The sequence below is a fragment of the Actinomycetospora termitidis genome, assembly GCF_030286555.1.
GTDB lineage: Bacteria > Actinomycetota > Actinomycetes > Mycobacteriales > Pseudonocardiaceae > Actinomycetospora > Actinomycetospora termitidis.
On sequence record NZ_JASVWF010000003.1, the window covers coordinates 623,218 to 678,082 of the forward strand.

The 54,865-nt window shown below is 74.3% G+C and carries 61 protein-coding genes, 1 tRNA gene and 1 riboswitch (1 of these 63 cut by a window edge); of the genes, 28 read left to right on the plus strand and 34 right to left on the minus strand.

Annotated elements, in window-relative coordinates; genetic code table 11:
• Window positions 1–464, minus strand: the start of a protein-coding gene (locus tag QRT03_RS16415) for a nitrate- and nitrite sensing domain-containing protein (protein ID WP_286053983.1). The gene continues 3,619 nt to the left of window position 1, outside the view; the window shows 464 of its 4,083 coding nt (coding positions 1–464); its start codon is at window positions 462–464; its stop codon lies off the left edge, out of view.
• A 554-nt stretch (window positions 465–1,018) separates the two neighbouring features.
• Here QRT03_RS16415 and QRT03_RS16420 point away from each other — a divergent pair.
• On the plus strand, window positions 1,019–2,689 hold the full coding sequence (locus QRT03_RS16420) for a DNA repair helicase XPB (RefSeq protein WP_286053985.1): 1,671 nt from the start codon (window positions 1,019–1,021) through the stop codon (window positions 2,687–2,689).
• Here QRT03_RS16420 and QRT03_RS16425 read toward each other — a convergent pair.
• From QRT03_RS16425 to QRT03_RS16440, 4 genes are all read right to left on the minus strand, one after another.
• Window positions 2,686–3,144: a YccF domain-containing protein gene (locus QRT03_RS16425; RefSeq protein WP_286054386.1), complete on the minus strand. Its 459-nt coding sequence runs from the start codon at window positions 3,142–3,144 to the stop codon at window positions 2,686–2,688. The genes QRT03_RS16420 and QRT03_RS16425 overlap by 4 nt on opposite strands.
• Window positions 3,145–3,323: 179 nt before the next feature.
• Window positions 3,324–4,622, minus strand: coding sequence for an MFS transporter (locus tag QRT03_RS16430; RefSeq protein ID WP_286053987.1), 1,299 nt, complete (start codon window positions 4,620–4,622; stop codon window positions 3,324–3,326).
• A 144-nt stretch (window positions 4,623–4,766) separates the two neighbouring features.
• On the minus strand, window positions 4,767–6,401 hold the full coding sequence (gene groL / locus QRT03_RS16435) for a chaperonin GroEL (RefSeq protein WP_286053989.1): 1,635 nt from the start codon (window positions 6,399–6,401) through the stop codon (window positions 4,767–4,769).
• A gap of 171 nt (window positions 6,402–6,572) precedes the next feature.
• Entirely contained in the window at window positions 6,573–7,781 is a 1,209-nt protein-coding gene (locus QRT03_RS16440) for a serine/threonine-protein kinase (protein WP_286053990.1), read from the minus strand.
• Between the two features lie 133 nt (window positions 7,782–7,914).
• Here QRT03_RS16440 and moeA point away from each other — a divergent pair, with 133 nt between their 5' ends.
• The 4 genes from moeA (at window position 7,915) to QRT03_RS16460 (ending at window position 13,499) form a co-directional block, all read left to right on the plus strand.
• A complete protein-coding gene (moeA, locus tag QRT03_RS16445; protein WP_286054387.1) occupies window positions 7,915–9,111 on the plus strand; it encodes a molybdopterin molybdotransferase MoeA in 1,197 nt (398 codons plus the stop codon).
• A gap of 337 nt (window positions 9,112–9,448) precedes the next feature.
• The gene (locus QRT03_RS16450; RefSeq protein WP_425604848.1) at window positions 9,449–10,228 is read left to right on the plus strand and encodes a phosphatidylserine decarboxylase; all 780 of its coding nucleotides are present in this window, start codon (window positions 9,449–9,451) and stop codon (window positions 10,226–10,228) included.
• Complete coding sequence (pssA, locus tag QRT03_RS16455) at window positions 10,228–11,172, plus strand: CDP-diacylglycerol--serine O-phosphatidyltransferase (RefSeq protein WP_286053991.1); 945 nt, start codon at window positions 10,228–10,230, stop codon at window positions 11,170–11,172. Before QRT03_RS16450 ends, pssA begins: the two co-directional genes overlap by 1 nt.
• Window positions 11,169–13,499 (plus strand): AAA family ATPase, encoded by a 2,331-nt coding sequence (locus tag QRT03_RS16460; RefSeq protein WP_286053992.1) that lies wholly within the window; start codon window positions 11,169–11,171, stop codon window positions 13,497–13,499. Before pssA ends, QRT03_RS16460 begins: the two co-directional genes overlap by 4 nt.
• Before the next feature lie 91 nt (window positions 13,500–13,590).
• Here the strand turns inward: QRT03_RS16460 and QRT03_RS16465 are convergent, their stop codons facing one another.
• Window positions 13,591–14,340 carry a LytR C-terminal domain-containing protein gene (locus QRT03_RS16465; RefSeq protein ID WP_286053993.1) on the minus strand — a complete coding sequence of 250 codons (750 nt, stop codon included), beginning with the start codon at window positions 14,338–14,340 and terminating at the stop codon, window positions 13,591–13,593.
• 48 nt (window positions 14,341–14,388) lie between these two features.
• Window positions 14,389–14,709: a nucleoid-associated protein NapA gene (napA, locus tag QRT03_RS16470; protein WP_286053995.1), complete on the minus strand. Its 321-nt coding sequence runs from the start codon at window positions 14,707–14,709 to the stop codon at window positions 14,389–14,391.
• Window positions 14,710–14,878: 169 nt separating this feature from the next.
• Between napA and QRT03_RS16475 the strand changes: the two genes are divergently transcribed.
• From QRT03_RS16475 to QRT03_RS16495, 5 genes are all read left to right on the plus strand, one after another.
• A complete protein-coding gene (locus tag QRT03_RS16475) occupies window positions 14,879–15,466 on the plus strand; it encodes a peptide deformylase (protein WP_286053996.1) in 588 nt (195 codons plus the stop codon).
• A 58-nt stretch (window positions 15,467–15,524) separates the two neighbouring features.
• On the plus strand, window positions 15,525–16,457 hold the full coding sequence (locus QRT03_RS16480; protein ID WP_286053997.1) for a S1C family serine protease: 933 nt from the start codon (window positions 15,525–15,527) through the stop codon (window positions 16,455–16,457).
• 146 nt (window positions 16,458–16,603) lie between these two features.
• Entirely contained in the window at window positions 16,604–17,434 is an 831-nt protein-coding gene (gene thiD, locus QRT03_RS16485; protein ID WP_286053998.1) for a bifunctional hydroxymethylpyrimidine kinase/phosphomethylpyrimidine kinase, read from the plus strand.
• Between the two features lie 207 nt (window positions 17,435–17,641).
• On the plus strand, window positions 17,642–18,466 hold the full coding sequence (gene thiD / locus QRT03_RS16490) for a bifunctional hydroxymethylpyrimidine kinase/phosphomethylpyrimidine kinase (protein WP_286054000.1): 825 nt from the start codon (window positions 17,642–17,644) through the stop codon (window positions 18,464–18,466).
• 20 nt (window positions 18,467–18,486) lie between these two features.
• Window positions 18,487–21,543, plus strand: a complete 3,057-nt coding sequence (locus QRT03_RS16495; RefSeq protein WP_286054002.1) for an ATP-binding protein — start codon at window positions 18,487–18,489, stop codon at window positions 21,541–21,543.
• A 13-nt stretch (window positions 21,544–21,556) separates the two neighbouring features.
• Here the strand turns inward: QRT03_RS16495 and QRT03_RS16500 are convergent, their stop codons facing one another.
• From QRT03_RS16500 to QRT03_RS16510, 3 genes are all read right to left on the minus strand, one after another.
• The gene (locus QRT03_RS16500; protein ID WP_286054004.1) at window positions 21,557–22,216 is read right to left on the minus strand and encodes a hemerythrin domain-containing protein; all 660 of its coding nucleotides are present in this window, start codon (window positions 22,214–22,216) and stop codon (window positions 21,557–21,559) included.
• Window positions 22,217–22,309: 93 nt separating this feature from the next.
• Window positions 22,310–22,822, minus strand: coding sequence for a hypothetical protein (locus QRT03_RS16505; RefSeq protein ID WP_286054005.1), 513 nt, complete (start codon window positions 22,820–22,822; stop codon window positions 22,310–22,312).
• A gap of 27 nt (window positions 22,823–22,849) precedes the next feature.
• Window positions 22,850–23,824, minus strand: coding sequence for a D-2-hydroxyacid dehydrogenase family protein (locus QRT03_RS16510; RefSeq protein WP_286054006.1), 975 nt, complete (start codon window positions 23,822–23,824; stop codon window positions 22,850–22,852).
• 41 nt (window positions 23,825–23,865) lie between these two features.
• Between QRT03_RS16510 and QRT03_RS16515 the strand changes: the two genes are divergently transcribed.
• The 4 genes from QRT03_RS16515 to QRT03_RS16530 all read left to right on the plus strand — a co-directional run bounded on the left by QRT03_RS16515 (window position 23,866) and on the right by QRT03_RS16530 (window position 27,225).
• Complete coding sequence (locus QRT03_RS16515; protein ID WP_286054008.1) at window positions 23,866–24,543, plus strand: hypothetical protein; 678 nt, start codon at window positions 23,866–23,868, stop codon at window positions 24,541–24,543.
• A gap of 133 nt (window positions 24,544–24,676) precedes the next feature.
• Window positions 24,677–25,951 (plus strand): cytochrome P450, encoded by a 1,275-nt coding sequence (locus QRT03_RS16520; RefSeq protein ID WP_425604861.1) that lies wholly within the window; start codon window positions 24,677–24,679, stop codon window positions 25,949–25,951.
• 78 nt (window positions 25,952–26,029) lie between these two features.
• Window positions 26,030–26,467 carry an SRPBCC family protein gene (locus QRT03_RS16525; protein WP_286054012.1) on the plus strand — a complete coding sequence of 146 codons (438 nt, stop codon included), beginning with the start codon at window positions 26,030–26,032 and terminating at the stop codon, window positions 26,465–26,467.
• Window positions 26,468–26,469: 2 nt separating this feature from the next.
• Window positions 26,470–27,225 carry an alpha/beta fold hydrolase gene (locus tag QRT03_RS16530; protein WP_286054015.1) on the plus strand — a complete coding sequence of 252 codons (756 nt, stop codon included), beginning with the start codon at window positions 26,470–26,472 and terminating at the stop codon, window positions 27,223–27,225.
• On the opposite strand, the gene QRT03_RS16535 is transcribed toward QRT03_RS16530, so the two are convergent.
• Both QRT03_RS16535 and QRT03_RS16540 read right to left on the minus strand, forming a co-directional pair.
• Window positions 27,170–28,582 carry an MFS transporter gene (locus QRT03_RS16535; protein WP_286054017.1) on the minus strand — a complete coding sequence of 471 codons (1,413 nt, stop codon included), beginning with the start codon at window positions 28,580–28,582 and terminating at the stop codon, window positions 27,170–27,172. The genes QRT03_RS16530 and QRT03_RS16535 overlap by 56 nt on opposite strands.
• Entirely contained in the window at window positions 28,579–29,709 is a 1,131-nt protein-coding gene (locus QRT03_RS16540; protein ID WP_286054019.1) for an epoxide hydrolase family protein, read from the minus strand. The genes QRT03_RS16535 and QRT03_RS16540 overlap by 4 nt, the downstream gene beginning before the upstream one ends.
• A gap of 100 nt (window positions 29,710–29,809) precedes the next feature.
• Here QRT03_RS16540 and QRT03_RS16545 point away from each other — a divergent pair, with 100 nt between their 5' ends.
• Complete coding sequence (locus QRT03_RS16545) at window positions 29,810–30,337, plus strand: CGNR zinc finger domain-containing protein (RefSeq protein WP_286054021.1); 528 nt, start codon at window positions 29,810–29,812, stop codon at window positions 30,335–30,337.
• A 66-nt stretch (window positions 30,338–30,403) separates the two neighbouring features.
• Here QRT03_RS16545 and thiG read toward each other — a convergent pair whose 3' ends face one another.
• The 3 genes from thiG to thiO form a co-directional block, all read right to left on the minus strand.
• Window positions 30,404–31,159, minus strand: coding sequence for a thiazole synthase (gene thiG / locus QRT03_RS16550; RefSeq protein WP_286054022.1), 756 nt, complete (start codon window positions 31,157–31,159; stop codon window positions 30,404–30,406).
• Window position 31,160: 1 nt separating this feature from the next.
• On the minus strand, window positions 31,161–31,361 hold the full coding sequence (gene thiS / locus QRT03_RS16555; protein ID WP_286054023.1) for a sulfur carrier protein ThiS: 201 nt from the start codon (window positions 31,359–31,361) through the stop codon (window positions 31,161–31,163).
• Window positions 31,358–32,464 carry a glycine oxidase ThiO gene (gene thiO, locus QRT03_RS16560; protein WP_286054024.1) on the minus strand — a complete coding sequence of 369 codons (1,107 nt, stop codon included), beginning with the start codon at window positions 32,462–32,464 and terminating at the stop codon, window positions 31,358–31,360. The genes thiS and thiO overlap by 4 nt, the downstream gene beginning before the upstream one ends.
• Window positions 32,459–32,569: riboswitch (TPP riboswitch) on the minus strand. It overlaps the preceding gene by 6 nt.
• A gap of 28 nt (window positions 32,570–32,597) precedes the next feature.
• Here thiO and thiE point away from each other — a divergent pair.
• Window positions 32,598–33,236 (plus strand): thiamine phosphate synthase, encoded by a 639-nt coding sequence (gene thiE / locus QRT03_RS16565; RefSeq protein ID WP_286054025.1) that lies wholly within the window; start codon window positions 32,598–32,600, stop codon window positions 33,234–33,236.
• 89 nt (window positions 33,237–33,325) lie between these two features.
• Here thiE and QRT03_RS16570 read toward each other — a convergent pair whose 3' ends face one another.
• Entirely contained in the window at window positions 33,326–34,522 is a 1,197-nt protein-coding gene (locus tag QRT03_RS16570) for a hypothetical protein (RefSeq protein ID WP_286054027.1), read from the minus strand.
• Window positions 34,523–34,730: 208 nt separating this feature from the next.
• On the opposite strand from QRT03_RS16570, the gene QRT03_RS16575 reads away from it, so the two are divergent.
• Window positions 34,731–35,492, plus strand: a complete 762-nt coding sequence (locus tag QRT03_RS16575) for an SGNH/GDSL hydrolase family protein (protein ID WP_286054029.1) — start codon at window positions 34,731–34,733, stop codon at window positions 35,490–35,492.
• 6 nt (window positions 35,493–35,498) lie between these two features.
• Here QRT03_RS16575 and QRT03_RS16580 read toward each other — a convergent pair whose 3' ends face one another.
• The 3 genes from QRT03_RS16580 to QRT03_RS16590 are packed head-to-tail and all read right to left on the minus strand — an operon-like array spanning window position 35,499 to window position 37,291.
• On the minus strand, window positions 35,499–36,152 hold the full coding sequence (locus QRT03_RS16580; protein WP_286054031.1) for a hypothetical protein: 654 nt from the start codon (window positions 36,150–36,152) through the stop codon (window positions 35,499–35,501).
• Window positions 36,149–36,322 (minus strand): hypothetical protein, encoded by a 174-nt coding sequence (locus QRT03_RS16585; RefSeq protein ID WP_286054032.1) that lies wholly within the window; start codon window positions 36,320–36,322, stop codon window positions 36,149–36,151. The genes QRT03_RS16580 and QRT03_RS16585 overlap by 4 nt, the downstream gene beginning before the upstream one ends.
• A 60-nt stretch (window positions 36,323–36,382) precedes the next feature.
• The gene (locus QRT03_RS16590; protein ID WP_286054033.1) at window positions 36,383–37,291 is read right to left on the minus strand and encodes an alpha/beta fold hydrolase; all 909 of its coding nucleotides are present in this window, start codon (window positions 37,289–37,291) and stop codon (window positions 36,383–36,385) included.
• Between the two features lie 101 nt (window positions 37,292–37,392).
• On the opposite strand from QRT03_RS16590, the gene QRT03_RS16595 reads away from it, so the two are divergent.
• A complete protein-coding gene (locus tag QRT03_RS16595) occupies window positions 37,393–38,055 on the plus strand; it encodes a TetR/AcrR family transcriptional regulator (RefSeq protein WP_286054034.1) in 663 nt (220 codons plus the stop codon).
• Here QRT03_RS16595 and QRT03_RS16600 read toward each other — a convergent pair.
• Genes QRT03_RS16600 through QRT03_RS16610 form a run of 3 tightly spaced genes read right to left on the minus strand, consistent with a single transcriptional unit; the run spans window position 38,044 to window position 39,847 of the window.
• On the minus strand, window positions 38,044–38,736 hold the full coding sequence (locus QRT03_RS16600) for a DUF3159 domain-containing protein (protein WP_286054035.1): 693 nt from the start codon (window positions 38,734–38,736) through the stop codon (window positions 38,044–38,046). The two genes, QRT03_RS16595 and QRT03_RS16600, sit on opposite strands and share 12 nt — an antisense overlap.
• A 30-nt stretch (window positions 38,737–38,766) precedes the next feature.
• Complete coding sequence (locus QRT03_RS16605) at window positions 38,767–39,198, minus strand: VOC family protein (protein ID WP_286054037.1); 432 nt, start codon at window positions 39,196–39,198, stop codon at window positions 38,767–38,769.
• 49 nt (window positions 39,199–39,247) lie between these two features.
• Window positions 39,248–39,847: a TetR/AcrR family transcriptional regulator gene (locus QRT03_RS16610; RefSeq protein ID WP_286054039.1), complete on the minus strand. Its 600-nt coding sequence runs from the start codon at window positions 39,845–39,847 to the stop codon at window positions 39,248–39,250.
• 134 nt (window positions 39,848–39,981) lie between these two features.
• On the opposite strand from QRT03_RS16610, the gene QRT03_RS16615 reads away from it, so the two are divergent.
• Complete coding sequence (locus QRT03_RS16615; RefSeq protein WP_286054040.1) at window positions 39,982–41,007, plus strand: AurF N-oxygenase family protein; 1,026 nt, start codon at window positions 39,982–39,984, stop codon at window positions 41,005–41,007.
• On the opposite strand, the gene QRT03_RS16620 is transcribed toward QRT03_RS16615, so the two are convergent.
• Entirely contained in the window at window positions 40,947–41,912 is a 966-nt protein-coding gene (locus tag QRT03_RS16620; RefSeq protein ID WP_425604849.1) for a TauD/TfdA dioxygenase family protein, read from the minus strand. The two genes, QRT03_RS16615 and QRT03_RS16620, sit on opposite strands and share 61 nt — an antisense overlap.
• A gap of 167 nt (window positions 41,913–42,079) precedes the next feature.
• Between QRT03_RS16620 and QRT03_RS16625 the strand changes: the two genes are divergently transcribed.
• Window positions 42,080–43,174 (plus strand): glycosyltransferase family 4 protein, encoded by a 1,095-nt coding sequence (locus tag QRT03_RS16625; RefSeq protein WP_286054041.1) that lies wholly within the window; start codon window positions 42,080–42,082, stop codon window positions 43,172–43,174.
• Between the two features lie 32 nt (window positions 43,175–43,206).
• Here the strand turns inward: QRT03_RS16625 and QRT03_RS16630 are convergent, their stop codons facing one another.
• Genes QRT03_RS16630 through QRT03_RS16640 form a run of 3 tightly spaced genes read right to left on the minus strand, consistent with a single transcriptional unit; the run spans window position 43,207 to window position 44,824 of the window.
• On the minus strand, window positions 43,207–43,740 hold the full coding sequence (locus QRT03_RS16630; RefSeq protein ID WP_286054042.1) for a DUF4334 domain-containing protein: 534 nt from the start codon (window positions 43,738–43,740) through the stop codon (window positions 43,207–43,209).
• Between the two features lie 22 nt (window positions 43,741–43,762).
• Window positions 43,763–44,047, minus strand: coding sequence for a hypothetical protein (locus tag QRT03_RS16635; protein ID WP_286054043.1), 285 nt, complete (start codon window positions 44,045–44,047; stop codon window positions 43,763–43,765).
• A gap of 60 nt (window positions 44,048–44,107) precedes the next feature.
• The gene (locus tag QRT03_RS16640) at window positions 44,108–44,824 is read right to left on the minus strand and encodes an alpha/beta fold hydrolase (RefSeq protein ID WP_286054044.1); all 717 of its coding nucleotides are present in this window, start codon (window positions 44,822–44,824) and stop codon (window positions 44,108–44,110) included.
• 60 nt (window positions 44,825–44,884) lie between these two features.
• Here QRT03_RS16640 and QRT03_RS16645 point away from each other — a divergent pair, with 60 nt between their 5' ends.
• Window positions 44,885–45,466, plus strand: a complete 582-nt coding sequence (locus QRT03_RS16645) for a plasmid pRiA4b ORF-3 family protein (protein ID WP_286054045.1) — start codon at window positions 44,885–44,887, stop codon at window positions 45,464–45,466.
• Between the two features lie 34 nt (window positions 45,467–45,500).
• Here the strand turns inward: QRT03_RS16645 and QRT03_RS16650 are convergent, their stop codons facing one another.
• Both QRT03_RS16650 and QRT03_RS16655 read right to left on the minus strand, forming a co-directional pair.
• On the minus strand, window positions 45,501–46,118 hold the full coding sequence (locus tag QRT03_RS16650) for an HAD family hydrolase (RefSeq protein WP_286054046.1): 618 nt from the start codon (window positions 46,116–46,118) through the stop codon (window positions 45,501–45,503).
• A complete protein-coding gene (locus QRT03_RS16655) occupies window positions 46,115–46,576 on the minus strand; it encodes a group II truncated hemoglobin (protein WP_286054047.1) in 462 nt (153 codons plus the stop codon). The genes QRT03_RS16650 and QRT03_RS16655 overlap by 4 nt, the downstream gene beginning before the upstream one ends.
• An 80-nt stretch (window positions 46,577–46,656) precedes the next feature.
• Here QRT03_RS16655 and QRT03_RS16660 point away from each other — a divergent pair, with 80 nt between their 5' ends.
• Window positions 46,657–47,742: an SPL family radical SAM protein gene (locus tag QRT03_RS16660; RefSeq protein WP_286054048.1), complete on the plus strand. Its 1,086-nt coding sequence runs from the start codon at window positions 46,657–46,659 to the stop codon at window positions 47,740–47,742.
• Between the two features lie 13 nt (window positions 47,743–47,755).
• Window positions 47,756–48,148, plus strand: coding sequence for a VOC family protein (locus tag QRT03_RS16665; RefSeq protein ID WP_286054049.1), 393 nt, complete (start codon window positions 47,756–47,758; stop codon window positions 48,146–48,148).
• Window positions 48,149–48,224: 76 nt separating this feature from the next.
• On the opposite strand, the gene QRT03_RS16670 is transcribed toward QRT03_RS16665, so the two are convergent.
• The 3 genes from QRT03_RS16670 to QRT03_RS16680 form a co-directional block, all read right to left on the minus strand.
• Window positions 48,225–48,590, minus strand: coding sequence for a VOC family protein (locus tag QRT03_RS16670; protein WP_286054050.1), 366 nt, complete (start codon window positions 48,588–48,590; stop codon window positions 48,225–48,227).
• A complete protein-coding gene (locus tag QRT03_RS16675) occupies window positions 48,587–48,910 on the minus strand; it encodes a hypothetical protein (RefSeq protein ID WP_286054051.1) in 324 nt (107 codons plus the stop codon). The genes QRT03_RS16670 and QRT03_RS16675 overlap by 4 nt, the downstream gene beginning before the upstream one ends.
• Before the next feature lie 83 nt (window positions 48,911–48,993).
• The gene (locus tag QRT03_RS16680) at window positions 48,994–49,284 is read right to left on the minus strand and encodes a hypothetical protein (protein ID WP_286054052.1); all 291 of its coding nucleotides are present in this window, start codon (window positions 49,282–49,284) and stop codon (window positions 48,994–48,996) included.
• Between the two features lie 356 nt (window positions 49,285–49,640).
• On the opposite strand from QRT03_RS16680, the gene QRT03_RS16685 reads away from it, so the two are divergent.
• From QRT03_RS16685 to QRT03_RS16700, 4 genes are read left to right on the plus strand one after another with little or no spacing between them, the layout of a single operon-like run.
• Window positions 49,641–49,901, plus strand: a complete 261-nt coding sequence (locus QRT03_RS16685) for a type II toxin-antitoxin system Phd/YefM family antitoxin (protein WP_286054053.1) — start codon at window positions 49,641–49,643, stop codon at window positions 49,899–49,901.
• 4 nt (window positions 49,902–49,905) lie between these two features.
• Window positions 49,906–50,280 carry a type II toxin-antitoxin system VapC family toxin gene (locus tag QRT03_RS16690; protein ID WP_286054054.1) on the plus strand — a complete coding sequence of 125 codons (375 nt, stop codon included), beginning with the start codon at window positions 49,906–49,908 and terminating at the stop codon, window positions 50,278–50,280.
• Between the two features lie 51 nt (window positions 50,281–50,331).
• Window positions 50,332–50,958 (plus strand): TetR/AcrR family transcriptional regulator, encoded by a 627-nt coding sequence (locus QRT03_RS16695; protein ID WP_286054055.1) that lies wholly within the window; start codon window positions 50,332–50,334, stop codon window positions 50,956–50,958.
• Window positions 50,955–52,157 (plus strand): FAD-dependent monooxygenase, encoded by a 1,203-nt coding sequence (locus QRT03_RS16700; RefSeq protein ID WP_286054056.1) that lies wholly within the window; start codon window positions 50,955–50,957, stop codon window positions 52,155–52,157. The genes QRT03_RS16695 and QRT03_RS16700 overlap by 4 nt, the downstream gene beginning before the upstream one ends.
• A gap of 138 nt (window positions 52,158–52,295) precedes the next feature.
• Here QRT03_RS16700 and QRT03_RS16705 read toward each other — a convergent pair whose 3' ends face one another.
• The 3 genes from QRT03_RS16705 to QRT03_RS16715 form a co-directional block, all read right to left on the minus strand.
• Complete coding sequence (locus QRT03_RS16705; RefSeq protein WP_286054057.1) at window positions 52,296–52,622, minus strand: HigA family addiction module antitoxin; 327 nt, start codon at window positions 52,620–52,622, stop codon at window positions 52,296–52,298.
• A gap of 12 nt (window positions 52,623–52,634) precedes the next feature.
• Window positions 52,635–52,922: a type II toxin-antitoxin system RelE/ParE family toxin gene (locus QRT03_RS16710; RefSeq protein ID WP_286054058.1), complete on the minus strand. Its 288-nt coding sequence runs from the start codon at window positions 52,920–52,922 to the stop codon at window positions 52,635–52,637.
• Window positions 52,923–53,050: 128 nt separating this feature from the next.
• Window positions 53,051–53,126 (minus strand) — tRNA-Thr (locus QRT03_RS16715).
• Between the two features lie 100 nt (window positions 53,127–53,226).
• Here QRT03_RS16715 and QRT03_RS16720 point away from each other — a divergent pair.
• The gene (locus QRT03_RS16720; protein ID WP_286054059.1) at window positions 53,227–54,783 is read left to right on the plus strand and encodes a threonine/serine exporter family protein; all 1,557 of its coding nucleotides are present in this window, start codon (window positions 53,227–53,229) and stop codon (window positions 54,781–54,783) included.
• Window positions 54,784–54,865 lie beyond the last annotated feature (82 nt).

The following is a 54,865-nucleotide window of genomic DNA, read 5'->3' on the forward strand; positions in this document are numbered from 1 at the left end:
AGCCCCTCGACCGCGGAGAAGGCCTCGCGGTAGGCCGACCGCGTCTGCTCGTCGACCGAGTCGGCCGATCCGTAGCCGCTGCGCAGCTGGGCGAGCCGGTCGTTCGTCGCGTCGACGGCCTCCTGGACGGGGCCGAACCCACCGGCCCGGTTCGTCGCGAGGAAGACCGCGGCGGCCCGCCGTTCCGAGTCGAGGGCGGCGAGCAGCGCGGCGTTGTTGCTCTCCAGGGCGACCGCCTGCTGCACGCCGTCGTAGGAACTCGCCTCGTCGGTCTGCTCGACGATGCGCAGGACGCCCAGGGTGATGACGAACAGCGTCGGCACCAGGAGGACCGCCGCGAGCTTGACGGGGAGGCTCCAGTTGCGGAGCGCGAGGCGCTCACCGCGGGGCGGCCGGCCCTGCGGGTCGGGACCACCGCCGCGGGCGTCGCCTCGCGCGTCGGTTCGACGGACGGGAGCGGTCACGCGTCGATCCTTCCCCTTGCACCGGTCGGTCGGGCGTCCACCGCGGACACGCACCCACGAACGGACGCCTGCTGCACCCTCTGTAGTTGTTCATGGGCTACACTGCCCACGGTTCGATCGCCACGACGCTCCGTGGGTGACGAGGTCACCCCGGTCGACGCGGAGTCGTGTGCACGGCGTGCACACCGCGGGACAGTGGGTCGCATCGGCGGGTCCGTCGCTCGGTCGGGTCGGGCACCGTCGTCGGGATGCGGTGCATCTCGACGTGGAGCGGGCGGGCAGGGCGGCCGCGCACGAGCGTGGCCCGCGACGGCCCCGACGAGTGGTGGGTCACTCCCCGGAGCGGGTGTCGGTGATGCGGGAGTGTATCCGTCCCCCCTGACGAGATCATCTCCCCGTCGGGCCGGGACCCCCTCCGAGCGGCGTCGATCACTCGATGTGGCTGGTCAACGTACGGGTGCGGTAGCGCGATCCGGCCCGCCCGCGGGAAGAGGACAATGGAGGAGACGGTTCTGCCGTCGTCACCCTCGCGAGACCCCTGGAGGCCCGACGCCGTGAGCACCCCCGGGACCGGACCGCTGATCGTCCAGTCCGACAAGACGCTGCTGCTCGAGGTGGACCACGAGGGCGCGGCCGCGGCCCGCACCGCGATCGCGCCGTTCGCCGAGCTCGAACGCGCGCCGGAGCACGTGCACACCTACCGCGTCACGCCGCTCGCCCTCTGGAACGCGCGCGCCGCGGGCCACGACGCCGAGCAGGTCGTCGACGCGCTGGTCAGCCACTCCCGCTTCGCCGTCCCGCAGAACCTGCTCATGGACGTCGTCGAGACGATGGGCCGCTACGGGCGGCTGCAGCTGACCAACCACCCCGCGCACGGCCTCGTCATGGTCTCGTTCGACCGCGCCGTGCTCGCCGAGGTGAAGCGCAACAAGAAGATCGCCCCGCTGCTCGGCGAGCAGATCGACGACGACACCGTGATCGTGCACCCGTCCCAGCGCGGGCTGCTCAAGCAGACGCTGCTCAAGGTGGGCTGGCCCGCCGAGGACCTCGCGGGCTACGTCGACGGCGAGGCGCACGCCATCGAGCTCGACCAGGAGGACTGGGAGCTCCGCGACTACCAGGCCGCCGCCGTCGAGGGCTTCTGGGCCGGCGGCTCCGGGGTCGTCGTGCTGCCCTGCGGCGCGGGGAAGACGCTCGTCGGGGCGGCTGCGATGGCCAAGGCCAAGGCGACCACGCTCATCCTCGTCACGAACACCGTCGCCGGGCGGCAGTGGAAGCGCGAGCTCGTGGCCCGCACCTCGCTGACCGAGGACGAGATCGGCGAGTACTCGGGCGAGCGCAAGGAGATCCGCCCGGTCACGATCGCGACCTACCAGGTGATGACCCGCAAGACCAAGGGCGAGTACCGGGCGCTGGAGCTGTTCGACTCCCGCGACTGGGGCCTGATCATCTACGACGAGGTGCACCTGCTGCCCGCGCCCGTCTTCCGGATGACGAGCGACCTGCAGTCCCGCCGGCGCCTCGGGCTCACCGCGACCCTGGTCCGCGAGGACAACCGCGAGGGCGACGTCTTCTCGCTCATCGGGCCGAAGCGCTACGACGCGCCGTGGAAGGACATCGAGGCGCAGGGCTGGGTCGCGCCCGCCGACTGCGTCGAGGTCCGCGTGACGATGACCGAGAACGAGCGGATCGTCTACGCCACCTCGGAGGCCGACGAGCGCTACCGGATGTGCGCCTGCGCGCGGACGAAGATCCCGGTGGTACGCCGGATCCTGGAGCAGCACCCCGACGAGCCCGCCCTCGTCATCGGCGCCTACATCGACCAGCTCGAGGAGATGGGCCAGGCGCTCGACTGCCCCGTCATCCAGGGGTCGACGACGAACAAGGAGCGGGAGAAGCTCTTCGACCAGTTCCGCCGCGGTGAGCTGCCGCGACTCGTCGTCTCGAAGGTCGCGAACTTCTCGATCGACCTGCCCGAGGCCTCCGTCGCGATCCAGATCTCGGGGACGTTCGGCTCCCGCCAGGAGGAGGCCCAGCGCCTCGGGCGGCTGCTGCGTCCCAAGGGCGACGGCCGGCAGGCGCACTTCTACTCGGTGGTCTCGCGGGACTCGGTCGACGCCGACTACGCCGCGCACCGTCAGCGCTTCCTCGCCGAGCAGGGCTACGCCTACCGGATCGTCGACGCCGACGACATCCTCGGCCCGCCGGTGCCCGAGGTCGACTAGCGGCCGTACCAGGGCACCTCGCGTCGGGCGCCCGGGATCGGGGTGGTGGCCGTGGTCGGCCCCACCCCGAAGGTCCGCGGGTCGTCCACGTCGACGATCCGTCGGCCCAGCGGCGTCAGCGACACCGGGATCAGCTTGAGGTTCGCCCACGCGAACGGGATGCCGATGATCGTGACGGCCAGGGCGATCGCGGTGAACACGTGCCCGATCGCGAGCCACCAGCCCGCGACCACGAACCAGATGACGTTGCCCAGCGTCGACCCGACGCCGTGGTCGGCCCGCTTCTCCAGCCGCTGACCGAACGGCCAGAGCGTGAACAGGGCGATCCGGAACGACGCGATGCCCCACGGGATCGTCACGATCAGCACGCAGCAGATGACGCCGGCGATCACGTATCCGATCGCCATCCACACCCCGGCGAGCACCAGCCACACCAGGTTCAGCAGGATCCGCAGGGCTTCCATGTGTCCAGGATGCCCAGATCGGCTGAGAGCGCCCTGAGCGTCACGGGAACTATTTTCCCGACGTCGGGTCGAGCGGGCACCCGGGGCCGCCAGCGGACCTACGAGCGGGCCGTTCGTCACGATCTTGCGTGACGAACGGCCCGCTCGTACGGAATGGGACGGGACCGACGTCAGGTCAGCACGCGGCCCTTCGTCTCCGGCAGCGTCAGGATGATCAGGAACGCGATCACCGCGCCCCCGGTGACGTACCAGAAGAACAGCTGCGGCTGGCCCGCCCCGGAGAACGCCGCGATCAGCAGCGGGGCGGTGCCGCCGAAGATCGCGACCGTGAGGTTGTACCAGGCGCCGATCCCGAGGGCGCGCAGCTCGGTCGGGAAGATTTCGCTCATGATCGCGGGCGCGATCGACGAGAACACCGCGTAGAGGCCCAGGCCGACCGAGAACACGATGATCAGGTTGATCAGCGGCGGGCGCTCGGTGATGAGCAGGCTCAGCGGCACCGTCAGGACCGCGAACGCCAGCGACCAGACCAGCATCTGCGGCTTGCGCCCGAACCGGTCGGCGAGGGCACCCATCGGGTACTGCAGCACGATGAACACCACGGTGCCGATGGACAGCGCGAGGAACACGTCGCTGCCGGGGGCGTCGCGGAACTGCACCGCGTACGGGGTCAGGGCGCTGAAGAAGGTGTAGTAGCAGAGCGTCGAGAGCAGCGTGAACCCGAAGAGCTGCAGGACCGACCGCGGGTGGTGGGTCAGCGTCCGCAGCAGCGGGTTCTTCGTCGCCCTGGCTTTCTCCACGTTCTCCTCGAACTGCTCGGTCTCGGTGAGGCTGCGCCGCAGCCAGAGACCGACCAGACCGAGGACGCCCCCGACCACGAACGCGATGCGCCAGCCGTACGACTCGAGGTCGGGGCGCGACAGCGTCGAGGTGAGCAGCAGCCCGAGCAGCGACGCGGCGAGCAGCGCGACACCGGTGGAGATGTAGAAGAAGCTGGAGTACCGGCCCCGCCGGTTCGGCGGCGCGATCTCGGCGAGGTAGGCGCTGGCGTTGGACACCTCACCGCCGAGCGAGAGCCCCTGTGCGATGCGGGCCAGCAGCAGCAGGATCGGCGCCAGCCACCCGACCGCGGAGTACGTCGGCAGCACCGCGATCACCAGGGACCCGCCCGCCATCAGCAGGATCGTCACCAGCATCGCGAACCGGCGCCCGCGCAGGTCGGCCAGGCGGCCGAGGACCACACCGCCCAGCGGACGGAAGAAGAACGCGAGCGCGTAGGTCGAGGTCGTCCCGATCAGCGCGAGCGTCGAGTTCGACCGGTCGAAGAACTGGGACGAGAAGTAGACCGCGAACGTCGCGTAGATGGTCCAGTCGAACCATTCGACCGCGTTGCCGATGCTGGCCGCGACCAGCGTGCGCACCGGCAGCTTGTGACCCTCGGTGGACGCCGGGTCCGTCACCTGGCTCATGCGCGCTCCCTCACCGTGGTCCGACGCGCACGCACCGTAGGTGATTCGTCCGGTTCCGGCCAGAGGGCGTCGCACCGGGCGGAAAACGACGAACGGGCCGCACCCCCGCAGGGGTACGGCCCGTCGTCGAGAACGGAGCAGGGACTAGAAGTCCATGCCGCCCATGCCGCCCGTCGGGTCGGCGCCGGCACCGGCGCCCGCCTTCTCGGGCTTGTCGGCCACGACGGCCTCGGTGGTGAGGAACAGCGCGGCGATCGACGCGGCGTTCTGCAGCGCCGAGCGGGTGACCTTGGCCGGGTCGATGATGCCGGCCTTGATCAGGTCCTTGTACTCGCCGGTGGCGGCGTCGAGGCCCTCACCGGTGTTCAGCCCACGGACCTTCTCGGCCACGACGCCGGGCTCGAGGCCGGCGTTGTGCGCGATCTGCTTCAGCGGCGCCTCGAGCGCGGTGCGCACGATATTGGCGCCGGTGGCCTCGTCCCCGTCCAGCCCGAGGCCGGAGAAGACGTCGCCGGTCGAGGCCTGCAGCAGGGCGACGCCACCGCCGGCGACGATGCCCTCCTCGACCGCGGCCTTGGCGTTGCGGACCGCGTCCTCGATGCGGTGCTTGCGCTCCTTGAGCTCGACCTCGGTCGCGGCACCGGCGCGGATGACCGCGACGCCGCCGGCGAGCTTGGCGAGACGCTCCTGGAGCTTCTCACGGTCGTAGTCGGAGTCCGAGCGCTCGATCTCCGAGCGGATCTGGGTCACGCGACCCGCGATCTGCTCGGCGTCGCCGGCACCGTCGACGATGGTCGTCTCGTCCTTGGAGACCGTGACCTTGCGGGCGCGGCCCAGGAGCGTGAGGTCGGCGGTGTCGAGCTTGAGGCCGACCTCCTCCGAGATGACCTCGCCACCGGTCAGGATCGCCATGTCGGCGAGCATCGCCTTGCGGCGGTCACCGAAGCCGGGGGCCTTGACGGCGACCGACTTGAACGTCCCGCGGATCTTGTTGACGACGAGCGTGGCCAGGGCCTCGCCCTCGACGTCCTCGGAGATGATCGCGAGCGGCTTGCCGGACTGCATGACCTTCTCCAGCAGCGGGAGCAGGTCCTTCACCGACGAGATCTTCGAGGACATGAGCAGGACGTACGGGTCGTCCAGCTCCGCCTCCATCCGGTCCTGGTCGGTGACGAAGTAGGGCGAGATGTAGCCCTTGTCGAAGCGCATGCCCTCGGTGAGCTCGAGCTCGAGCCCGAAGGTCTGCGACTCCTCGACGGTGATGACGCCTTCCTTGCCGACCTTGTCCATCGCCTCGGCGATGAGCTCGCCGATCTGCGGGTCGGCGGCGGAGATCGAGGCCGTGGCCGCGATCTGCTCCTTGGTCTCGACCTCCTTGGCGGACTTCAGGAGCGCCTGGGAGACGGCCTCGGTCGCCTTCTCGATGCCCTTCTTGAGGGCCATCGGGTTCGCGCCGGCGGCGACGTTGCGCAGACCCTCGCGGACGAGGGCCTGGGCGAGGACGGTCGCGGTGGTGGTTCCGTCACCGGCGACGTCGTCGGTCTTCTTCGCGACCTCCTTGACGAGCTCGGCCCCGATCTTCTCCCACGGGTCCTCGAGCTCGATCTCCTTCGCGATCGAGACGCCGTCGTTGGTGATCGTGGGGGCGCCCCACTTCTTCTCCAGGACGACGTTGCGGCCGCGCGGGCCGAGGGTCACCTTGACGGCGTCCGCGAGGCTGTTCATGCCCCGCTCGAGGCCGCGACGGGCCTCCTCGTCGAACGCGATCATCTTGGCCATGCTGGGTGGTCCTCCGATGAGAGACACGTGTGCTCGGCCAGGCGGTGCCCGCGACGGACGACCAGCTCCATTACGCCGATCTCACCGTCCCGACCTGGCACTCGACAGTACCGAGTGCCAACGCCGAGTCTGGCACTCGGGTGGGGTGAGTGCAAGCGACGCGGCGGGCCGTTAGAGCAGCGCGACGAGGAGCACGACCACCAGCACGACGAGCACCGCGCCGGCGATCACCGGGACGAGGAACGGCCGCCCACCGGACCGGCCCCCGCCGAACGCCCCCAGGTCGGTGGGCGGCGCGGGGGCCTGGATGCGCCGGGGCGGAGGCGTGGTGCGCGGCGGGAGGGGAGCACGCGCGGGCATCCCGTTCCCGACGACGGGTCCGCGCGCCGGCGGGCGGGGACGCCCGGGCGCGGGGTGCGGGGAGGATCCGGGCGTCCGGACCGCATGGGGGTTCCCCCCACGCGGCGGGACGGCGGGAGGCGCCGCCCGCGCGACCCGACCCGTCGTCGGGAGCGGCCGCCGCGCGAGCGCGGTCCGCGCCTCGCCGACGAGCCCGCGGGCGCTGCCCGGCCGGCGGTCGGGGTCGACCGACATCGCGCGACGCAGCAGGTCGTCGATGCCGGGCCCGAGCGCGACCCCGTGCCCCACCGACGGGACGTCACCGGCGAGGTGCGCGTCGATCACCTCGGTGACCGTCCCGCGGTAGGGCGCGTGCCCGGCCAGGCAGGCGTAGAGCACGCAGCCCAGCGAGTACAGGTCGGTGCGGGCGTCGACCGGCTCCCCGCGCAGGTGCTCCGGGGCGGCGAAGGTCGGGGAGCCGAGGAAGTCCCCGCCCCGGGTCCGGTGCCCGGTGGCCCCGCGGTGGGTGAGCCCGAAGTCGGCGAGGTAGGCGTGGTCGCCGCCCGTCGTGGCGCCGCCGACGAGCACGTTGGCCGGCTTGACGTCGAGGTGCACCAGCCCGTGGTCGTGCACCGCGTCGAGCGCGTCCGCGACCTGGTCGAGCAGGCGCAGCGTCCGCTCGGGCGCGAGGGGGCGGCCGCCGACGAGCGCCGCGAGGTCCGGGCCCTCGACGAAGCGCATCGCGATGTAGAGCCGCGTCGCACCGTGCGGGTCGTCGGCGCTGTCGACGTCGTAGAGCGGCACGACGTGCGGGTGGTCCACCGCGGAGGTGTTGCGGGCCTCGTCGCGGAACCGCTCGCGGAACTCCTCGTCCCGGGCCAGGGCGGCGTCGATGACCTTGAGCGCGACGACCCGCCCGAGCCGCGTGTCCGTCGCCCGGTAGACGGTGCTCATCCCGCCGCGGCCGATCAGCCCCTCGATCCGGAAGCGCCCGAACGACGACCCCGTCAGGTCCTCGCTCGTGGTGCTGGTCCCGGTCACGGCGACGAGGGTAAGGGCCGCACCACCTCGCGCGGGGCCGGACGCGGCGTGACGCCGCTCGGGGGCACGATGGCGTCCCGTGAGCACCTCCACGGGACACGGGCACGGCCACGACCACGGCGATCCGGCCGCGATGCGCCCGGTGGAGGAGCACGCCGCGACGGTCGCCGCGCTGATCGGCGCGACCGGGACCGAGACGGTCGTCCTGGCCGACGCCCGCGGGCGCGTGCTGGCCGCCGACCTCACCTCACCGGTCGCGCTGCCGCCCTTCGACAACTCCGCGATGGACGGCTACGCGGTCCGGGCCGCGGACGTCGCGACGACGCCCACGACGCTGCCCGTCCCCGAGGACGTCCCCGCCGGGCGGGTCGACGGTCCCCCGCTCGCCCCCGGCACCGCCCACCGGATCATGACCGGCGCCGCCGTCCCCGCGGGCGCCGACGCCGTCGTGCAGGTGGAGTGGACCGACGGTGGCCTGCCGGGCGGCGAGGTGCGGGTCGACCGCGCGGTCGACGCCGGGCAGAGCGTGCGGCGGGCCGGGGACGACGTCACCGCCGGGCAGGTGGTCCTCACCGCCGGGACGGTGCTGGGGCCGGCGCAGATCGGTCTGGCGGCGGCGGTCGGCGCCCCGGAGCTGACGGTGCACCGGCGGCCGCGGGTGCTCGTGCTCTCCACCGGCTCCGAGCTCGTCGCCCCGGGCGAGCCGCTGCGCCACGGCCAGATCCACGAGTCGAACGGCCCGATGCTCGCCGCCGCCGTCGAGGACGCGGGCGGCGAGGCCCGCCTCCTGCGCTTCGTCCCCGACGACGTCGACGAGTTCCTGACGACGCTCGACGCGGCTCTGGCCGAGCCCACGGACCTCGTCATCACCTCCGGGGGCGTCAGTGCCGGCGCGTACGAGGTGGTCAAGGACGCGTTCGCCACCCGTGGCGTCACGTTCACGAAGGTCGCGATGCAGCCCGGGATGCCGCAGGGGGCCGGGCGGTACCAGGACCGGGTCGCCGTGGTGACCCTGCCCGGGAATCCGGTGAGCTCGCTGGTGTCGTACGAGGTCTTCGTGCGCCCGGCCCTCCGGCGCGCGGGCGGCCACCCGCACCCCGACCGGGCGCGCGTGCGGGCGCGTGTCGCGGAGGACCTGCGCTCGCCCGACGGCCGCCGGCAGTACCGGCGCGGCCGGCTCGACCTGGACGGCACGGTCGCACCGGTCGGCGGCGCGGGCTCCCACCTGCTCGCCGCCCTCGCGCTCGCCGACTGCCTGTTCGTCGTGCCGGCGGAGGTCACCGAGGTGGCCGCCGGGACCGAGGTCGAGGTGTGGTTGCTCGAGAGCTGACGGTGCGCAACCGTCTGGACCGGTCACGGGCCTCCGAGCTGGGCGGAAGCCGCCGTCCGAGTGCTCTCGCTGGGCCATCGGCGCGAAAAGGACTTGGAGCCCCGACGAAGATCGGGCACCATGTGTGAGAACTCTCATGGCGTCGTCGCCGGACGAGTTCACCCCGGGTCGCCCGATGGCGGATCGCGTGACGACCACCGTCGACCAACCGCTTGTCGCTGGGGAGCGGACGAGCGGTTCTCGGCCGGGGTCGCCGTCTCGGGGGATGGCGGCCCCGGCCCCTCCCACCGCGTGCCGATAGATTCGGACACGCCCGCCGTCGACTCGAGGGAACCCCGTGCCCGATCGCTCCCCCGCCCCTGGCGACCCCACCGCGACCGCACGGGAGGCGTTGCCCGCCCCGCGCCGCAACCCGGTGCTGCACGCCGTCGACCTCGTCCGCGAGACGATGCCGCCGTTGCACCCGGGAGGCGCGCCGGTGATCGGCGCGGTCGCGGCGGGAGCCCTCGCGCTCCGGGCCCTGCGGGGTCGCGGCACGCTCGGCGCGATCCTGACGACGGGTGCGGTCGCGGCGTTCTTCCGCGCCCCCCACCGGAGCACGCCGCGCCGTGCCGACATCGCGGTCGCCCCGGCCGACGGCACCGTCAGCGTCATCGGGGACGCCGAGGCGCCGCCGGAGCTGATCGCGAAGGGCTTCCCGGCCGGCCCGCGCCCGCGCGTGAGCACCTTCCTCTCGGTCTACGACGTGCACGTCCAGCGGATCCCGGTCGACGGGCAGGTCCTCGCGGTCGAGCACCGGCCCGGCACCTTCGTCTCGGCCGACCTGCCCGAGGCCAGCGAGGCCAACTCGCGCACCGCGGTGTGGCTGCGCGACACCGCGGGCCGTGACCTCGCCGTCGTCCAGATCGCGGGACTGGTGGCCCGCCGGATCGTCTGCGACGCGCGCCCCGGCGACGAGGTGGCGGCCGGCGAGACCTACGGCCTGATCCGGTTCGGCTCGCGGGTCGACCTGCTGCTGCCGCCCGGAGCCGAGATCGGCGTCGAGGTCGGGCAGCGGACGGTCGGCGCCGAGACCGTGCTCGCGGCCCTGGCGAGCACGGCGACGGGAACGGACTAGTGCCCGCCTCGACCGCGCCCGGGGTGCGGCTGCTGCCGAACGCCGTCACGGTGCTCGCGCTGTGCTCGGGGCTGTCCGGCGTGCAGTTCATGGTCGCGGGGAACGCGGTCGCGGCCGTCGCGTGCATCGCGCTCGCCGGGGTCTTCGACGCCCTCGACGGGCGCCTGGCCCGGCTCCTGGACGCCACCAGCCGCATCGGCGCCGAACTGGACTCCCTCTCCGACTGCATCTCCTTCGGTGTCTCGCCCGCGCTGATCCTCTTCCTGTGGTCGCTGAACGACCTGCGGGTCGGCTGGGTCGTCGCCCTCGTGCTCGTGGTGTCCGCGGCCCTGCGCCTGGCCCGCTTCAACACGCTGTCCGACGACACCGAGGCGCCGCCGTTCGCGGGCGAGTTCTTCGTCGGCGTCCCGGCCCCGGCCGGGGCCCTCGTCGCGCTGACACCGCTCGCCACCGAGCTGCTGCTGGGGCCGGGCTGGTGGTCGACGCCGGTGACGGTGGCCGTCTGGACGGTGCTCTCCGCGGGCCTGATGATCTCCCGCATCCCGACCGCGTCGCTGAAGAGCGTCCGCGTGCCGGCCGCGGCGATCGCGCCGGCCCTGGTGCTGGTCGCGCTCGTCGCCGCGGCGATCGTCGCGGTGCCGTTCCTGCTCTACCCGGTCGCGATCCTGGCCTACCTCGCGCACATCCCCTACGCCGTCTACCGCTACCGCTGGCTCGAGCGGCACCCCGAGGTCTGGCACGTCCCGCCGCGCCAGCGCCGCGCGGTGCGCCGGGCCCACCGCCGGCTCGGTCTGCTGCCGCCGCGCCGTCCGCTGCCCCGTCGGGTCGCGGGCGCCGCCGCCCGCGCCGGGCGCCGCACGATCAACCGCGACCGGGACCGCAGCCGCCCCGGACCACAGCGACTCGGGGTGCGCCGGCGCCGCCGGGGAGGAGACCAGCCGTGACGTCCGCCCCCGGACAGGTCACCCTCACCGCCCAGCTCTCGACCTCCGCGGTCGACGCGCGCCGCGGGGTCGTGCGCCTGCACGGCGAGGTGTTCGCCGCGCTCGGGCTCGCCGCGTGGGACGCGGTACGCCTGGTCGGGACCCGCTCGACGGTCGCGCTCGCCGCACCCGCCGTCGGGATGGTGGCGCCGGGGACCGCCACCCTGGACGAGACCGCGATGGTCAACGCCGGCATCGTCGCGGGGACGAGTGTGGCGGTCGAGCCGGTCACGGTCACCGCCGCCCGCACCGTGACCGTCGCCGGGTCGCAGCTCGCCTCGGCCGCGGTCGCGCCGGAGACCCTGCGGCTCGCGCTGACCGGCAAGGTGCTCGCACCTGGGGACACCGTCTCGCTGCTGCCGCAGGACCTCGCCCCGGTCCCCGGCGCGGACGCCGTCGGCACCCGCACCCGGCTGGCCGCGGAGCTCGGGGGCACCTGGACCACCGAGCTCGTCACCGTCGTGGACGTCGAGCCCGCCGGGAGCGGCGCGTTCGTCGTCGCCCCGAGCACCGTCGTCGGCTGGCGGGACGGCCCGCGGACAGGGGTACGAGCCCTTCCCGACGACAGGTCGAACGCCTTCGCCCCGTCCGGCTTCTTCGCGTCGGCGCCGCGCACGACCGGCCCCGCCGCGCCCGGACCCGGCCTGGCCGCCGCGTCGACCGGGACGCCCGCCTCCGCGCCCGCCGTGGCCGAGGCACCGGCGGCGCCGGTGGAGCCGACCGTGTCGGTGCCGGACCTCGTCGGGCACCAGGACGCGGCGCGCCGGCTGCGGGAGTGGCTGGACCTGGTGTTCCGCCGCCCGGAGCTGCTGACCCGGCTCGGCGCCGCCGCCCGCCTGGGCGTGCTCGTCACCGGCCCCGAGGGGGTCGGGCGGACGACGCTGGTGCGAGCGGTGGCGGCCGAGGCGGAGGTCGGCGTCGTCGTGCTGGACGCGCCGGCGGCGGCCGCGCTGGAGGCCGGGTCGGCGGCGGAGCGGGTGCGCACGGCGTGCTCGCGGGCCCGCTCGGCACCCGGCGCGACCGTCCTGCTCGTCCCCGACGTCGAGACCCTGCTGCCGGCCTCTGACCCGCCGCCGCTCGCGACCGTCGTCCTCGACGAGCTGCGCTCGGTGGTGGCCGACGGCGTCGCGCTGGTGGCCACCGCGCAGGGCGGCGAGGCGGTGGACCCGCGGCTGCGCGCCCCCGACGTCGTGGACCGCGAGCTCGGCCTGCCCGCGCCCGGCGACCGGGAGCGGGCGGAACTGCTCCGGGTGCTGCTGCGCGAGGTGCCGCTGGCCTCCGACGTCGATCTCGGGGCGGTCGGGCTGCGCACGCCCGGCTTCGTCGCAGCGGACCTCGTGGCGCTGCGGCGGGAGGCGGCCGTCCGGGCGGCCCTGCGCGGGGGCGCCGAGGACGAGCTGGAGCTCTCGCAGGAGGACCTGGTCGGCGCGGTGGCCTCGGTCCGGCCGGTGTCGCTGTCGTCGTCCGGGTCGCAGACGCTGCACTCGGGTGGGCTGACCCTCGACGACGTCGGCGACATGGTCGAGACGAAGCAGGCGCTCACCGAGACGGTGCTCTGGCCGCTGACCTACCCGGATTCCTTCGCCCGCCTCGGCGTCGACCCGCCCCGCGGGGTGCTGCTCTACGGCCCCCCGGGTGGCGGCAAGACGTTCCTCATGCGGGCGCTGGCCGGCTCCGGGCAGCTCAACGTGTTCGTCGTGAAGGGCGCGGAGCTGCTGGACAAGTACGTCGGCGAGTCCGAGCGGGCGGTGCGCGAGCTGTTCCGCCGCGCCGCCGACGCCGCCCCGGCCCTGGTGTTCCTCGACGAGGTCGACGCCCTCGCCCCGCGCCGCGGCGGCTCGACCGACGCGGGCGTCGCCGACCGGGTCGTCGCCGCGCTGCTCACCGAGCTGGACGGCGCGACCCCGCTGCACGACGTCGTGGTCCTCGGTGCCACCAACCGCCCGGAGCTCATCGACCCGGCCCTGCTGCGCCCCGGCCGGCTGGAGCGCCAGATCTACGTGCCGCCGCCGGACGCCGAGGCCCGGGCGGCGATCCTGCGAGCGGCGTCGAAGGCGACGCCGCTCGCCGACGACGTCGACCTGGACGCGTTCGCGGCGACGCTGGAGGGCTACTCGGCGGCCGACTGCGCCGCCCTCGTGCGGGAGGCCGCCCTCACCGCGATGCGGGCGTCGCTGGACTCCACCGAGGTGACGGCGGCCCAGTTCGAGGCCGCCCGCTCGGCGGTGCGCCCGTCGTTGGACCCGCAGCAGCTCGCGCAGCTGGAGGCCTACGCGACCCGGGGGTGAGGGCCCAGCTCCGCCCCCACCCGTGACGACGATGGCCCACCGCTCGCACCGGATGCGAGCGATGGGCCATTGCTGTCACGTGGGGAGGGGCTCAGGAACCCTTCTGCGCGTTCTGGCCCCAGTTGTTCGTCGCGATGACGATGACGCCGGGTGAGGCGCCCTGGATGCCGGGGAAGCGTGGCTCGGAGCGCAGGCCGAACGACGAGGCGAGGGCGTCCGCTGCCCCCTGCTCGCCGGTGCCGGGGCGGTAGTAGACGGTGCTGACCGGGATCACGCCCTGGGCGTAGTTGCCGGTCTCGACGACGTCGAAGCCCCGGCCCCGCATCTGACCGGCGGCCGTGTCGGCGAGGCCCTGGATCGTCGAGTTGTTGTAGACGCGCACCGGGACGCCGGCGTAGGAGGCCCCGCCGCCGGACCCCGAGCCGGACCCACCGGAACCGCCGCCCGGGACGATCGGCGGCGCGACGGCGACCGGCGGGAGCGCTCCGACGACGGGGGGTGCGGCGCCCGGGGTCGGCGCGCCCGCGCCGGGAGCACCCGCGGCCGGGGCGCCGGGAGCGCCCGGGGGCACGGCGCCCGGCTGGCCCTCGGCACCGGGAGCACCACCCGGCTGACCGGGTGCGGGCTGACCGGGCTGCCCGGGCGCGGGCTGGCCGTCGGTGCCGGGCGCACCGGGCTGTGCGGGGGCGGTCGCGTTCGGCGGCGACGCGGCCGGCGCGCTCGACGAACCCTGGCCGCCGAGGCTGATCAGGCCCACGACCGCGGCGATGGCGGCCACGCCGAGCAGCGCGACCCCCGCGATGCGTAGGCGGGAGGCGCCGGACGCCCCGGGACCCGTCATGACCCTGCTCCCCTTCCGGCGACGACCGTTCGAGGGATCAGGAGACCACTAGCTGGGCTCCACACCGAGCCGACGCGCCGCACGGGCTCGCTGACGTGTCTGCCGCAACCGCCGGAGCCGCTTGACGAGCATCGGATCGGCGGCGTGTGCCTCCGGCCGGTCGACCAGGGCGTTGAGCACCTGGTAGTAGCGGGTGGCGGACATGTCGAACAACTCGCGGATCGCCTGCTCCTTGGCGCCCGCGTACTTCCACCACTGCCGCTCGAAGGCGAGGATCTCCCGGTCGCGCCGGGTCAGGCCGTCGTCCGGTGCCGAGGCGTGCCGGCCGACGGTCGGGGCCGGGCCGGTCGAAGCTGCCGGTGCGTCCATCACGCTCCTCGGAGTCGTCCCATCGGCCCCCTCGGGAGCCGCCACGCGGAATGACACGGGTGTCATTCGCGTGCCCTCCATTCAACCACGGCCCTCCGACAACACCTCGGCGACGCACGTCGTCACCAGCTCCCACCTGCACCGGAGCCGCCCTCTAGGCTCCCGCGCCGTGACCGTCCGCCCGATCGTCGTCACCGGCGAACCCGTCCTGCACGTCCCGACGACCCCGTTCACCGACGACGAGTTCGGCACCGAGGCGCTGCGCACGCTCGTGGACGACCTCTTCGAGACGATGGACGCCGCGCACGGCGTCGGGCTCGCGGCGAACCAGATCGGCGTCGGGCGGCGGGTGTTCGTCTACGACTGCCCGGATCCGGAGCTCGACGGCGAGCGCCGGCGCGGCGTCGTCGTGAACCCCGCCCTGGAGACCGGGCCGGTCCCCGAGACGATGCCCGACGAGGACGACGACGCGGAGGGCTGCCTGTCGGTGCCCGGCGAGTCCTTCCCGACCGGCCGGGCGGAGTGGGCCCGGGTCACCGGCCGCGACGTCGAGGGCACGCCGATCACCGTCGAGGGCGTCGGGTTCTTCGCCCGCGCCCTCCAGCACGAGACCGACCACCTCGACGGGTACGTCTACACCGACCGGTTGATCGGGCGGAACAAGCGGGCGGCCAAGCGGGCGATCCGCGCGAACGGCTGGGGCGTCCCCGGGATCACGTGGATGCCGGGCGTTGACCCGGACCCGTTCGGCCACTGACGTCCGCCCAGGACGAACACCGGCGACGCTGCCGCTGCAACGGTGTAAGCACGGGAAGATGGACGAGCTCGACTCCTACTCCCGCACCGTCGTCACCGTCGCGGAGACGCTCGGTCCCGCCGTGGCCGCGCTCGCGGTCGGCGACCCGGAACGCCCGCGGGGTGCGGGCAGCGCGGTCGTGATCCCCGACCCCGCCGGCACCGGCACCGTCCTCGTCACCAATGCGCACGTCGTCGACCGCGCCCGCTCCGGGCGGGCCACCTTCGCCGACGGCACCCACGCCGACGTCCGCGTCCTGGGCGCGGACCCGCTCTCCGACCTCGCCGTCCTCGCCGTTCACCCCGACGCCACCACCCCGGCCCCGGTGACCCCCGGCGACGCGAGCGGGCTGCGGGTCGGCCAGCTCGTGGTCGCGGTCGGCAACCCGTTCGGCCTCGCGGGCAGCGTCACCGCCGGCGTCGTCAGCGGGCTGGGCCGCAGCCTCCCGACCAAGGACGGGCGCGTCGTCGAGGACGTGATCCAGACCGACGCCGCCCTCAACCCCGGCAACTCCGGGGGCGCGCTCGCCGACGCGCACGGCCACGTCGTCGGGATCAACACCGCGGTGGCCGGCGTCGGGCTCGGGCTCGCGGTGCCGTGGAACGACACCACCCGGGCCATCGTCGCGAGCCTGCGCGCCGACGGGCGGGTACGCCGCGGCTACCTCGGGGTGGTCGGGGCCCCGGCCCCGCTCCCGGTCGACGTGGCCCTGCGGCTCGGACGCCGGCAGGGGCTGCGGGTCGCGGAGGTGGTGCGCGACAGCCCGGCGGCCCGCGCAGGCCTGCGAAACGGCGACCTCATCGTCGACGCCGACCACGAGCCGGTCACCCAGGCCCGGGACCTGCAACGACGGCTCTTCGCCGACGCCATCGGCCGGACCCTGCCGGTGACCGTGCTGCGCGGCGAGGCGATGGTCGACGTCCTCGCGGTGCCGGCGGAGCTCACGAGCTGATCGCTTGCCGGGCCCGGACACGCGTGGCACCGTCGGACGGGCAACGCGGGAGCCCGCGCCGGGAGGCGGGCTGAGAGGGCGGCCGACAACACGGTGCCGCCGACCGCCCGAACCTGACCGGGTCATGCCGGCGTAGGGAGCCTGCCGTGAGCACCAGTCCGCCCGTCGCCCTCTCGATCGCGGGCACCGACTCCGGCGGCGGCGCCGGCATGACGGCGGACGTGCGCGCGTTCGCGGTGTGCGGGGTGCACGGGGCGGTCGCCGTGACGGCGGTGACGGTGCAGGACTCGCTCGGGGTGAGCGGGTTCCACCCGATCCCGCCCGACGTCGTCGCCGCCCAGATCCGCACCGTCGCCGGCGACATGGGCGTGGACGCCGCCAAGACCGGGATGCTCGCCTCGTCGGAGATCATCGCGGCGGTCGCGGCCGTGTGCGACGAGGTGGGCATCGGGTCGGGCGGCATCCCGTTCGTGGTCGACCCGGTGGCGGCGTCGATGCACGGCTCCCCGCTGCTCGCCGACGACGCGCTGGACGCGCTGCGCACCGAGCTGCTCCCCCGCGCGACCCTCGTGACGCCCAACCTCGACGAGATCGCGCTGCTCACCGACGTCAAGGTCGTCGACGACGCGTCCGCCCGCGAGGCTGCCGTGGCCCTGCACGACCTCGGCGCCCGGGCCGTGCTGGTCAAGGGCGGGCACCTGGAGGCGCTCTCGGGCCGTCGGCAGGAGGAGTGCGTGGACCTGCTCTCGGTCGACGGCGACCTCCACGAGTTCCGCTCCGAGCGCCTCGACCGCCCGCACACCCACGGCGGGGGCGACTCGCTGGCCTCGGCGATCACGGCGGGTCTCGCCCGCGGGATGTCGCTGGTGGACGCCGTCGGGCTGGGGAAGCGCTACATCACGCGCGCCGTGGAGAACTCGTACCCGCTGGGTGCGGGCCACGGGCCGGTGTCGTCGTTGTGGGCCGCCGCGCTGTAGTCATCCCGCGCTCGCCCGGGTGCCGGCGCAACCCGCGAATCCGATTCCGCCGGAATCGGTTCGTCGGCCCGGAGTGGCGAGCAGCCGGACCGGCGCAACAACCCCGCCGAACCGCTTCCACCGGAATCGGTTCTGGGGCAGGACCCGGCAGGACGGAGCCACGGAGCGACGACGGGGCCGGACCCGCCGTCGTGACATCCTGCGGGGATGGCCGATACCCCACCCCGCGCGCTGACGATCGGCGGCTCCGACTCCGGGGGCGCCGCCGGGATCGAGGCCGACCTGCGCGCGATGACGGCGTGCGGGGTGCACGGCTGCGTCGCGATGACGGCCGTGACGGTGCAGAACTCGCTGGGCGTGAGCGACGTGCACCTGGTCCCGCCGGAGACCGTTGCGGCGCAGGTCCGGGCGGTCGTCACGGACATCGGCGTCGGGGCGGCCAAGACCGGGATGCTGGCGACGGCGGGGATCATCGCCGCGGTCGCGGACGTGGTCGACGAGGTGGGGATCGGGCGCTCGGGCACCCCGTTCGTCCTCGACCCCGTCGCCGCGTCGATGTACGGGGAGCCGCTGCTGGCCGAGGACGCGATGGAGGCCATCCGCACGCTGCTCTTCCCCCGCGCGGCGCTGGCGACCCCGAACCTCGACGAGATCCGGCTCCTCGCCGGGGTGACCGTCACCGACCGCGACACCGCCCGCAAGGCCGCCGACGCCCTGCACGACCTCGGCGCCCGCTGGGCCCTGGTCAAGGGCGGCCACCTGCACGGCTCGCCGGAGGTCGTCGACCTGCTCTCGGACGGCACGGACACCTGGGAGTTCACCGGCCCCCGGATCGACACGCCGCACGTCCACGGGGCGGGCGACGCGCTCGCCAGCGCCACCTGCGCCGGGCTCGCGCGGGGTCTCGGGATGCCCGACGCCGTCGCCTACGCCGAGCGGTACATCCGCCGGGCGGTGGCGGCGTCGTACCCGCTGGGCGCCGGCACGGGCCCGGTCTCGCCGCTGTGGGCGATCGCCGACTGGGACGGCTGACCCTCCGTACGATCACCGGTGTGCTCGAGGTCCGGCTGCTCGGGACGCTGACCGCGTCGCTCGACGGGCGTCCCGTCGACCTCGGCAGCGCGCAGCGGCGGGCCCTGGTCGCGCGCCTGGCCGTGGCCGAGGGCGAGGTGGTGCCGGTCGACCGGCTCGTCGACGACCTCTGGGCCGGCGAGCCCCCACCCCGCGCCCTCGCCGGGCTCCAGGCCCACGTGAGCCACCTGCGCCGGGCGCTCGAACCGCACCGCAGGCCCCGCACCCCGGCGACGGTGCTCGTCAGCGCCGCGGGCGGGTACGCGCTGCACGCCGAGCTCGACGCGGTCCGGGCCCGGGAGCTCCGCCGGTCCGGGTCCGTCGCCGACCTGCGCGCGGCGCTCGCCCTGTTCTCCGGCCCGCCGCTCGCCGAGTTCGCGGACGCCGCCTGGAGCGTCCCGGAGATCGAGCGGCTGACCGAGCTGCGCCGCACGATCGTCGAGGGGCTCGCCGCCGTGGAGCCGGACCCGGCCGCCGTCGTCGACCTGCTCACCTCGCACGTCCGCGACGAGCCGCTGCGCGAGGAACCGGTCCGGCTGCTCGCCCGCGCGCTGTACCGCGGGGGACGCCAGGCCGACGCCCTCGCCGCGATCGGCGCCCTGCGCCGCCGGCTCGCCGACGAGCTCGGGCTCGACCCGTCGCCGGGCCTCGCCGAGCTCGAGACCGCGATCCTGCGACACGACCTCGGTGGCGGCGACGCGACCTCGCCGCCACCGGACGACGCTCCGCCGTCACCCGGGGAGGACCGTCCCGACGACGGGCCTGGCCTGGTCGGGCGCGACCCCGAGCTGGCCCGCCTGCGCGCCGTCGCCGACGCGGTCGCCGGCGGTCCCGGGCGACTCGCCCTGATCACGGGCGAGGCGGGCGCCGGGAAGTCCACGCTCGCCGAGCACCTCGCCGGGACCCTGGTCGGTCGCGGCTGGCACGGGGCGCGCGGTCGCTGCCCGGAGGTCGACGGGGCACCGCCGGGCTGGGCGTGGAGCGAGGTGACCGCGGACCTCCCCGGTGCGCAGCACCCGGCGCCGGACGCGGGCACCTTCCACGCCGGCCGCGCCCTCCTGACGACCGTCGCGGCCGCCGCGAAGCCCCTCGTCGTCGTGCTCGACGACCTCCACCGCGGCGACGAGGAGACGTGGCGGCTGCTGCGGGTGGTGGCGTCGGCCGCGGAGCCGGGCGTCCTCGTCGTCGGGACCTTCCGGCCCGACGAGGTGCCCGACGAGCTCCGCGCCACCGTCGCCGCCCTCGCCGCCGTCACTGCGGAACGCGTCGAGCTCGCCGGGCTCGACCCGGACGCCGTCGCCGCCCTCGTCGCCGCCGAGCACCTGGAGATCGACGACGAGGCCGCCCGCCGGATCGCGACGCGGACCGGCGGCAACCCGTTGTTCGTCCGCGAGGTCGCCCGGCTCGCGCGGACGGTCGGGCTGGACGCGGCGCGCAGCACCGTGCCGTCCGGGGTGCGCGACGTCCTGTCCCGGCGCGCGGCCCAGCTGCCCGCGGCCGCGCTCTCCACCCTGCGGCGCGCGGCGGTGCTGGGGCGCGACGTCGACGTATCCGTGCTCGTCGCGCTGGAGGGCGACGACGAGGACCGCGTGCTGGCCGCGTGCGAGGCCGGGGTCGTGACGGGGCTGCTGGTCGAGTCCGGGCCCGACGCCGTCCGCTTCGCCCACGACCTCGTCCGCGAGACCCTGTACGGCGAGCTCCCGAGGCTGCGTCGCGCGCGGGTGCACGCGGAGGTCCTCACGGTGCTCGAGGCGCGGCGCCCGGACGACCACGCGGCCCTCGCCCGGCACGCCCTGGCCGCGGGCCCCGTCGCCGGGGTCGACCGGGTCCTCGACCACGCCGAGCGGGCGGCCGGCGAGGCCCGGCGCGACCGCGTCCCCCGCACCGCCGCCGAGCTGCTCACCGGCGCGCTCGAGCTGGTCACCGACCCGGCGCGGCGCCTGCGACTGCGCTGCGCGCTCGCCTCGGCGCACTCCCACGCGGGCGCGGGAGCACCCGCCGTCGGGGAACGCGGTCGCGCGCTGGCGGAGGCCGCGCGGCGGGACGACCCGGCGGAACTGTTCGCCGCCACCACCTGTGTCGACGGACCGGTCACGTTCGCCCTCGCCGAGAACGGGGAGCTCGACCGGCCGCTGATCGACGCCGTCGGCCGCCTCCTCGGACGTGAGCTCCCGGACGACGACCGCGCCCGACTGCTGGCGATGCGCGCGTTCGCCTGGCACCCGCGGGAGCCGGAGCGCGCGGAGGCCGACGCCGACGCCGCCCTCCGCCTCGCACCCGACGACGACCCGGCCCTCCGCTGCCTCGTCCTGAACGCCCGCTTCTGGTCCCTGCTGCGGCCGGACCGCTGGCACGAGCTGGACGCCCTCGGGACGGAGCTGCTCGCCGTCGCCGAGGAGGCCGGCTCGTGGGGGCACCGGGTGGTCGGGCGGCACGCCCGGTTCCTGCACGCCTGCTACCGCGAGGACTTCGCCGCGGCCCGCGTCCAGGCCGCGACCGCCCTCTCCGAGGCCCCGGACGGTCAGCTCGCCGCCGTCCTCGGGTGGACCTCGGTCTTCGCCGCCCTCGAGGCGACGCTCGCCGGCCGCTACGACGAGGCGGAGCGGCTCTACCTCGGGTTCGGCGCGGAGATGACCGAGCGCGGTCTCGCCAACGCGTCCGTCCTCACCTTCGTCGGCCTCATCGGGGTCCGGCACGCCCAGGGCCGCCTCGGCGACCTCGCCCCGATGCTGGCCGCGGAGTACGCCACCCGGGGCGAGGTGGTCGCCGACGCCTACGCCGCCGCCCTCGCCGCGGCGGGACGCCTCGACGAGGCCCGGGAGGTGTGGCGCCCCGACATCCCGGTGAGCCGCGACTGGTGGTGGCTGCTGTGGACGGCGCTGCGGGCCGAGACCGCGCAGCGCCTCGGGGACACCGAGGTCGCCGCGACCTGCCGTCGGGACCTGGAGCCCTGGCGGGGCCATCTCGCCGGCGCGATGAGCGGGACGGCAACGCTGGGGCGTGTGGCTCCGCCAGGTGAGCACTCATTGTCGCGATAGCGACAATGTCTGCTCACCAGCGCAGCACATCCTTCTCCCGCCGGTAGCGCGGGAGGAGGAGCTTCATGACCGCCAGCAGCGGCTTCGGCGCGGAGGCGGTCATCGTCGCGAACTCCTCCTCGGTCGCGACGTCCACGATCCGCGGCAGTGCGTAGCGGATGCCGGCGCCGCCGCGCTGGGCGGCCTTCTCCACGGTCTGCCACTCCGCGAGGGGCACGTAGCGGCGGATGATCGGGAAGAGGTCGCGCTCCTCCTCGATGATGTGCTCGTCGAGCAGGTCCGCGAGGTGGGTCAGCCGCTCGGCCAGGACGTCGACCCGCCCGCCGGAGGCCGCCACCGCGAAGGCGGCCCGGATGTCGTCGAGCACCGGGTCGAGCGCGGCGTGGTCGTCGGAGAGCGGCGCGAGGTCGACCTCTGCGCCGGCGCGCCGCTCCAGGATCGGCCACAGGTGGTCGTCCTCGGTCGCGTGGTGGTGGTGGATGTCGAGGCACAGGCCTTCGATCCAGCGGCCGAACACCCGCCGTCGCCGACCCTCGAGCGGATCGGAACCGTCGGCCCAGGCGGCGGCGAGCCGAGCGAGGCCGCGGGCGTCGCGACGCATGATCCGGTGCGCGATCCGGATGCCGAGCAGGTCGGCGTCGGTGGTCAGGGCGGGGGCGGTGGTGGTGGTCATGGGAGCTCTCCTGGTTCACGGTGGGTGATGACGACGAGCGTGGCTCGGCCGACTTGGTGACGACTTGGCGGCGGACTCGGCGGCGGCGGTGACTCAGCCGAACAGCGCGCGATCGGCCCGGCGGGCGCGCCAGCCGCGGGGCGGTGCTTCCCGACGGCGGGTCGGGTCGGGCCGGCACGTGGCGGCGAGGGTGTCGAGGAGCTCGCCGAGCCGTTCGATCCGCCGGAAGTCGGCCGGGGTGGCGAGGGCGAGCGGTCGCGATTCGAGGGCGTGCAGCGCCGGACCGGCGGCGGCACGCAGGTCGTCGACGAGCACGTCGTCGATCAGGGCGGCGGCATCGGTACACAGCCGTCGGAGCCGGGTGCCGAGCAGGTCCGGCCGGCGCAGGGTCGCGGTGCCGTGGTGCAGGCCGCGGACGAGGTCCGCGAGCCGCGCGGCATCGTCGTGCAGCTCGTGATGCGCGAGCGTGGCGAACTGCTGACGTCCGGTGTCAGTCGTGGCACACGGCTGGCGCCCGGTGTCGGTGGTGGGCCGCGGCTGGCGGACGAGCCGCCCGACCGGCACCGGGACCCGTCGTCGGGACGGCGCGGGGAGGATCGCTGTCATGGACCCGACGATCGCCGGGCCCACTTGTCAGCGACTTGTCGCGACCTCCGGCCCCGCGATGAGCCGCGGGACCTCGCGGCCGGCGGCGAACGCCTCGATGTCCTCCAGCGCGTCGGCGTACATCGCGGCGTAGGTCTCCGCGGTGACGTAGCCGAGGTGCGGGGTCAGGACGGTGCGCGGCGCCGAGCGCCACGGCGAGTCGACCGGCAGCGGCTCGGTGCCGAAGACGTCGAGGCCCGCGCCACCGATCCGGCCCTCGGTCAGCGCGGCGAGCAGGGCGTCCTCGTCGACGATCGGCCCGCGCGAGGTGTTGATCAGCACCGCGTTCTCCGTCATGAGGTCCAGCTCCGCGCGCCCGACCAGGCCGCGGCTGCCCCGGGAGAGCTTCATGTGGATCGTCACGACGTCGGAGGTGGCGAAGAGCTCCTCCTTCGTCACCGGCGTGACGCCGACCGCCCGCGCGTCGTCCGGGTCGAGGTGGCGGCTCCACGCCACGACGTCCATGCCGAACGCCTGCCCGATCGCGGCCACCGGCTTCCCGATCCCGCCGAGCCCGACGACGCCGAGCCGGCGCCCCTTGAGGTCCCGCCCCAGCGAGCGCTGCCACCCGCCGTCGCGGACCCGCTTCTCCTCCTCGGGCACGTGGCGCACGACGGCGAGGATGAGCGCCCAGGTCATCTCGACGGTCGGGGCGTTGTCGTCCACCCCGCCGGTGCCCGCGACCGTGATGCCGTGCTCCGCCGCGGCGTCCATGTCGATCGCGGCGTTCGCCGGGCCCGTCGTCACGAGCAGCCGCAGGTTCGGCAGCCGTCCCAGGACGTCGGCGGGGAAGGCGGTCCGCTCACGCATCGCGACGAGGACGTCGAAGGGCTGCAGGGCCGCGACGACGTCGTCGGGTCCCCCGAGGTGGTCGGGGAAGGACGTCACCTCGGCGTGGAGGCGGTCCCAGTCCGCGATCGTGCGGGCGACCTGCTGGTAGTCGTCGAGCAGCGCGACCTTCATGGCTCGCGTATGCCCCTCGACGGAGGGGCACACACCGGAGCGTGAACCCGTTTCCCCCGCGCCGCACCCTCCTGCTCTACGCCGAGCGACCCGCCCGCCGGATGCTGCAGGTCCTCGCGGACCTGGGCGTCGCGGTGTGGGCGGTGCTCGTGGTGACCTCGGCGATCGCGCTGCACGACGTCGTCCTCACCCTGCAGGCGCCCGGGCGCGGGCTCACCGACGCGGGCGACCGGGTCCGGGGCGTGTTCACCGGCGCCGCCGACGCCGCGGGCGGGGTGCCGTTCGTCGGCGACCGGCTCGCCGGCGCGTTCACCCCGGGCGCGGACGCCGGGACCTCGCTGGCCGACGCCGGGCGCGCGCAGGTCGAGGCCGTCGCGGCGATCGCGACGGGGCTGGCGTGGCTCGTCGTCGTGGTCGCGGCCCTGCCGGTGGTGACGACGTGGTTCTGGCTGCGGCTGCGGTGGGTCCTGCGGGCCCGGCACGCGGCGGCGGCCCGGCAGCTCGACGTCGACCTGCTGGCCCTGCGGGCCCTGACGCGGGGAGCGCCGGGGCGCATCCGGCGCGCGGCGGGGCCCTCCGGTGACGCGGCGGGAGCCTGGCGACGCGGCGACCCGCACGTGCTGCTCCGACTGGCCGACGTCGAACTGGCACGAATGGGATTACGGGGTGCCACCTCGGTGACCACGTCCGGGGCACCGCTCACCCGGGGAGACCAGTGACACGAGCGAACTCACCTGTGTGAGACCCCGGTACGCCCTACCCTCACCCCGACTACCGGGCCGGATCGGACCGTACGGGAAGGTAGGGGGCGTGGTCACCGTGAGCAGGACGGGAACGGCCGTCACGCGCGGCCTGAACGCACTGCGCTCCCGGGCGACCGGGTTCGTCGCCCGCCACTACCTCGCGTGGCGCAGTCGCCGGGGCCTCGACCCGATGTCGCTGATCCCCGATCACGCCCTCATGCCGCTGCGCCGGAACGGTCTCGACCCGGTGCCCGCCCTGCGCGAGGCCCGCGAGGACCACCCGGTCCGCGACTTCCCGCTGCCCTTCGGGGTCAAGGCGTGGCTGGTCACCGGGCACGAGGAGGCCCGCGAGGTCCTCGGGCGCACCCAGGGCTTCTCCACCGACTTCGGGCACCTCGTGGGGCGGGCGGGCATCGGCGGGGGGCAGAACCCGGGCGGTCTGGGCTTCACCGACCCGCCGGAGCACACCCGGCTGCGTCGGCTGCTGACCCCGGAGTTCACCGGCCGGCGGCTGTCGCGGCTCGGCCCGCGCATCACCGAGATCGTGGAGGGCCGGCTCGACGCGATGGCCGAGCTGGCCGAGCGGGGCGAGGAGGTGGACCTGGTCCGCGACTTCGCGACCCCGATCCCGGCGCTGACGATCTGTGAGCTCCTCGGCATCCCCTACGACGAGCGGGACGAGTTCCAGGCCCTGTCGACGGCCCGGTTCGACCTGCTGTCCGGCGCCACGGCCGTCTTCGACAAGATCTCCGAGTCGCTGGTGTACCTGCGCGGCGTCGTCGAGCGGCAGCGGATCGAGCCGGGCGAGGGCCTGCTCGGCATGCTGATCCGCGAGCACGGCGACGAGCTCGACACCGACGAGCTGGCCGAGCTCGCCGACGGACTGCTGACCGGCGGGCTGGAGACCTCCGCGTCCATGCTCGCGCTGGGCTCGGTCATCGTGCTGCGGGACCCCGAGGTCGCGCGGATGGTGCGCGACGAGCCGGGCTCGGTGCACGGGTTCGTCGAGGAGCTGCTGCGCTACCTGACGGTGGTGCAGCTCGCGTTCCCCCGGTTCGCGACCGAGGACATGACGATCGGCGGGGTCGACATCGCCGAGGGCGACGGCGTGCTCGTGTCGCTCTCGGGCGCCGACCGCGACCCGCGCCTCACGCCGAACCCGGAGATCTTCGACCCGCGCCGCCCGCCGTCGCCGCACCTGGCCTTCGGCCACGGCATCCACCGGTGCATCGGCGCCGAGCTGGCCCGCATGGAGCTGCGCACCGCCTACCCGGCGCTGCTGCGGCGCTTCCCCGACCTGGCGATGGCCGACGACGAGCGGACCCTGCCGCTGCGCGGCACGTCGATCGTCTACGGGGTCGACGCGTTGCCGGTGACGCTGTAGCCCCCGCTGCGTCAGCAGTGCGGCCATGCTGACACTGGACGTCATGATCGCCGGTGGTACGGGCTACCCTCCGCTCCCGTGAGTGATCGCCAGGTCAGCCGGAGCATCGTCGTCGACGCCCCGCCGTCGGCCGTGTTCGAGGTCCTCGCCGACCCCCGCCGGCACGGCGAGTTCGACGGCTCCGGCACCGTCCGATCGGCGATCCGCGGCCCCGAGCGCCTGTCGCTGGGTGACACGTTCGGCATGAGCATGCGGATCGGCGTGCCGTACACGATCAGCAACACGGTCGTGGAGTTCGAGGAGGGCCGCCGCATCGCGTGGCGCCACGTCGGCCACCACCGCTGGCGCTACGAGCTCGAGCCGGTCGACGGCGGCACGCAGGTCACCGAGACGTTCGACTGGTCCGACTCGCGCGCCCCGCTGGTCCTCGAGCTGCTGCGCTACCCCGCCGTCAACACCCGCGCGATCGAGAAGACCCTCCCCCGCCTCAAGGCCTACCTCGAAGGTCGTTCCTGACGATGCCGTACGCGCCGCTCGGTCAGCTGCAGGTCTACTACGAGGAGCACGGCGACGGCGGCACCCCGTTGCTGCTCGTGCCCGGCGGGCACCTGACGATCGACCTGAACTTCGCCGGGGTCCTCCCCGAGCTCTCCTCCCGACGGCGGGTCGTGGCGGTGGAGCAGCAGGGCCACGGCCGCACGGCCGACATCGACCGCACGCCCACGATCCCCGCGCTCGCGGAGGACCTGCTCGGCCTGCTCGACCACCTCGGTCTCGACCGGGTCGACGTGTGCGGGTTCTCCCTCGGCGCGCTGTCCGCGATGGAGCTGGCGATCCGGCACCCGGAGCGGGTGCGGCGCCTGGTGTTCGCCGCCGGCTTCGTCCGGGCCGGCGGCTACCACGCCGACATCACCGACCCCGATCGCTGGGCGACCTCGACGCGCATGCCGACGAACGACGACTTCGCGGCGATGGCGCGCGAGCACGAGCGTCTCGCCCCGCCCGGGGCGGCGGGCATGGAGGCGGTCGGGGAGAAGCTCGGCCCCGTCGTCCAGGGCTTCACGGGCTGGTCCGACGACGAGCTCGCGCGGGTCGCGGCGCGCGTCCTCGTCATGATCGGCGACCACGACTTCGTCACCGTCGAGCACGCCGAGCTCACCCGTGACCTGCTGCCGGACGCGACGCTCGCCGTCGTGCCGAACTCGACCCACAACGGGCTCATGCACCGCGCCGACGTCGTCCTGCCGCTGGTCGAGGACCACCTGACCGATTGACGAGGACGAGCACGACGGCGGCCGCGGGCAGGAGCGCGACGGCCCCGAGCGCCCCGGACGTCCCGACGACGGCGAGCAGGCCACCCACCGCGGCCGGACCGACGGCCCCGCCCTCGAACACCACGAAGTTGAGCAGGCCGGCGGCGACGGTCCGGTCGTCCGCGGCCACGAGGTCCGGGACGAGGCCGGTGACGACGGCCTGCGCACCCGCGAACCCAACCACGGTCAGCGCCGTCCCCCCGACGGTGACGACGACACCCGCTCCCCCGACCGGGACGGCGACGAGCAGGACGCCCAGCGCCGTCAGCCCCGCGAGCCCGCCGAGGACCCGCCACGCGCCGAGGCGCTGCACCGTCGGGCCGACGATCCGCCCGGCCAGCACGGCGCAGGCCGCCGCGGGGACGAGCACGGCACCGGCGACGAGGCTGCCGCCGCCGACGGCCTGCTGCACGAGTGCGGGCGCCACGAACAGCACGCCGTAGTAGCCGGCGAAGACCGCACCGCCCGCCGCTCCCGCGACCACGAGCCCCGGCGCCGCGACCACGCGCCGCGGCACGAAGCCGTCGGGGCGGGTCCGCACACCCCGCCACACGACCGCGACCGCGACGACACCGGCGACGCCCACGACGGCGGCCACGCTCACCGGCAGCCCGACCGCGCGGGTCTGCAGCAGGACGACCGCTGCGGCGGCGACCGTCGTGAGGGCCGCGGCACCGGGTACGTCGGCCCGCCCGCCCGTCGGGTCGCGCGGTTCCGGAACCGCCCGGAGGGTCCCGCGGCCGAGGACCCCGACCAGGAGCAGGACGGGCAGGGCGATCGCCGGGAACGCGAGCACCACGCGCCATCCCGCCCAGGCGTCCAGTGCGCCGCCGAGCAGCGTGCCCAGGGCCGACGAGGTCCCGGTCGCGGCCGCGACCGTCCCGAGAGCGCGCAACCGGGCCCGGGCCGGGAGAGCGCCGGGCAGCGTGAACGCACCGATCGTGGCCGCCCCGGCACCGGCGCCACCGATCAGCCGGCCGACGACGACCACGGTCAGCGTCGGCGCGAGGGCGGCGACGACGGACCCGAGCGCCACCAGCGTCATGCCGGCGACGAGCAGCCCCCGAGGTCCCCGGCGGGCGGCCCACCGCCCGGCGAGCGGCATGGTGGCCGCCGACGTCAGGGCCCAGCCGGCGAGCACCCACGCCGTCGCCCCGAACGGCACCCCGAGGTCGTCGGCGACACGGGGCAGCGTCACCGACGGGGCGCCCACGGAGACGAACAGCGGCAGGACCGCCACCCCGAGCAGCAGGCCGAGCCGCGCACCGGTCCGTTCCGCCCCGTCGTCGTGACCCGGGGGAAGCGTGTCCTGGGTCATCCGCGGAACGCCGCCCGGAGCTCGCCGACGAGGAGGTCGGGCACCTCGAGCGCGGGGAAGTGTCCGCCGCGGTCGAGGACGTTCCAGTGATACAGCCCGGTGTAGCGCGCCTCGATCCACGCGCGCGGCAGCTTCGTCATCTCCGCGGGGAAGTACGAGACCGCGGTGGGCACGTCGACCGGCTCGGTGGCGTTGCCGAAGCTCGCCCAGCTCTCCCAGTACAACCGCGCCGAGGAGGCCGCGGACGCCGTCAGCCAGTAGGTCGTCACGATGTCGAGCACGCGGTCGACCGGCACCGCGCCGAAGCCGGGGCCGTCGGTCCACGCCTCGAACTTCTCGGCGATCCACGCGAGCTGCCCGGCCGGGGAGTCGACCAGGGCGTAGCCGAGGGTCTGCGGGCGAGTGCTCTGTTCTTCGGCGTAGCCGCGGTTCGTCCTGCCGTAGGCCTCGCCGGCGGCGAGCCACCCGCGCTCCTGGTCGGTCAGCGTCGCGTCGTCGACGCCGTCCGGCCGCGGCGCCCTCGGCATCGTCGTGTGCAGGGCCTCCACCCGGTCGGGATGGCGGACCCCGAGCGCCGTCGTGACCATCGCGCCCCAGTCGCCGCCGTGGGCGAGGAAGCGGTCGTACCCCAGCCGGGTCATCAGTTCGGCCCAGGCGTCGGCGATCGCCTCCACGCCCCACCCGGGACCGGTCGGTCTGTCGCTGAACCCGAAGCCGGGCAACGACGGAGCGACGACGTGGAAGGCGGGCAGCTCGTCCGAGCCGGGGTCGACCAGGGCGTCGACGATCCCGAGGACCTCCACGACCGAGCTGGGCCACCCGTGCGTCACGAGCAGCGGGCGGGCGTCGGCCCGCGCGGAGCGCACGTGCAGCAGGTGGATGCCGAGACCGTCGACCTCGGTGCGGAACTGGGCGTGCCGGTTGATCTCCGCCTCGACCCGACGCCAGTCGTGGTCGGAGAGCCAGGACCGCCGGAGTTCGGCCATCGTGTCGAGCGCGATGCCCTGCGACGGATCGGTGGCCGGCTCCGGGAACCGGGTCCGGCGCAACCGCTCCCGCAGATCGTCCAGGGCCGTCTCGGGGACGTCGAGCACGAAGGGCGTCAGGGTCTCGTCGTCGGTCGGCACACGGCCCTCCTCGTCGTGACACACTAAGAACAGTTCGCGTGTCACGTTAGGAGCCCGAGGAGTTACACGTCAAATGCTGAACGCGTATCACAGTGCAGGGGTGGACCTGGCCGTCGACCTCGCCAACACCCTCCGGCCGATCCGTGGGGAGGACCACCTCGACTCGACGGACGCCCTGCGCACGTTCCTCGAGGAGCACCTGCCGGACGACCAGCTCGACGAACCGCCAAACGAGCACGACCTCGAGGCGGTCCGGGCGGTGCGGGCCACGGTCCGTGAGGCGCTCGAACGGGCCGCCGAGGCCCCGGAGCTCGTCGCCCGGCTCGTCAACGAGGGGCTGTGCGAGCACCGGGCGGTCCCGCAGCTGCAGCGCGACGGGGACGGGTGGCGCCTCGACAACGTCGTGGAGGGCGGCGGGCACGCGGCTCGTCTGGCGGTGCGGGCGCTGGACGGGCTGGCCGCCGTCCTCGTCGAGTACGGGCCGGACCGCCTCGGCGCCTGCGCGTCACCGACCTGCCGGTCGACGTTCGCGGACCTGTCGAAGAACGGCTCCAAGCAGTACTGCAGCCGGGGGTGCGCCCACCGCGCGAGCGTAGCGGCCTACCGGTCCCGGCGACGGTCGTCGTGAAACCGACGATGCGGCGAATGTGCCGTCCAGCGTCAGCATGGCCGCACTGCTGACGTACGGGGCTCCTCAGCCCACCGCCGGCGACGACGCGTGCGCCCAGTACCGCCGCGGGATGCGCCCGGCGCTGCGGGCGAGGCGGCCCGACTCGACGGCGAGGCGCATCGCGGTCGCCATCGCCTCGGGGTCGGACGCGCGGGTCACGGCGGTGGCCAGGAGCACCGCGTCGCAGCCCAGCTCCATCGCCTGCGCGGCCTCGGACGCGGTGCCGATCCCGGCGTCGAGCACGACCGGCACGGTGGACGCCGCCACGATCATCTCGATGTTGTGCGGGTTCCGGATGCCCAGTCCGGTACCGATCGGCGAGCCCAGCGGCATCACCGCGGCACACCCGGCGTCGACCAGCTTCGATGCCAGCACCGGGTCGTCGTTCGTGTAGGGCAGCACCGTGAACCCGTCGTCGACGAGCTGCTCCGCGGCGTCGAGGAGCTCGATCGGGTCGGGCAGCAGCGTGCGGTCGTCGGCGATCACCTCGAGCTTGACGAGGTCGGTCTCCAGCGCCTCGCGAGCCAGGCGGGCCGTGAGCACCGCCTCGGCCGCGGTGTGGCAGCCCGCGGTGTTCGGCAGGGCCTCGATGCCCAGCCGCTCCAGCAGCGCGAGAACCCCGGGACCACCGCCCGCGTCGAGCCGGCGCATCGCGACCGTCGTCAGCGCCGTCCCGGACGCCACCAGCGACCGCTCCAGCACGGACAGGTTCGCCGCACCCCCGGTGCCCATGATCAGCCGGGAGCCGATCTTGCGACCCCCGATCACCAGGTCGTCCATCTCAGCCTCCCTGCACCGCGGTGAGCACCTCGACGACGCTGCCGTCGCGCAGCCGCGTCGACCGCCATGCCGCGCGCGGCACGACCTCGCCGGACACCGCGACCGCCACCCCGCGCTCCGGCACGCCGCGGGCGGCGAGCACCTCGGCCAGGGTCGCCTCCGGCCCGACCTCCGTCACGTCCCCGTTGACCAGCACGTTCACGTCGCCACCTCCACCAGGGGCCGAATGTCGTCCGGCACCGGACGACCGGCGAACACCGCCGCCATCACGTCCGCCGTCAGCGCGGTCAGCAGGATGCCGTTGCGCCCGTGCCCGAAGCACGCGACCAGCCCGTCCGGCCCACCCGGCACCGGCCCGAACACCGGCAGGTTGTCCGCGGTGCCGGGCCGGAAGGAGGCCGCCGACTCCTCCAGCGCGTAGTCGGCGATCCCCGGGAGCACCCGTTCGGCGTCGCCGAGCAGGTCGCGCACCCCCGCCACGGTCACGTCGGGGTCGAAGCCGACCTCGTACTGCGTCGCGCCGAGCACCAGCCGGTCGTCGTCGCGGGGCACCGCGTACACCGCCCGGCCCGACACAGCCGCCCGCACCGTGTGCCGCGGCGGCGGCAACGACCCCGCCCGCGCCCGCAGCCGCAGGATCTCGCCCTTCACCGGGCGCACCAGGTCGGCCAGCGCGGGGTGCAACGTCGCCGACCACGCGCCGGCGGCCACCACGACGCGCTCGGCCGCGAGCGTGCCCGAGTCCAGCTCCACCCCGCCGTCCACCACCGCGTGCACGCTCTCCCCGCGCTCGACCACGCCCGCCGTCCGCGCGGCCTCGCGCAGCGCCCCGAGCAGCAGGCGGTTGTCCACCGCGAGGTCGTCCGGCACGGCGATCCCGGCCCGCACGGCCGGTCCCAGTGCGGGTTCCCGACGACGGGTCTCGCGTCCGGTCAGGCGCTCGGCGTCGCGGCCCCAGTCACGCAGGTGTGCGACGACCCGGTCCAGGTCCTCGCGGTCTGCCGCGTCGACGACCACCGCGAGCGTGCCCTCGGTGCGCAGCCCGACCCGTCGTCGGGAAGCCCGCTCGACCTCCGCCGCGAAGGCGGGCCAGCGGGCCAACGACGCGGCGCCGAGGTCGAGCAGCTCGCGCTCGCCGGGCCACGCCTCCGTGATCGGCGCGAGCATCCCGCCCGCCACCCACGAGGCCCCGGAGCCCGGGGCGGGGTCGACGAGGACGACCTCTGCCGCGGCGTGGTCCCGCGCGGCGACCCAGGCCGCCGTCGTGCCGACGACGCCGGCCCCGACGACGACGATGCGCTCCATGAGACAGCCCCTCCCTGCGCCGGCATGACCCGGATCAGGTTCGGCGGTCGGGACCTCGTGGGGTCCCCTCTCAGCCCGGCTCTCCGGGCTCCCGCGGTTGCCCGACCAGCCTACGCGCTAGCGTCGGGAGCCGATGGACACGCGCGCACGCCTGGCCGACGCCCGGCTCTACCTGTGCACCGACTCCCGCCGCGAGCAGGGCGACCTCGCAGCGTTCGCGGACGCGGCCCTGCGCGGCGGGGTGGACGTCATCCAGCTGCGGGAGAAGGGGATCGAGGCGGCGCAGGAGATCGAGGCGCTCGAGGTCCTGCGCGACGCCGCCCGCCGGCACGGGGCACTGTTCGCGGTCAACGACCGCGCCGACGTCGCGCTCGCCGTGAGCGCCGACGTGCTGCACCTGGGCCAGGACGACCTGCCGGTCGAAGTGGCCCGGCGCATCGTCGGCGACGAGGTGATCATCGGGCGGTCCACGCACGACGAGCAGCAGGCCCGTGCCGGCGCCGCGGAACCCGGCGTCGACTACCTCTGCACCGGCCCGTGCTGGCCCACCCCGACGAAGCCCGGCCGCCCCGCCCCCGGCCTGGACCTGGTCCGCGCCACCGCCGGCGAGAAGCCCGACCGTCCGTGGTTCGCCATCGGCGGCATCGACCACGACCGGCTCGGCGAGGTCCTCGACGCCGGAGCCACCCGGGTCGTGGTCGTGCGGGCGATCACCGGCGCGGACGACCCGGAGGCGGCCGCCCGGTCCCTGGCGGAGGCCCTGCGCACCTGAGCTGCCCCCGGAACGAACGAACGGCACCCTCGCAGCTTCTACGTGCGCGAGAGTGCCGTTCGTTCCGAACCGGTGCTGGGCCGTCCGGCCTAGTTGCCGCTGCCGTTCTGGTTGCCCAGGCCCGGCAGGACGCTCTGCAGCGGGTTCTGCTGCTGCGACCGCGAGGTCGTCGTGGAGGGCGCCCGGGTGGTCGAGGACGGGGCCTGCGTGCCCTGCTCGTTCCCGGTGTCACCGCTCTCGTCGGACGGGGTCGTGGTCGTCGCGTCCGAGCCGGAGTCCTGGTCGGTGGAGGACTCGGTGGTCGCGGGCGCGGCCGTGTCCTGGCCGAACAGCGACCCGACGGAGGTCCCCGACGACCCGCCGGACAGCGGGTGCCCGGTGGCCGACTCGACCGCGAAGCTCGCCAGGAGGCCGATGACGAAGACGCTGACGGCGACCCCGCCGAGCGTCACCCACGTCTTCCAGCCGAACCGGCGGTACCACGGCGTCCGGTCCTCGACGGCCGCGGCGAGGGCCGTGGGGTCGTCACCGCCGGGGCCGTGCATGAGGTGGGTCGTCGCCTGCCCGCCGGGGGGCGAGAACGGACCGGTCATCCCCATGCGTTGCGTCGGCTGGGCCATCGGCCGGCCGTCCGGGCCGAGCGGCGGCACGACCTGGGTCGGGGTGCCGCCGTCCGGGGTGCGGGCGCCCGGGATGGCCCGCGTCGGGTCGGCGGGGCCCGGCACGGGGCGACCCTGGGCGTCCAGGCGGGTCGTCACGGTGCGTCCGCCGGTGCGGAGCTGCTGCGGCTGGGCGGGGACGACGGTGCCGTCGGCCAGCCGGCGGGTCGGGACGCCGGCCGACACGGGCGCGCCGTGCGGCGGCGACATCGGTGGGCCGCCCTGCTGCGGCGGGATCCCCGGCCGACCGGGCACCGGGCCACCGGGGCGCGCAGCCCCGGGCGCGGCCGGGCGGCCGGGCTGACCGGCCTGCGGGCCCGGCGACTGGCCGGTGGCCCGCGCGACGGCGTTGGCCACCTTGCCCCCGGCGGCCTGGTTCACCACCAGTCGGGACTTCACCGCGTCGCGGGTGCGCTCCAGCGAACGCTGGTAGAGCGCCGCGCCCACGGTGGAGATCACGGAGGCGGCGGCGGCGCCGCCGATGGTGCCGATGACGCCGAGGAACGACCCGAGGATGGCCGCGGTGGCCGCCGCGAGGGCGCCGGCGACGATCTGCGGGATCGTCAGACCGGTCGCGGACTTCTTCTCCGTCGGGTCGTCGGCGGTGCTGGTGGTCGCGTCGGGCATGGCTCCCAGGGCTCGCGGTCACGTCGGGACGTCGGGCTCGGATGACCCTTCCGGGCTCACCCACGTCGTAGGACGTCTCCACGATGCCAGCGTGGTCGTGGGGTGAGAACCTTCACCCCCTCGCCCGATGAACCCGGTGCCGGGAGGCACCGATTGAGCCGGACGGGTCACGACGACACCGCGGAGCGGACGCGGGATGATCCGGGGCATGTCCTGGAGCACCTTCGTCGCCCTCGGCGACAGCTTCACCGAGGGCGTCGGCGACGTCGACCCGAGCACGGGCACCGAGCGCGGGTGGGCCGATCGCGTCGCCGAGCACCTCGCCCGCCTCGACCCGGCGCTGCGCTACGCGAACCTCGCGGTCCGCGGCCAGCTGCTCGACCAGATCGTCGGGCACCAGCTCGATCCCGCGATCGCCATGCACCCCGATCTCGTCAGCATCTGCGCCGCGGGCAACGACCTGCTGCGGCCCTCCGCCCGTCCGGCCGACCTCGCCGCGCGTCTCGACGCCGCCGTCGCCCGGCTCTGCGACTCCGGCGCCGACGTGCTGGTGTTCACCGGCTTCGACACCCGGTCGACGCCGGTGGTCGACCTGGTCGGGCGCCGGCTCGCCACGATGAACGAGCACATCCGCGAGATCGCCGCCCGGCGCGGCGCCCGGCTCGTCGACCTCTGGACGATGGACACCCTCGCCGACCCCCGCGCCCGCGCCGACGACCGGCTGCACCTCAACGCCGAGGGCCACCGCCGGGTCGCGGTCCGGGTGTGCGAGGTCCTCGGGGTGCCGGTCGACGAGGACTGGCGCGACCCGTGGCCCCCGCTCGCGCCCACGCCGTGGGTGCGCCGGCGCGAGGAGGACCTGCGCTGGGTCCGGGGCCACCTGGTCCCGTGGGTGAGCCGTCGGCTGCAGGGCCGGTCGACCGGCGACGGCCGCCCGCCGAAGCGCCCGGAGCCGGCGCCGGTGCGCTGAGCCGCGTCACCAGCGCCGGCCGACGAGGTCCTCGACGGCGTCGGCGAAGCGTGCGTGGGCGGTGTGGTCACCCTCCCGACGCCCGGCCAGACCGCGCACCGCCTCCGCCGCGACCGCCCCGGCGAGCCGGTCGTCCGGGAAGTACCCGTCCGCGGGTGACCCCGACGGGACGACGACCGGCACCCCGTAGTGCTGCTTCAGCCGGCGCGCCGGCTCCGCCGGCGAGGCCGACGACACCTCGGTCGCGGCCGGCAGGCCGTACCCGACGTCCGGGAGGGGCCGGCGACGGAGGAGCCGCTGTGAGACGCCCGGCCGCCCGGCAGGCAGCAGGAAGAGCAGCAGCGGGTAGGCGAACTGCGCCCGGAACCCGTGCGCGTGCTCGACGACGCGGCCCCACAGCGCCGTGCACCCGACCACCCGGCCCTGCCCCCGCGACTCGCGGTGCAGACGCGGCAGCTCGTCCATGGCGTAGAGCCCGCACCGGCACGGCAGCGACGGGGACGGGGCGCACCCGCGGGAGCAGGTCGCCGTCATCGGTCGACGGGGCGGCCAGAACACCGGCCGCAGCGGCGAGACGAGCAGCGGCCCCTCCCTCGTCTCCGCGAGGTCCCACACCCGCCAGCCGGCGACCGGCTCCGCGAGGTCCGGGACCGAGGTCACACCCGGGCCGGCGACGCGGCACCGGGGTCGTCGGGCCTCCGGGCCACGTCGGGCCCGGGCACGCGGACGTCCGGCCCGTCGGACCTCGGCGCGCCCGCCGGGTCGCCGTCGGGCAGGGGGCTCACGACGGGCTCGACGAGGAGCTCACGCACGGGGCGGTCGATGTTCACGACAGGCCTTCCCGTCACTCGAATGGTCTAGTGAGGACGCTACCCCGGACGTGAGCGGGCTCACCATCCGCCGCTCGGCCCATTCCCGCGACGGTCGGCGTTCGCCCGGATCCGATCCGCGAAGCGGCCCCAGAGGGGCGCGGGCAGATCATGGCCGAGCCCGGGCACGATCTCGAGGTGGGCGCCGGGGACGGCGCGCGCGATCGCGCGCGCGGCGCTCGGACGGACGACCGGATCGCGGTCGCCGTGCAGCACCAGGGTCGGCGCCCGCAGGTCGCGCAGGCGGGGACCGTGCCAGGGAGCCCGCAGCATGCGGGACTGGGCCTGGTCGTCGCGCACGCCCTCGACCGGGACGGCGGCCAGGGCCTCCCGCACGGCGCGCTCGTCGACGGGGTAGGCCGGCGAGCCACTGAGCCGGGCGACCGCTACAGCGGTCTCGAGGTCGCCCTCGGGCGTGGCCGGGAAGTCCAGCGCGGCGGTGCGCCGGATGAAGTCGAGGTGCAGGTGGCGCAGGACGGACAGGCGTCCGGCGTCGCTCGGCACCGCACACATCGAGGTGACGCTCGCGATGCGGTCCGGATGCCGCAGGGCGAGGCGCTGCGCGACCAGTCCGCCGAACGACATCCCGAACACCGAGGCGCGGTCCCACCCCAGGGCGTCCAGCACGGCCACGGCGTCGTCGGTGAGGTCCTCGGCGCTGTAGGCCGGCTCCCCGCCACCGAGCAGGGCCCGCCAGGGGGCGGGACGGCGCGCGCCGGTGAAGCGGGTCGAGGCCCCGACGTCGCGAGGGTCGTAGCTCGCCACGCGGAACCCGACCTCGGTGAGGGCGCCGAGGAACCCGGCCGGGTAGGCGAGGCGCCCGCCGCCGAGCCCGGCGACGACCAGGAGCGGCCACCCCCCGGAGCCGCCGTGGTCGAGGTAGGCGAGGTCGACGTCTTCGTGGTGCGCGACCTGCAGCGGTGGTGACACGACCCCTCCTTCGGGATCATCGTTCGCGAACGATGTACCCGAAAGCTAGCCTGCTAGCGTCCTCCTTCGCAAACGGTGGTCGCGAACGAGGAGCGCAGAGCGTGCCCCCATCGGTCTGGCTCCGCCCGGAACGCGCCGCGGTCGGCCGTCCCGCGCGCCGCAGCCGCGCCGAGATCACCGCGGCGGCGGTCGCCGTGGCCGACCGGGACGGCGCGGAGGCGGTCTCGATGCGCCGGGTGGCCGCCGAGCTGGGGACCGGCGCCGGGACCCTCTACCGCTACGTGGAGACCCGCGACGAGCTGCTCGACCTCATGGCCGACCACGTCGCGGGCGAGTACGCGTTCGCCGCGCCCACCGGCGACTGGCTCGACGACCTGGTCGACGTGGGCCTGCAGGCCCGGGGCATCCACCGTCGGCACCCGTGGCTCGCGGAACGCGTCCTCACCGCTCCCGGGACCGGTCCGCACGGTGCCGACCTCGTCGAGCACCACCTCGCGGTGCTCGCGGACCACCCGGCCGACGACGCCGCCAAGCTCGTCGCGCTCGGCGTCCTCTCCGCGCTGGTCGCCACCTTCGCGCGTGCGGAGCACGCCGGGCGCGACCTGGAGCGCAACGCCGAGTACATGGCGCACGTCGCCGCCGCGGGCACCCACCCGCACATCAGCGCCCTCGACGCCCCGCCACCCGACCCCGCCCACGACCCCCTGCCGGGCGTCCTCCGCGGGGTGCTGACCGGCCTGCTGCCGACCGGCTCAGGGAGCTGAGCCGCGCGACCCGTCGTCGGGAAGGGCCTGGGGGGTGACGGGGTGGCGCGGACCGGGGTGTCCGGGCGGGAGCGCGGAGCGCACCAGCGGCCAGGAGCCCAGGACGCAGAGCACCACGAGCGGCCAGGTCAGCACGACCTGGGCGATCCCGAGCGCCACGGTGGCCCCGGACGCCCAGAGGGGCAGGAAGACCACGAGCCGCAGCGCGTACTGCGCGGCCCACAACCAGCTGGCCCGGCAGTAGCCGCGCACCAGGTCCGGGTCGTCGCGCCAGGCGCGCGGCTTGCCGAGGGCGGCGCCGACGACGAGGCCGAGCAGCGGCCAGCGCAGGGCGATCGACACCAGCCAGGCGGCGAGGGACCCGGCGTTGGCGACGATCCGGGGCAGGAAGAAGTCCTGCGCGCGCCCGGTGTAGAGGGCGATCAGGGTCGCGACGACCGCGATCAGCAGCCCGACGGCCGCACCACGCGGACGCTCGCCACCCCGCCAGCGCACCACCGCGACGACCAGCGCGACCGCCACCGCGGCGAACCCGCCGAGCAGGATCGGCTCCCACCAGCCGAGCCAGGTGCCGACGAGCCACACGACGACGAAGGCGGCCGAGGGGACCACGGCGTCGACGACCCCGCGTCCGGAGGCGGACAGGATGTCCCAGAGCGGGTCGTCCCGGCGGCGCAACACGGCCCCAGCTTAGGCTGCCCTCAGCCCTGCTCAGTCCCGCAGGACCCCGGCGCCCATCGCCCGGAACTCCGGCGACGGCGTCGACGGGGACGAGACGTCGACCAGCAGACCGTTGGGGTCCGTGACCAGCATCCGGCGCCGTCCGTAGAACTGGTCCCGCGGCGGCGCGACGACCGGGATGTGCTGGCGGCGGGCCTCCACGTGCAGGGCGTCGACGTCGTCCACGACGAAGGTCAGCACGATGCCGGCGGGGTCGGCCCGGTAGGGCGGGGGGACGGCCTCGTGCCCGACCGCCCAGATCCCGAGCTCGCACACCGAGCCGTCGGGGTCCTCCGGGGTGCGCAGCGCCACGTGGAAGTCGCTGTCGAAGGCGACCTCGAAGCCCAGCAGGCGGACGTAGAAGTCCCGGGTCTCGGGCAGGCGGTCGGTGAGGATCGTCGGGAACGCGCGGCGCAGCGCCATCGGCAGCCCTCCTGGCTCGGTGTCACCCCATCATGGGTGATCGGGCCGATCAGGCGGTGTCCACCCCCACCGTGTCGAGCGCCTCGACCGCCCGGGACCCGATCGTCACGCCGATCACGGCCCAGCACGCCTCGGTCAGCTGCGCCCCGAGCTGCTCGACGGTGAACCCGTGCGGCTCGTCGAGCCAGTGCGCCGCCGCTGCGTCGACCATCCCGATGAGCCCCCAGGCCAGCGGGTGGGCGGTGGCGGGCGGGATCTCCGCGCCCAGCGAGCCGTCGACGAGCATCTGCGTGACGTGCGCGGAGACCACGCTGCGGACGTTCGTGCTCGCGGACTCCACCGAGTCGCCGCCGGTGGGCAGCGAGTTCCGCTTGAGGTACAGGTAGACGTTCGCGTGCTCGGCGAGCCAGCGCAGGTGCGCCGCGATCGCCCGCTCGAGCATCTCCCGCGGACGCCCCGACGGCCGCCACACCGGCTCGAGCTCGGTGACCAACCGCTCCACCGAGCGGGCCGCGATCGCCGCCTGGAGGTCGTCCTTGCCGTCGAAGTGCCGGTAGAGACCGGGCCGGGACACGCCGGCCTGGCCGGCGATCTGCTCGGTGGTCACGTCGGGGCCGTGCTCCTCGATCGCGACCACGGCAGCGTCCACCAGCTCGAGGCGCCTCGCCTCCCGATGCCCCGCCCAGCGTCGGGTCCTGCCATCCATGATTCGTCCAGCGTGCCGCCGACTCACGAGTAACGACAACTATGCGGAACACTGTGTACGGGGTACAGTCGGTCAGCATGACGATCCTGGACCGGGACGCGACCGCGAGCCGCCTGCTGACCGCCAGCGCCCGCCACACGCTCGACCCGTCGATCGAGGTGGACTGGGACGCCCCGGTCGACCCGGCGGGCTGGGCGGTCCCGCCGGAGCGGGTGTCGCTGCACGGGACGCAGTTGTGGGACGACCTCGACCCCGACCAGCAGCGGGAGCTGGCCCGCCACGAGGCCGCAAGCCTGCTCTCGGTGGGCCTGTGGTTCGAGGTGATCCTCATGCAAATGCTGGTCCGGCACGCCTACGCCCTGGACCTGCGCCTCCCGCACTCGCAGTACGCGCTCACCGAGGTCGGCGACGAGACCCGGCACTCGGTGATGTTCGCGCGCGCGGTCGACGCGCTCGGGTGCCCGGACTACCGCCCGCACGGCCGGCTGCACCGCCTCGGCGGGATCTACGGGCACCTCGGCTCCGGCGCCTCGATGTTCGCCAGCGTGCTCGTCGCGGAGGAGGCCACCGACCGGCTGCAGCGCGAGTCGATGCACGACGAGCGCGTCCTGCCGCTCATGCGGGCGGTCGCACGCGTGCACGTGGTCGAGGAGGCGCGCCACGTCCGGTTCGCGCGCGAGGAGCTCGCGCGGATCGTCCCGACCCTCTCGCGCGCCGAGCTCGCGCGGGAGCGCTGGCTGACCGCGCTGGTCTCGACGGAGGTCGTCAACTCGCTGTGGCAGGCCCGCCTCTACCGCAGCGTCGGGATCTCCGGGCGCGTCGGCCGTCGTGCGGCGCTCGCCAACCCCGAGCACACCGCGACCAGGCGGTTCATGACGGAGAAGGTGCTCGGCTTCCTCGACGACGTCGGCATGGTCGGCGGCGCGTCGGAGCAGGTGTGGAAGCGGGCGGGCTGCGCTGATCGGCGGCACCCCCGCCTGAACGAACGGCACCCTCGCGCGCATAGACGCTGCGAGGGTGCCGTTCGGTCGTTCGGGGCGACTCAGTACGGCTTGCCGCCCAGCACCGCGACGCGCTCGGCGACGCGGACGTGGGAGCCGTAGTCGCCCACGGCGTAGTGCTGGGTGGCGCGGTTGTCCCAGAACGCGACGGTGCCCTCGGCCCAGCGGTACCGGACCTGGAACTCCGGGGTGTGCGCCTGGGCGAACAGGTGCCGCAGCAGCGCGTCGGACTCGGCCTGCTCCATCCCGACGATGCGGGTGGTGAAGGCGGCGTTGACGAACAGCGTGCGCCGGCCCGTCTCCGGGTGGATCCGCACGACGGGGTGGGTCACCGGCGGGAAGGTGTCCTCGAGCGTGCGGAGCTTGTCCTCGGGCAGGAACCGCGCGAACCCGGGCACCATGTCGTGCACCGCGACCGCGTCGTCGATCCGTGCCCGCACCTCGTCGGTGAGGTTGTCGTACGCGGCGGCCATGTCGGCCCACATCGTGTCCCCGCCGAACGGCGGCGTCGTGATCATCCGCAGCACCGCCCCCATGGCGGGCGCGCGGCGGAACGACGTGTCGACGTGCCAGATGTTCTCGTAGGTCTGCGGGCCGTCGCCGCCCTTGGCGAAGCGCACGACGCTCGGGTCCTCGCCCGCCTCGAGCAGCGGGTTGGTCTCCAGCTCGCCCCACTGCCGCGCGAACGCGCGCTGCTCGGCGGACGAGATGTCCTGTCCGGGGAAGAACAGCACCTTCCAGTCCAGCAGGGCCCGGTTGAGCTCGAGGCGCATCTCGAAGTCCAGCGGCTGCGCGAGGTCGACGCCGGTGACCTCGGCGCCGAGCGCCACCCCGACCGGGGTGAGGGTGAAGCCCTCGTACCGACACCGGTCCGGCCCGTCGCCCTGCAGGGGGCGCAGGAGGCGCCGGCCCTCGAGGAGGTCGATGGCGGGGGTGGCACGCGGTCGGTCGGTGATCGCGGTGCCGACCTCGCCGGTGGGCTCACCGGGATCGAGGAGGGTCGTCACGTCCACCGATCTTGCGTGGTCCGACGGCCGGGCACAACCGGTCGGCGTGTGGCGCTCACCGGCGACCGCCCGACACGGGGTCCGTACACGCCCGACACGTCACCGACACGGAAAGACGATCACCTACACGGCACCGAGGGGGACGAACCACGCGAGGGAGAACAACGGTGACCGACGTGCAGGTGGCCCCGCCGGAGACCGCGACACCCCTCGCCCGGCCACGGGTCCTGGTGGTCGGCCCGGAGGCCTCCGCGCGCGGCGGGATCGGGAGCGTGCAGCACGTCCTGGAGCGGCACGCGTCCGCCCTCGCCGACCTCGACCTCGTCACCACCCACCGCGACGGCCCCGACCGGCTGCGCACGATGGTGACCGGCACGCTCGCCGCCGCGCGGCGGATCCGGACGACCCGACCCGACGTCGTGCACCTGCACGTCTCCCAGCGCGCGTCGGTGCTGCGCAAGGGGGCGCTCGGGGCCGTGGCGCGCTCGCGGGGCGTCCCCGCCGTCATGCACCTGCACGGCTCGCAGTTCCTCGACTGGTTCGACGGGCTCCCCCGACCGGCCCGGGCCGTCGTCCGGAGCCTCCTGCGACCGCACCGGCTCGTCGTCCTGTCCGAGACCCTCCGCGGGCCGTACCGGGAGCGCCTGGGGATTCCCGACGACCGCGTGGTCGCGCTACCGAACCCGGTCGAGTGGCCGTCGACGGTGGACGCCCCCGACGACGGGCCGGTCCTCGCGGTGTTCCTCGGCCGGTTCGGGGCGCGCAAGGGCATCTACGACCTCGTGAACGCCTGCGCCCGCCTCACGCCCGAGCAGCGGCGCCGGTTGCACCTGGTCGCGGCCGGGGACGGCGAGGTCTCGCAGGTGCGGGAGGCGGTCGCGGCGGCGGGGGTGGACGACGTCGTCGAGGTCGCCGAGTGGCTCGACCGCGCCGAGCGCGACGACCTGCTGCGCCGCGCCCAGCTCCTAGTGCTGCCCAGCTCGCACGAGGGCCTGCCGATGGCGGTGCTCGAGGCGATGGCGTTCGGGGTCGCCCCGGTCGTGACGCCGGTGGGCGCCCTGCCGGAGCTGGTGCACGACGGCGTGAACGGCACGGTGGTCCCGGTCGGCGACCCGGCGGCGCTGGCCCGCGCCCTCGCCACCCTGCTCGACGACGACGCGCACCGGCACGCCCTCGGCGCCCGCGCCCGCATGGACGCCGAGGCGTACTGCGCGCCGCGCTGGGCGGCGCGGCTGGCTGCGGTGTGGGCTGCGCCCAGGTGAGCATCTGTTGTCGCTATCGCGACAACAAGTGCTCACCTGCGAAGCACAAAGAAGTACGGCGCCGAGTCCCGCAGATCCATGCAGCCGAGCAGCGTCGTGGCGTCCACGCGGTGGAAGACGTCGTTGATCGGGCGGGCGTCGTAGATCATCGTCGCGCTGGAGACGCCGCGGTACTCCGTCATCCGCAGCCGGGCGGTGTACTTCGTCGTCCCCATCACCGGCCGGCCGAGCGTGATCACCTTGTGCAGCCACGGCTTCCGGGCGGCGTCCGGTAACGGCAGGTTCATCGGGACGAGCGCCGGGTCGACCGCGAACACGTCGCTGCGGTCGGCGTTCCAGAACAGCAGCGGGTGGACCTCGTCGGCGGAGTCGAACCGCTTGCCCGCCCAGCCGGTCGCCGCGAGCAGGCCGTCCATCGGGTGGCCGGTCGGGAACTCGGAGCCCCACCACTGCCCCAGCATCTCCTCGACCGACACCGGGTCGAGGGCGTCGAACAGCGCCAGCGCCTCCGCGGTGGAGACCGGCGTGCGGGCGAGCAGGGCGGTGAAGTCCTCGACGGCCGTCATGACAAACAGTCTGGCGTGACCGTCAGAGCACGTCGAGGGGCAAGCGCACCGAGCGGGCGATGAGGTCGTCCAGCGTCGTCACCAACGTCTGCGCGGTCAGGCCCACCAGCCCCTCGAGGACGTCGCGCAGCTGACACAGGTGCGGGAACGGGTCGCGCCGGACCCGGGCGAACGGAGCGACCGCGAGCGCCTCCGCGTGGTCGACCAGGGCGTCGAGCGCCGACCCCCGCAGCCCTTCGTCGACGAGGGTGTCGAGCTGGACCAGGGCGGTGCGGGCGACCATGCCGATACGGGTCGCGTCGGACATGACACTCACGTCGAGTGACATTAGAGATACTCAGCGTGAACAGCGCCGAGGTTCACACGATCAGGCCGGCGTGTGCACCTCGAAGAAGCTCGCGATCGACTCCCGCGCCGCGTCGTTGTACTCCGGCGCCTTCCACCGCTCGACCAGCGTCGCCTGCGGCGCCACCTCCGCCAGCATCTCCGACGCGGACGCCGGGTGCGGCTCGTCGCCGCCCGCGAACACCAGCAGCGGGACGTCGAGCCGGGCCACGGCCTCGTCGGGAACGCTGAAGAGCGTGTGGTCCGCGCCGTAGAGGTTCTCGCGGAAGGAGCGCCAGTCGTCCTCCGAGGCCTCGGGGTGGTCGGGAGCCTGCTTCTCGGCGAAGTCGTCGAACGTGCCGTGGAAGAGCTCGCGGTTGCCGTCCAGGCCGATCGGCTGCAGCACCACGGCGGCGGCGACGCGGTCCGGCGCCCGACGGACCAGGTTCGCGATGAACGACCCGCCGATACACATCCCGAGCAGGTGGCAGCGCTCGATGCCGAGGTGGTCGAGCAGGGCGAGGTGGTCGTCGGTGTAGCTGTCCCAGCCGTCGTCGGCGGTGACGGGAGCCCACGACTCGCCCGCGTTGCGCTGGTCGGTCAGCAGCACGCGGTGGTCGCCGGCCAGGGCGTCGGGCACGTCCCACGGCGCCGCCGACCACCACTCGATGGCCGAGCGCATCCCGCCCGGCGCGAACGTCAGCACCGGGAAGCCCTCGCCGCGCTCCTCGTAGTGGATGCGGACGTCCCCGTTCTCCATGATCGCCACGTCTCCGGCTTCCCGACGGCGGGTCGGTGCACGCCTGCGACGATGCGCGGCATGCGGAAGAAGGCCCGGCGGACGACGAGGACCACGCGGATCCACCTGGTCGGCCTCGCCCTGAACGGCGTCGAGCCACCGGTGACCCGCTCGCTCGAGCTCGCCGCCGACACCGACCTGGAGGACCTGCACCTCGTCCTCCAGGCGGCGATGGGCTGGTCGAACTCCCACCTGCACGAGTTCGAGGTCGGCGGCGTCACCTACGGCGAGCCCGAGGGCGACGAGATGGAGGACGAGGCTGGTGTCCGGCTCTCCTCGCTGGTCGAGGTCGGAGGGACGCTGACCTACACCTACGACTACGGCGACCTCTGGGGCCACACCCTGACGGTGCTCGCGCTCAGCGAACCGGAGCCCGGCGTCACCTACCCCCGCCTGGTGTCGGCCGCCGGCGCCTGCCCGCCGGAGGACTGCGGTGGTCCGATGGGCTACGCGGACCTGCTCGCCGCTCTGCGCGACCCGGACGATGCCTCCCACGACGAGGTCGTCGACTGGCTCGGGGCGGACTTCGACCCGGCGGACCCGCAGCGCGAGCAGCTCGAGCAGGCCCTGGCGGCGCAGGCCTGGACGCCCTTGGGGAGCTGACCACTCCCGCCGAACCCTGTCCGACGGACACGGTTCACCGGTCGAGCATCTCCCGCCCGAGCGCGTACGCCTCGCGCAGATCGCTCCCGCGGTAGTCGGCCGCGGCCTCCAGCCCGGGGCGGGCGTTCACCGCGACGGTGTGCGTCAGGTGGGCGAACAGCGGGACGTCCGTCCCCGAGTCCCCGTAGGCCACGCACCGACCCGTCGGCAGGCCGAGCCGCTCGCGTTCCTCCTCGGCCAGCCGGACCTTGTCACCCGGCGTCAGGATGGCCGCGGGATCGATCGGGTCCGCCCAGACCGAGCCGTGGACGACGTCGATGCCCCGCTCGTGCAGGTGCCGCGCGAAGAACGTCGGCGAGAGGGTCACGAGCATCGAGGTCTCGCCCCGCGCCGCGATGTCGGCGCACACCTCGTCGATGCCGTCCATCCACGGGGCGTCGGCGACCACGTCGGCGACGAGCGCGGGGTCGAGCTCGCCCCACGCGCCCCGGACCGCGACGGCGAACTCCCACGGCTCGAGCTCGCCGTCGTCGAACCGCCGCTCGAGGTCCTGCAACGCAGGCTCGCAGTCGAGACGCCGACTGATCTGCAGGGCCGCGGACGTCCCACGGAGCAGGGTGCCGTCCATGTCGAACACGTGCAGGGCGCTCACGAGGGCTGGTACGGCGGCGCGACGCCCCAGCCCCACTGCGGCACGGGGGCCTGCTCGACGACCTCCGCGCCCTCCTGGGAGTTGTGCATCGCCAGCCGCGTGCCCCACTCGACGTAGCCGACGAAGGCCGCGCGGAACTCGGGATCGTCCGGGAGTTCGGCGTCGTCCGCGGCCTGACTCATGGTCTCCGCGAAGCGCCGGCGCTGCTCCGGGGTGATGCCGAGCCGGAGGTGATGAGCCAGCATCCGCTCGTAGCCGCCGAGCCGCTCGGTGTACTCCGGCGGGCCGCCGAACACCTCGGCCCACCACAGCGTCACGTGCGCGCGGTGCTCCTCGGATACGCCGCCGGGGAAGAGCGGGGAGATCAGCTCGTCGCCCTCCACCCGGTCGTAGAACGCGTCGATCAATCGCCGGAAGGCGTCGACCCCACCGGCCCACTCGTACAGAGTCGGCGTCACCTGCAACACTGTAATCAGCGCCATCGTCGGCGTCACCGCCTTTTCTGCGACGAGCGATCCGACGCTGGGTATCCGCCTCGATGGCCGCCCCCGCACGTCCCGTCGCCCGCCCGCACCGGGCGTGGGCGCCGAAGCACGTCCGCGTCACCCGCGCCGCCCAGGAGCACGCTCACGCCGACGAGATCGTGCGCCGCTGCGAGGCCCTGGGCTGCGACGACATCGAGCTGCTGAAGGTCGACCGCATCACCGGGGTCAAGGGCGAGACCGACCGCGAGACGTACGCCCGGGCGAAGGCGACGCTCGCCGTCGTCGTGAGCCCGGATTCCGCCCGGAAGCTGGATCCGATCCCGCCGTCGGCGGACTGGCGGGTCGACCTCGCCCGCGGCTGCCCGGCGCACTGCCAGTACTGCTACCTCGCCGGGTCGCTCACCGGCCCGCCGATCACCCGTGTCTACGCCGACCTCGACCGCATCCTCGCCAACCTCGACGGCTACGTCGGGCAGGGGCACGTGACGTCGACGAACGTCGAGCGCGCCCACGAGGGCACGACCTTCGAGGCCTCCTGCTACACCGACCCGCTCGGGATCGAGCCGGCGACCGGGTCGCTCGCCGCCGCCATCTCGCACGTGGGAACGCACGACTGGCCCGGCCCCGTGCAGCTGCGGGCGACGACCAAGTTCGCCGACGTCGAGCCCCTGCTCGACCTCCCCCACCACGGCCGCACCCGCCTGCGCTTCTCGCTCTCCCCGTGGCCGCGGTACGAGGGCGGCACCGATCCGGTCGCCGCGCGGATCGCCGCGCTGGGGACGCTGGCGTCGGCCGGGTGGCCGGTCGGGATCACGCTGGCGCCGATCATTCCGGACGGCGGGTGGGAGGTCGCCTACTCATCGCTGCTGACGGACGTCGCCGAGGTGGTCCCGGACGACGCCGACCTGACGATCGAGTGCATCACCCACCGCTTCACGCCGGGCAGCCGCGACACGCTCGAGACCTGGTACCCGGCGTCGAAGCTGGAGATGGACCCGTCGTCGAGAAAGGAGAAGCGCGGGAAGTTCGGGGCGGTGAAGCACGTCTACCCGAACGACGTGATGGACCGGCTCCGTTCGACGATCACCGGCCAGATCGCCGAGCACCTCCCGCAGGCGCGGTTCCTGTACTGGACCTGACACGCTGCCGGGCGTGTCCTCGGTCTGGCCGGTCCTGCACTACGACGACACGGAGGCCGCACTGAGGTTCCTGGTCGACGTCGTCGGGTTCGACGAGTCGGTCGTGGTGCGCGACGACGTCGGGGACGTGGTGCACGCGGAACTGGCGTGGCCGGGCGGCGGGGCCCTGCTGTTCGGCGGGACGAAGCACGTCGGGGGCGCACACTCCGGCCTGCGGGCGGGTGCGGTGTACCTGGTGGCCGAGGACGTCGACGGCGTCCATGCGCGGCTCGTGGCGGCGTCGGCCGACGTGGTCGCCGCGCCGCACGAGACGGAGTTCGGCGCCGGCGGCCCGACCTACGCCTGCTCGGTCCGCGACACCGAGGGCAACCTGCTCACGTTCGGCACCTACCGCGGCGCCGCCTGAGCAAGATCACGACTTCGGGAGCGACACGCGCAAGATCTGCTGCGACACGCCCCCGAAGTTCCGATCTTGCTCGGCGTCACGCGTCGGGCAGCACGCAGAACTCGTTGCCCTCCGGGTCGGCCAGGACGATCCAGGGGTGCTTCGGCGCCTCGTCGATCACCGCAGCCCCGAGGTCGACGAGCCGATCGCGCTCGGCCCGCTGGTCCCCGCCGTCGGGAACCCGCAGGTCGAGGTGCAGGCGGTTCTTGCCCTCGGTCGGAGACGCGACCGTCTGGAACAGCAGGACGGTGTCGCCGACGAAGGCGACCTCCACGTAGGCCGTCCCCTCGGCGTCGTTCCATCGCTCGACCACCTCGGTCCCGAGGGCGGCCGCCCAGAAGGCGGCCAGCCGCTCGGGGTCCCGCGCGTCGACGGCCACCGCGACCGCGCGGAGCCGGGTCACGGGCGGTCCGGGTCCCAGAGACCGAGCTCGACCGCCCCCGTGACGTCGATGCTGCCGTCGACCGCGCCGGCCCGCGGCACCTCCTCGCAGCGCCCGGAGAGAGTCTCCAGGTAGTGCGTCAGCCGCGGCAGCTCGGCGAGCCGGTCCATGTCGTCGACGTCGATGAGCAGGACACCGGCGCCGTCGTCGCCGAGCCGGAGGGACTGGCAGCGCACCCAGGAGGGCTGCCGGTCGGCGAGCTCGGCGTAGACCCGCTCGAGCTGGTGGGTGTCGTGGGCGAGCTCGTCGAGCTTGAGCCGGTGGTGGACGGCGTACTGCATGCGCGGTCCCCTCTCCGCTCGGGGTTGCGGTCGGGCAGGGTCGTGTAGGACCGCTACCACGCCCCCACGGTGGACGGGATCGCTCAGGAGCTCAACCCCCGGGCATCGGTCGCACCGACCTCGAGGTTGCGGTGCGCGGCGATCACCGACCCGAGCGCGCGGGAGCCCTCGGACACCGTGTCGTTGCGCTTCCCGGAGACCTGCTCCACCGCGCCGTCGAGCAGCTCGGCGACCCTGGCCAGGTCCTCGAGGACGCCGCCGGCCCAGACCTGCGGGTCCCGGTCGGTCGGACACAGGTCACGACCGTGCCGCGTGAGCTGCTCGAGCGCGTCCACCGCGCCGCGGGCGGGGTTCGTTCCGTCTTCAACAGGCATCGACCCCCGTTGTACGGGACGTCCTCGGGGGTCCGCAGAACGGCCGAGGGCTCACCTGCCCGTCGCCACCGCGGGAGAGTCGGGGAGGCGGCAGGCCAGGGCGGCCCAGCTGATGTCGTGGTCGCGTTCGGCCCGGACGGCGGGAGCTCCGCCCCGGAGGCCGAACAGACGCTTGGAGGGAGACCAGGTCAATGCGGACCAGCTGATGCCGAGCGAGAGGACCCTCATCGGGCCCGAGGGAGGCTTGCGACCCGATGTGGGTCCGTTGATCAACACACGGCCCGCCCTGCGTCTCTTCTTCCGCAGCGACTCGGGCCGGGCAGGCTGGGCTAAGGTCCTAGCTAAGGAGGTGGACCATGTCGACGGAGCGCAATATGGACGCGTTCAACATCCACGAGGCGAAGACCAACCTCTCCCGGATCATCGAACGGGTCGAACGGGGCGAGGAGGTCGTCATCAGCCGCGCGGGGACCCCGGTGGCGAAGGTCGTCCCACTCGAGGCGCGCACCCGGCGGACCGCTCGCGGTTCACTGGCCGGCCGGATCGACCTGTCCGGCGACTGGGACTCCGCCGAGACCAACGCGACGATCGCCCGCGATTTCGGCCTCGCGACCTGAGCCGGTGGGCCTCCTCCTCGACACCCACGTCCTGCTGTGGTGGCTCGCTGACGCACCGGAGCTGCCGGAGGACGTGAAGGAGCGGCTCGACATCGACCCCGACGTCCACGTCAGCGCAGTGACCATCTGGGAGATCAGCCTCAAGCAGGCGCTCGGCAAGCTCTCCGGCCCGTCCGATCTCCCCGAGATCGCCGAGCGTGCGGGCTTCCGGGCACTCCCCGTCACGTCGACCCACGGCATCGCCGCCGGGCGCCTCCCACTCCTGCACCGCGACCCGTTCGACCGCATGTTGGTCGCGCAGGCACGGAGCGAGGGCCTGACCCTGGCGACCCGAGACAGCGACGTGCAGCGCTACGACGTCGGCCTCCTCCGCCTCTGACCAACGTCGGAAAAGTTGTAGTGACCCGAAACTTGGTGTAGCACTGAACAAGTGACAGGACTGCGCGAGCGCAAGAAGGCCGAGACGCGACAGCGCATCGCCGACGTCGCGGCGCACCTGTTCGGCACGCAGGGGTTCGACGCCGTCGCGATGACCGACGTCGCCCGCGCGGCCGACGTCTCCGAGCAGACCGTCTACAACTACTTCCCGGCGAAGACGGACCTCGCCCTCGACCGCGCCGAGACCATCCGGCAGCGCCTGCACGACCTCGTCGTCGACCGGCCCGCCCACACCAGCCCGGCGAACGCCCTGCAGGTCGTCGCGCTCGAGGACATCGCCCGGGCCCGCGCGGACGACCTCGTGGAACAGCGCGGCCAGTTCTTCGCGCTGTGCGCCAGCAGCCCCGTCGTCCGCCGCTTCGGGCTGGCGGTCCGCGACGAGCAGACCACCACGATCCGCACCGCACTCGTCGGCACCGACCCGACGCTGCACCCGGGGCTCGCCCACGTGCACGCGGCGTCCCTGGTGGCGGTGCTGGAGCTGGTCGGCGACTCGATCGGAGCCGCCGTCGTCCAGGGGATGCGTCCCGACGACGAGCTCGAGGACACCGTCCGCCTGGCGTTCACCGACCTCGACGCCCACTACCACCGCCTCGTGCAGCGAGAGGACCAGCCGTGACGCGCGTACTCATCTCCGGGGCCAGCATCGCCGGCCCCGCGCTCGGACTGTGGCTCGCCCGGTACGGCTTCGACGTGACGATCGTCGAGCAGGCGCCCGCCGTCCGCCCCGGCGGTCAGGCCGTCGACTTCAAGGGCGAGACCCACCTGACGGTGCTGCGGCGGATGGGCCTTCTCGACGACGTCGAGCGCCTCGCCACCGGAGGTGGTGGCGACGGGCGGATCATCGACGCCGAGGGTCGGACCCTCGGCATCACGCCGGCGGCGTTCAGCGGTGGTGACCTCGAGATCCGCCGCGGCGACCTCGCGCAGCTGCTCGTCGAGCGCACCGCCGCGACCTGCCGCTACGTCTTCGACGACACGATCACGGCGCTGCACGAGACCCCCGATGGCGTCGACGTGACCTTCCGGCGCTCGCCGGCACAGACCTTCGACCTCGTCGTCGGCGCCGACGGCATCCACTCCACGGTCCGCCGTCTGGCCTTCGGTCCGGAGTCGGACTACGTGACCTACCTCGGCCACTACTACGCCCTGCTCGAGGTCGACGGAGACCTCGTCGCGGCCGACGAGATGTACAACGAGCCCGGCCGCATGGTCGCCACCGGCGGGCCGAAGGCGCCGGCGTTCTTCGTCTTCCGGTCCGAGCCGCTCGACGTCGAGCGTGGTGACGTCGAGGCCCAGAAGCAGGCGCTGCGCGAGGCGTACCGCGGCGCCGCGTGGAAGGTGCCGCAGCTGCTCGAGGCACTCCCGGACACCCGCGACTTCCACCTCGACTCCATCAGCCGCGTCCACGTCGACCGCTACTCGCGCGGGCGGGTCGTACTCGTCGGCGACGCGGCCTACGGCAACGCGCTCGGCGGGTTCGGCACCGGGCTGGCCGTCGTGGGCGCGTACGTCCTCGCGGGCGAGCTCATGACGGCGGGTGGTGACCACGAGCGCGCGTTCGCGGCCTACGACCGGAAGTTCCGCGGCTACGCGAAGGTCGCGGAGAAGGTGAACGCCGGTGCGCTGCTGGCCCCGTCGAGCCGCACGCGCATCTGGCTGCGGAACAAGCTCTTCTCGGTCGCGCCGCTATTCACGCGCGTCATGGCGTTGATGGACCGCTTCGCGACCGACATCGACCTGGAGGACTACCCGACGTCCTCCCCCGGCGCTCCCTCGGTGATCGCGACGGCGCGCGCAACGTCTCCACCGGACTGACCCCGTAGCGCGCCTGGTAGGTCGCCGTGAACCGCCCGTAAAAGTTGAAGCCCCAGGGGCGAGCAATCCGCGACGCCGTGGTGTCAGGTCGCCCTCCTGGAGCTCGCCGTGCGCCTGGTCCCAGTCCAGGTCGACCACCTACTCCCTGATCGCGACACCTCCGCCGGCGTCGCGTTGGACGGGGACGATCGCGGCGAGGGCACCTTCGGAGAGGGCGTCGCGGGCGACCTGCAGGTCGTGGTGGGCCTGGGCGTCGAGCCAGTACTGGTCGCGAAGCCCGAAGTAGCGCGCCAGGCGCAGCGCGGTGTCGGCGGATACCGCACGAGTGCCGGCGACGATCTCGGCGATCCGCGAGCGAGGCACGCCGATGTCCCGGGCGAGCTTGTACTGGCTGATACACAGCGGAGCGAGGAACTCCTCTGCCAGGATCTCCCCCGGCGTGGTGGGCGGCAGCAGGTCGGTCACGGGTTGCCTCCTCTAGCGGTGATAGTCGACGAGCTCGACCTCAGCCGGCCCCTTCGGGGTCCAGCGGAAGCAGAGTCGCCACTGGTCGTTGATACGGATGCTGTGCTGGCCCTCGCGGTCCCCACGCAGCTTCTCCAGTCGGTTGCCCGGCGGGACGCGGAGGTCGTCGAGGGTCTTGGCGAACTCGAGCAGGGCGAGCTTGCGCTGCGCAACCTTCTGGACGTCCGGGTGCAGTGAAGCGACCCGCTGACGGCCGGCGACCTTCTCCGCCACTGCGTTGCCGAACGACTGGATCGCCACGATCGTACTGTACTGCAGGACGTCCCGCGTCCCGGAGCGCTCAACGGTTCGCGGCGGTCCTTGCGCACCCAACGCTGCCCGCGTATGTCCACACGGCCACTGGCCCGCCGTCGGAAGGGCTTCTGGCCTGGAGCCGGCGCGGGGAATCGAACCCCGGACCTTTCGCTTACAAGGCGAGTGCTCTGCCGATTGAGCTACGCCGGCACTGAGGCACCATCGTAGGCGAGGGCCGGCTCACACCGCCGGTCGCCCGGTCGGTCGACAACGACGCCCGCCCGCCTGCGTCCCACGAGGTGCCAGCGAGATGAAGATTCCCGGCCTCGGCCCGCGGGACACCCCTGCGCCCGACCCGGACGTCGAAGAAGTGGAGAGTCAGCCCGTGGGGGTGACCCAGCGAGCGCGCGGCTCGCTCCGTCGTCACGTGCCGATCCCGACCGCGGAGGACCTCCGCCGACGGGCGGCGCTCGACGCGCCGACCGTGCGCGAGAACCTCCTGCCCGCGGTCACCGGTCCGCAGGTCGCGGACGACGCGCTGGTCCTGCGCGTGCTCGACCTCGCCCTGCGCATCGGTGAGGTCCAGCTCGCGACGGGTGCCGGCGCGGCCGCCGCGCACGACACGATGCTCGCCATCGCCGGCGCGTACGGCCTCCCGACCTGCGACGTGGACATCGCGTTCTCGACGATCACGATGTGCTGCCACCGCGGCGTCGAGGCCGGGCCGGTCACGACGATGCGCAACGTCCGCTACCGCACCCAGGACTACACCCGCCTCGCCACGGTCGACGCCCTGATCAAGGAGATCGTCGACACCGACTCGCCGGTGTCGTCGAGCGAGGCGCTCACCCGGCTCTCAACCGCCGTCGCCGCGAACCACCCCTACCCGCGGTGGGTCGCCGGGCTCTCGCGGTCGTTCTTCGCCAGCGCGGTCGCGGTCCTGATCGGCGGTGGGCTCGGGGTGGCCGTGGCCGCCTTCGTCCTGACCGGCATCGTCTGGGGCCTCGCGCGCTGGCTCGGGCGCCACGGCGTGCCGATGTTCTTCCAGCAGGTGCTGGGCGGGGTCCTCGTGACGACGTCGGCCCTGGGCCTCGCGTCCTCAGGCCTCCTGCTCGACTCCCCCAGCCTCGTCGTCGCGACCGGCCTGATCGTCCTGCTCTCCGGGCTCTCCCTGGTCGGCCTCGTGCAGGACGCGATCACCGGGTTCCCGCTGACGGCGGCGGGCCGGGCCGTGGAGGTCGTGCTGGCGTCGGCGGGGCTGCTGGTCGGCGTCGTCGTCTCGATCAAGGTGCTCGGGCAGATCGGGGGCGCGGCGGTGTTCTCGCTCGCCCAGGACCTCCCCGAGCTCACCCCGCAGGCCGACGTCCGGTCCCTGATCGCGGCGGCCGCGGCCGGGGTCCTGTTCGCCCTGTCCGCGTACGCGCCGCTGCTGTCGCTTCCGGTGGCCGGCCTCTCAGGAGCGGTCGCCTGGGCGCTCTACGCGTACGCGTTCGGCACCGTGGGGCTGGGTCAGGTGGTCGCCAGCGCCGCGGCGGCCGGCGCACTCGGGCTGATCGCGATGCTCATGCCGGCGCGGGCGAACATGCCGCCGCTCGTGCTCGTCATCGCCGGGATCACGCCGCTGCTCCCGGGCCTCCTGCTCTACACCGGCTTCTCGCAGCTCGCGACGGTCGGCGAGAGCTCGAACGCCCAGCTCAGCAACGGCAGCCTCGCGACCGGCGCCGTCACGATCCTGCTCGCCCTCACCGTCAGCCTCGGGATCGCCGCGGGCGTGTCGTTCGGCGAGCAGATCGGCTGGCCGGTCTCCCGCATCTGGCGCCGCCCGCTGACGCCGACCGTCCGTCGCCAGCGCCCCCGGATCTTCTAGCGGGTTCCCGACGACGGGTGCCGCGCCGGCTCCCGTCGTCGAGAATGCGGCTCTTGTGACGTCCAGTGTCAGCATGGCCGCA

What these genes read in the sequence shown, in the direction of transcription:
- QRT03_RS16430 (WP_286053987.1), bottom strand. Translation starts at nt 4,622, where the DNA reads ATGAGCCAGGTGACGGACCCGGCGTCCACCGAGGGTCACAAGCTGCCG.
- groL (WP_286053989.1), bottom strand. Translation starts at nt 6,401, where the DNA reads ATGGCCAAGATGATCGCGTTCGACGAGGAGGCCCGTCGCGGCCTCGAG.
- moeA (WP_286054387.1), top strand. Translation starts at nt 7,915, where the DNA reads ATGCGCCCGGTGGAGGAGCACGCCGCGACGGTCGCCGCGCTGATCGGC.
- QRT03_RS16465 (WP_286053993.1), bottom strand. Translation starts at nt 14,340, where the DNA reads ATGACGGGTCCCGGGGCGTCCGGCGCCTCCCGCCTACGCATCGCGGGG.
- napA (WP_286053995.1), bottom strand. Translation starts at nt 14,709, where the DNA reads ATGGACGCACCGGCAGCTTCGACCGGCCCGGCCCCGACCGTCGGCCGG.
- QRT03_RS16480 (WP_286053997.1), top strand. Translation starts at nt 15,525, where the DNA reads ATGGACGAGCTCGACTCCTACTCCCGCACCGTCGTCACCGTCGCGGAG.
- thiD (WP_286054000.1), top strand. Translation starts at nt 17,642, where the DNA reads ATGGCCGATACCCCACCCCGCGCGCTGACGATCGGCGGCTCCGACTCC.
- QRT03_RS16500 (WP_286054004.1), bottom strand. Translation starts at nt 22,216, where the DNA reads ATGACCACCACCACCGCCCCCGCCCTGACCACCGACGCCGACCTGCTC.
- QRT03_RS16505 (WP_286054005.1), bottom strand. Translation starts at nt 22,822, where the DNA reads ATGACAGCGATCCTCCCCGCGCCGTCCCGACGACGGGTCCCGGTGCCG.
- QRT03_RS16510 (WP_286054006.1), bottom strand. Translation starts at nt 23,824, where the DNA reads ATGAAGGTCGCGCTGCTCGACGACTACCAGCAGGTCGCCCGCACGATC.
- QRT03_RS16530 (WP_286054015.1), top strand. Translation starts at nt 26,470, where the DNA reads ATGCCGTACGCGCCGCTCGGTCAGCTGCAGGTCTACTACGAGGAGCAC.
- QRT03_RS16535 (WP_286054017.1), bottom strand. Translation starts at nt 28,582, where the DNA reads ATGACCCAGGACACGCTTCCCCCGGGTCACGACGACGGGGCGGAACGG.
- thiG (WP_286054022.1), bottom strand. Translation starts at nt 31,159, where the DNA reads ATGGACGACCTGGTGATCGGGGGTCGCAAGATCGGCTCCCGGCTGATC.
- thiO (WP_286054024.1), bottom strand. Translation starts at nt 32,464, where the DNA reads ATGGAGCGCATCGTCGTCGTCGGGGCCGGCGTCGTCGGCACGACGGCG.
- thiE (WP_286054025.1), top strand. Translation starts at nt 32,598, where the DNA reads ATGGACACGCGCGCACGCCTGGCCGACGCCCGGCTCTACCTGTGCACC.
- QRT03_RS16570 (WP_286054027.1), bottom strand. Translation starts at nt 34,522, where the DNA reads ATGCCCGACGCGACCACCAGCACCGCCGACGACCCGACGGAGAAGAAG.
- QRT03_RS16575 (WP_286054029.1), top strand. Translation starts at nt 34,731, where the DNA reads ATGTCCTGGAGCACCTTCGTCGCCCTCGGCGACAGCTTCACCGAGGGC.
- QRT03_RS16605 (WP_286054037.1), bottom strand. Translation starts at nt 39,198, where the DNA reads ATGGCGCTGCGCCGCGCGTTCCCGACGATCCTCACCGACCGCCTGCCC.
- QRT03_RS16615 (WP_286054040.1), top strand. Translation starts at nt 39,982, where the DNA reads ATGACGATCCTGGACCGGGACGCGACCGCGAGCCGCCTGCTGACCGCC.
- QRT03_RS16630 (WP_286054042.1), bottom strand. Translation starts at nt 43,740, where the DNA reads ATGACGGCCGTCGAGGACTTCACCGCCCTGCTCGCCCGCACGCCGGTC.
- QRT03_RS16635 (WP_286054043.1), bottom strand. Translation starts at nt 44,047, where the DNA reads ATGTCCGACGCGACCCGTATCGGCATGGTCGCCCGCACCGCCCTGGTC.
- QRT03_RS16640 (WP_286054044.1), bottom strand. Translation starts at nt 44,824, where the DNA reads ATGGAGAACGGGGACGTCCGCATCCACTACGAGGAGCGCGGCGAGGGC.
- QRT03_RS16645 (WP_286054045.1), top strand. Translation starts at nt 44,885, where the DNA reads ATGCGGAAGAAGGCCCGGCGGACGACGAGGACCACGCGGATCCACCTG.
- QRT03_RS16660 (WP_286054048.1), top strand. Translation starts at nt 46,657, where the DNA reads ATGGCCGCCCCCGCACGTCCCGTCGCCCGCCCGCACCGGGCGTGGGCG.
- QRT03_RS16675 (WP_286054051.1), bottom strand. Translation starts at nt 48,910, where the DNA reads ATGCAGTACGCCGTCCACCACCGGCTCAAGCTCGACGAGCTCGCCCAC.
- QRT03_RS16680 (WP_286054052.1), bottom strand. Translation starts at nt 49,284, where the DNA reads ATGCCTGTTGAAGACGGAACGAACCCCGCCCGCGGCGCGGTGGACGCG.
- QRT03_RS16685 (WP_286054053.1), top strand. Translation starts at nt 49,641, where the DNA reads ATGTCGACGGAGCGCAATATGGACGCGTTCAACATCCACGAGGCGAAG.
- QRT03_RS16720 (WP_286054059.1), top strand. Translation starts at nt 53,227, where the DNA reads ATGAAGATTCCCGGCCTCGGCCCGCGGGACACCCCTGCGCCCGACCCG.